This is a genomic window from Pantoea sp. UBA5035, assembly GCF_002415245.1.
GTDB lineage: Bacteria > Pseudomonadota > Gammaproteobacteria > Enterobacterales > Enterobacteriaceae > Pantoea > Pantoea septica.
On sequence record NZ_DICD01000022.1, the window covers coordinates 1 to 57,217 of the forward strand.

At 59.9% G+C, this 57,217-nt stretch carries 50 protein-coding genes, 4 tRNA genes, 1 other RNA gene and 1 pseudogene (1 of these 56 cut by a window edge); 14 read left to right on the forward strand and 42 right to left on the reverse strand.

Annotated elements, in window-relative coordinates; all coding sequences use genetic code 11:
• Positions 1-195: 195 nt before the first annotated feature.
• Genes hemG through pepQ form a run of 4 tightly spaced genes read right to left on the reverse strand, consistent with a single transcriptional unit; the run spans position 196 to position 4,176 of the window.
• A complete protein-coding gene (gene hemG / locus B3229_RS14845) occupies positions 196-732 on the reverse strand; it encodes a menaquinone-dependent protoporphyrinogen IX dehydrogenase (protein ID WP_286871969.1) in 537 nt (178 codons plus the stop codon).
• Positions 733-750: 18 nt separating this feature from the next.
• Positions 751-2,202: a Trk system potassium transporter TrkH gene (trkH, locus tag B3229_RS14850; RefSeq protein ID WP_033754677.1), complete on the reverse strand. Its 1,452-nt coding sequence runs from the start codon at positions 2,200-2,202 to the stop codon at positions 751-753.
• Positions 2,203-2,227: 25 nt separating this feature from the next.
• Complete coding sequence (locus B3229_RS14855; RefSeq protein WP_286871972.1) at positions 2,228-2,845, reverse strand: IMPACT family protein; 618 nt, start codon at positions 2,843-2,845, stop codon at positions 2,228-2,230.
• Positions 2,845-4,176, reverse strand: a complete 1,332-nt coding sequence (gene pepQ, locus B3229_RS14860) for a Xaa-Pro dipeptidase (RefSeq protein ID WP_286871974.1) — start codon at positions 4,174-4,176, stop codon at positions 2,845-2,847. Before pepQ ends, B3229_RS14855 begins: the two co-directional genes overlap by 1 nt.
• Before the next feature lie 184 nt (positions 4,177-4,360).
• On the opposite strand from pepQ, the gene fadB reads away from it, so the two are divergent.
• Positions 4,361-6,544 carry a fatty acid oxidation complex subunit alpha FadB gene (gene fadB / locus B3229_RS14865; protein ID WP_286871976.1) on the forward strand — a complete coding sequence of 728 codons (2,184 nt, stop codon included), beginning with the start codon at positions 4,361-4,363 and terminating at the stop codon, positions 6,542-6,544.
• 9 nt (positions 6,545-6,553) lie between these two features.
• Positions 6,554-7,717: an acetyl-CoA C-acyltransferase FadA gene (fadA, locus tag B3229_RS14870; protein WP_048786990.1), complete on the forward strand. Its 1,164-nt coding sequence runs from the start codon at positions 6,554-6,556 to the stop codon at positions 7,715-7,717.
• A gap of 63 nt (positions 7,718-7,780) precedes the next feature.
• Here the strand turns inward: fadA and fre are convergent, their stop codons facing one another.
• The 3 genes from fre to pepE form a co-directional block, all read right to left on the reverse strand.
• Positions 7,781-8,482 carry an NAD(P)H-flavin reductase gene (gene fre, locus B3229_RS14875; RefSeq protein ID WP_048786989.1) on the reverse strand — a complete coding sequence of 234 codons (702 nt, stop codon included), beginning with the start codon at positions 8,480-8,482 and terminating at the stop codon, positions 7,781-7,783.
• Positions 8,483-8,523: 41 nt separating this feature from the next.
• Positions 8,524-10,008, reverse strand: coding sequence for a 4-hydroxy-3-polyprenylbenzoate decarboxylase (gene ubiD, locus B3229_RS14880; RefSeq protein WP_033754664.1), 1,485 nt, complete (start codon positions 10,006-10,008; stop codon positions 8,524-8,526).
• 79 nt (positions 10,009-10,087) lie between these two features.
• Positions 10,088-10,813 (reverse strand): dipeptidase PepE, encoded by a 726-nt coding sequence (pepE, locus tag B3229_RS14885; RefSeq protein ID WP_286871981.1) that lies wholly within the window; start codon positions 10,811-10,813, stop codon positions 10,088-10,090.
• Positions 10,814-11,010: 197 nt separating this feature from the next.
• Between pepE and rfaH the strand changes: the two genes are divergently transcribed.
• A complete protein-coding gene (rfaH, locus tag B3229_RS14890) occupies positions 11,011-11,499 on the forward strand; it encodes a transcription/translation regulatory transformer protein RfaH (RefSeq protein WP_033754660.1) in 489 nt (162 codons plus the stop codon).
• Here the strand turns inward: rfaH and tatD are convergent.
• The 10 genes from tatD to udp all read right to left on the reverse strand — a co-directional run bounded on the left by tatD (position 11,496) and on the right by udp (position 20,816).
• Positions 11,496-12,278, reverse strand: a complete 783-nt coding sequence (gene tatD, locus B3229_RS14895) for a 3'-5' ssDNA/RNA exonuclease TatD (protein ID WP_096072398.1) — start codon at positions 12,276-12,278, stop codon at positions 11,496-11,498. The two genes, rfaH and tatD, sit on opposite strands and share 4 nt — an antisense overlap.
• Positions 12,279-12,373: 95 nt before the next feature.
• Entirely contained in the window at positions 12,374-13,132 is a 759-nt protein-coding gene (tatC, locus tag B3229_RS14900) for a Sec-independent protein translocase subunit TatC (RefSeq protein WP_033754655.1), read from the reverse strand.
• A 2-nt stretch (positions 13,133-13,134) separates the two neighbouring features.
• The gene (gene tatB, locus B3229_RS14905) at positions 13,135-13,677 is read right to left on the reverse strand and encodes a Sec-independent protein translocase protein TatB (protein WP_048786987.1); all 543 of its coding nucleotides are present in this window, start codon (positions 13,675-13,677) and stop codon (positions 13,135-13,137) included.
• A 3-nt stretch (positions 13,678-13,680) separates the two neighbouring features.
• A complete protein-coding gene (gene tatA / locus B3229_RS14910) occupies positions 13,681-13,935 on the reverse strand; it encodes a Sec-independent protein translocase subunit TatA (protein ID WP_033754649.1) in 255 nt (84 codons plus the stop codon).
• Between the two features lie 112 nt (positions 13,936-14,047).
• A complete protein-coding gene (ubiB, locus tag B3229_RS14915) occupies positions 14,048-15,685 on the reverse strand; it encodes a ubiquinone biosynthesis regulatory protein kinase UbiB (RefSeq protein WP_048786986.1) in 1,638 nt (545 codons plus the stop codon).
• Positions 15,682-16,287 carry a ubiquinone biosynthesis protein UbiJ gene (ubiJ, locus tag B3229_RS14920; RefSeq protein ID WP_286871991.1) on the reverse strand — a complete coding sequence of 202 codons (606 nt, stop codon included), beginning with the start codon at positions 16,285-16,287 and terminating at the stop codon, positions 15,682-15,684. Before ubiJ ends, ubiB begins: the two co-directional genes overlap by 4 nt.
• A gap of 12 nt (positions 16,288-16,299) precedes the next feature.
• Positions 16,300-17,058: a bifunctional demethylmenaquinone methyltransferase/2-methoxy-6-polyprenyl-1,4-benzoquinol methylase UbiE gene (gene ubiE / locus B3229_RS14925; protein WP_033754641.1), complete on the reverse strand. Its 759-nt coding sequence runs from the start codon at positions 17,056-17,058 to the stop codon at positions 16,300-16,302.
• Positions 17,059-17,133: 75 nt separating this feature from the next.
• Positions 17,134-18,633, reverse strand: a complete 1,500-nt coding sequence (gene rmuC / locus B3229_RS14930; protein WP_286871994.1) for a DNA recombination protein RmuC — start codon at positions 18,631-18,633, stop codon at positions 17,134-17,136.
• A gap of 95 nt (positions 18,634-18,728) precedes the next feature.
• Positions 18,729-19,997 (reverse strand): tetratricopeptide repeat protein, encoded by a 1,269-nt coding sequence (locus B3229_RS14935; protein WP_286871996.1) that lies wholly within the window; start codon positions 19,995-19,997, stop codon positions 18,729-18,731.
• Positions 19,998-20,060: 63 nt separating this feature from the next.
• On the reverse strand, positions 20,061-20,816 hold the full coding sequence (udp, locus tag B3229_RS14940) for a uridine phosphorylase (protein ID WP_033754632.1): 756 nt from the start codon (positions 20,814-20,816) through the stop codon (positions 20,061-20,063).
• A 301-nt stretch (positions 20,817-21,117) separates the two neighbouring features.
• On the opposite strand from udp, the gene B3229_RS14945 reads away from it, so the two are divergent.
• Entirely contained in the window at positions 21,118-21,945 is an 828-nt protein-coding gene (locus B3229_RS14945) for a dienelactone hydrolase family protein (protein ID WP_286871999.1), read from the forward strand.
• A 63-nt stretch (positions 21,946-22,008) separates the two neighbouring features.
• Here the strand turns inward: B3229_RS14945 and metE are convergent, their stop codons facing one another.
• Entirely contained in the window at positions 22,009-24,279 is a 2,271-nt protein-coding gene (metE, locus tag B3229_RS14950) for a 5-methyltetrahydropteroyltriglutamate--homocysteine S-methyltransferase (RefSeq protein WP_286872001.1), read from the reverse strand.
• A 142-nt stretch (positions 24,280-24,421) separates the two neighbouring features.
• On the opposite strand from metE, the gene metR reads away from it, so the two are divergent.
• Both metR and B3229_RS14960 read left to right on the forward strand, forming a co-directional pair.
• Positions 24,422-25,348, forward strand: a complete 927-nt coding sequence (gene metR, locus B3229_RS14955) for an HTH-type transcriptional regulator MetR (protein ID WP_048782037.1) — start codon at positions 24,422-24,424, stop codon at positions 25,346-25,348.
• Between the two features lie 56 nt (positions 25,349-25,404).
• Positions 25,405-25,869, forward strand: a pseudogene (locus B3229_RS14960) (DUF1456 family protein); the annotation flags it as partial.
• A 204-nt stretch (positions 25,870-26,073) separates the two neighbouring features.
• On the opposite strand, the gene B3229_RS14965 reads toward B3229_RS14960, so the two are convergent.
• A complete protein-coding gene (locus B3229_RS14965) occupies positions 26,074-26,928 on the reverse strand; it encodes a carboxylate/amino acid/amine transporter (protein ID WP_286872005.1) in 855 nt (284 codons plus the stop codon).
• A gap of 316 nt (positions 26,929-27,244) precedes the next feature.
• Here B3229_RS14965 and glpT point away from each other — a divergent pair, with 316 nt between their 5' ends.
• The gene (gene glpT / locus B3229_RS14970; protein ID WP_048782033.1) at positions 27,245-28,588 is read left to right on the forward strand and encodes a glycerol-3-phosphate transporter; all 1,344 of its coding nucleotides are present in this window, start codon (positions 27,245-27,247) and stop codon (positions 28,586-28,588) included.
• Between the two features lie 33 nt (positions 28,589-28,621).
• Here glpT and yigL read toward each other — a convergent pair whose 3' ends face one another.
• Positions 28,622-29,422: a sugar/pyridoxal phosphate phosphatase YigL gene (gene yigL / locus B3229_RS14975; RefSeq protein WP_048782031.1), complete on the reverse strand. Its 801-nt coding sequence runs from the start codon at positions 29,420-29,422 to the stop codon at positions 28,622-28,624.
• Positions 29,423-29,473: 51 nt separating this feature from the next.
• A complete protein-coding gene (pldB, locus tag B3229_RS14980; protein ID WP_048782029.1) occupies positions 29,474-30,457 on the reverse strand; it encodes a lysophospholipase L2 in 984 nt (327 codons plus the stop codon).
• A gap of 115 nt (positions 30,458-30,572) precedes the next feature.
• Here pldB and rhtB point away from each other — a divergent pair, with 115 nt between their 5' ends.
• Complete coding sequence (gene rhtB, locus B3229_RS14985) at positions 30,573-31,196, forward strand: homoserine/homoserine lactone efflux protein (protein ID WP_033754609.1); 624 nt, start codon at positions 30,573-30,575, stop codon at positions 31,194-31,196.
• A gap of 185 nt (positions 31,197-31,381) precedes the next feature.
• On the opposite strand, the gene rhtC is transcribed toward rhtB, so the two are convergent.
• The 3 genes from rhtC to pldA are packed head-to-tail and all read right to left on the reverse strand — an operon-like array spanning position 31,382 to position 34,745.
• Positions 31,382-32,005: a threonine export protein RhtC gene (gene rhtC, locus B3229_RS14990; RefSeq protein ID WP_048782025.1), complete on the reverse strand. Its 624-nt coding sequence runs from the start codon at positions 32,003-32,005 to the stop codon at positions 31,382-31,384.
• Positions 32,006-32,017: 12 nt separating this feature from the next.
• Entirely contained in the window at positions 32,018-33,847 is a 1,830-nt protein-coding gene (gene recQ, locus B3229_RS14995; protein ID WP_033793114.1) for an ATP-dependent DNA helicase RecQ, read from the reverse strand.
• A 25-nt stretch (positions 33,848-33,872) separates the two neighbouring features.
• Positions 33,873-34,745 carry a phospholipase A gene (gene pldA, locus B3229_RS15000; protein WP_033754601.1) on the reverse strand — a complete coding sequence of 291 codons (873 nt, stop codon included), beginning with the start codon at positions 34,743-34,745 and terminating at the stop codon, positions 33,873-33,875.
• Positions 34,746-34,931: 186 nt separating this feature from the next.
• Here pldA and B3229_RS15005 point away from each other — a divergent pair, with 186 nt between their 5' ends.
• Positions 34,932-35,402 (forward strand): thioesterase family protein, encoded by a 471-nt coding sequence (locus B3229_RS15005; protein ID WP_033793112.1) that lies wholly within the window; start codon positions 34,932-34,934, stop codon positions 35,400-35,402.
• Between the two features lie 47 nt (positions 35,403-35,449).
• Positions 35,450-36,361 (forward strand): EamA family transporter RarD, encoded by a 912-nt coding sequence (gene rarD, locus B3229_RS15010; protein WP_048782021.1) that lies wholly within the window; start codon positions 35,450-35,452, stop codon positions 36,359-36,361.
• 171 nt (positions 36,362-36,532) lie between these two features.
• On the opposite strand, the gene corA is transcribed toward rarD, so the two are convergent.
• The 8 genes from corA to B3229_RS15050 all read right to left on the reverse strand — a co-directional run bounded on the left by corA (position 36,533) and on the right by B3229_RS15050 (position 46,120).
• Complete coding sequence (corA, locus tag B3229_RS15015; RefSeq protein ID WP_033754593.1) at positions 36,533-37,486, reverse strand: magnesium/cobalt transporter CorA; 954 nt, start codon at positions 37,484-37,486, stop codon at positions 36,533-36,535.
• A gap of 297 nt (positions 37,487-37,783) precedes the next feature.
• Positions 37,784-39,946 (reverse strand): DNA helicase II, encoded by a 2,163-nt coding sequence (uvrD, locus tag B3229_RS15020; protein WP_048784935.1) that lies wholly within the window; start codon positions 39,944-39,946, stop codon positions 37,784-37,786.
• A gap of 98 nt (positions 39,947-40,044) precedes the next feature.
• Complete coding sequence (yigB, locus tag B3229_RS15025) at positions 40,045-40,761, reverse strand: 5-amino-6-(5-phospho-D-ribitylamino)uracil phosphatase YigB (RefSeq protein WP_286872018.1); 717 nt, start codon at positions 40,759-40,761, stop codon at positions 40,045-40,047.
• Entirely contained in the window at positions 40,758-41,660 is a 903-nt protein-coding gene (gene xerC / locus B3229_RS15030) for a tyrosine recombinase XerC (protein ID WP_048784933.1), read from the reverse strand. Before xerC ends, yigB begins: the two co-directional genes overlap by 4 nt.
• Positions 41,657-42,361, reverse strand: coding sequence for a DUF484 domain-containing protein (locus B3229_RS15035; RefSeq protein WP_048784931.1), 705 nt, complete (start codon positions 42,359-42,361; stop codon positions 41,657-41,659). Before B3229_RS15035 ends, xerC begins: the two co-directional genes overlap by 4 nt.
• Positions 42,358-43,182 carry a diaminopimelate epimerase gene (gene dapF, locus B3229_RS15040; RefSeq protein ID WP_033754713.1) on the reverse strand — a complete coding sequence of 275 codons (825 nt, stop codon included), beginning with the start codon at positions 43,180-43,182 and terminating at the stop codon, positions 42,358-42,360. The genes B3229_RS15035 and dapF overlap by 4 nt, the downstream gene beginning before the upstream one ends.
• A 29-nt stretch (positions 43,183-43,211) precedes the next feature.
• A complete protein-coding gene (gene lptM, locus B3229_RS15045) occupies positions 43,212-43,430 on the reverse strand; it encodes an LPS translocon maturation chaperone LptM (RefSeq protein WP_033793146.1) in 219 nt (72 codons plus the stop codon).
• A gap of 131 nt (positions 43,431-43,561) precedes the next feature.
• The gene (locus B3229_RS15050) at positions 43,562-46,120 is read right to left on the reverse strand and encodes a class I adenylate cyclase (RefSeq protein ID WP_286872049.1); all 2,559 of its coding nucleotides are present in this window, start codon (positions 46,118-46,120) and stop codon (positions 43,562-43,564) included.
• A 318-nt stretch (positions 46,121-46,438) separates the two neighbouring features.
• Here B3229_RS15050 and hemC point away from each other — a divergent pair, with 318 nt between their 5' ends.
• From hemC to hemY, 4 genes are read left to right on the forward strand one after another with little or no spacing between them, the layout of a single operon-like run.
• Positions 46,439-47,380: a hydroxymethylbilane synthase gene (gene hemC / locus B3229_RS15055; protein WP_048784937.1), complete on the forward strand. Its 942-nt coding sequence runs from the start codon at positions 46,439-46,441 to the stop codon at positions 47,378-47,380.
• The gene (gene hemD / locus B3229_RS15060; RefSeq protein WP_286872052.1) at positions 47,377-48,117 is read left to right on the forward strand and encodes a uroporphyrinogen-III synthase; all 741 of its coding nucleotides are present in this window, start codon (positions 47,377-47,379) and stop codon (positions 48,115-48,117) included. Before hemC ends, hemD begins: the two co-directional genes overlap by 4 nt.
• A 24-nt stretch (positions 48,118-48,141) precedes the next feature.
• Positions 48,142-49,275, forward strand: coding sequence for a uroporphyrinogen-III C-methyltransferase (gene hemX / locus B3229_RS15065; protein WP_033754574.1), 1,134 nt, complete (start codon positions 48,142-48,144; stop codon positions 49,273-49,275).
• 4 nt (positions 49,276-49,279) lie between these two features.
• The gene (gene hemY, locus B3229_RS15070; protein WP_286872056.1) at positions 49,280-50,476 is read left to right on the forward strand and encodes a protoheme IX biogenesis protein HemY; all 1,197 of its coding nucleotides are present in this window, start codon (positions 49,280-49,282) and stop codon (positions 50,474-50,476) included.
• Positions 50,477-51,361: 885 nt separating this feature from the next.
• On the opposite strand, the gene B3229_RS15075 is transcribed toward hemY, so the two are convergent.
• From B3229_RS15075 to rffA, 10 genes are all read right to left on the reverse strand, one after another.
• Positions 51,362-51,490: non-coding RNA, RtT sRNA (locus tag B3229_RS15075), on the reverse strand.
• Positions 51,491-51,521: 31 nt separating this feature from the next.
• A tRNA-Pro gene (locus B3229_RS15080) sits at positions 51,522-51,598 on the reverse strand.
• 25 nt (positions 51,599-51,623) lie between these two features.
• Positions 51,624-51,710: transfer RNA gene (locus B3229_RS15085), tRNA-Leu, on the reverse strand.
• A 16-nt stretch (positions 51,711-51,726) separates the two neighbouring features.
• Positions 51,727-51,802: transfer RNA gene (locus B3229_RS15090), tRNA-His, on the reverse strand.
• A 94-nt stretch (positions 51,803-51,896) separates the two neighbouring features.
• Positions 51,897-51,973, reverse strand: a tRNA-Arg gene (locus tag B3229_RS15095).
• Positions 51,974-52,132: 159 nt separating this feature from the next.
• Positions 52,133-52,873 carry a lipopolysaccharide N-acetylmannosaminouronosyltransferase gene (wecG, locus tag B3229_RS15100; RefSeq protein WP_048780852.1) on the reverse strand — a complete coding sequence of 247 codons (741 nt, stop codon included), beginning with the start codon at positions 52,871-52,873 and terminating at the stop codon, positions 52,133-52,135.
• 34 nt (positions 52,874-52,907) lie between these two features.
• Positions 52,908-54,251, reverse strand: coding sequence for an ECA oligosaccharide polymerase (gene wzyE, locus B3229_RS15105; protein ID WP_048780853.1), 1,344 nt, complete (start codon positions 54,249-54,251; stop codon positions 52,908-52,910).
• Positions 54,248-55,315 (reverse strand): TDP-N-acetylfucosamine:lipid II N-acetylfucosaminyltransferase, encoded by a 1,068-nt coding sequence (locus B3229_RS15110; protein ID WP_048780854.1) that lies wholly within the window; start codon positions 55,313-55,315, stop codon positions 54,248-54,250. Before B3229_RS15110 ends, wzyE begins: the two co-directional genes overlap by 4 nt.
• The gene (gene wzxE / locus B3229_RS15115) at positions 55,312-56,562 is read right to left on the reverse strand and encodes a lipid III flippase WzxE (RefSeq protein WP_277268705.1); all 1,251 of its coding nucleotides are present in this window, start codon (positions 56,560-56,562) and stop codon (positions 55,312-55,314) included. Before wzxE ends, B3229_RS15110 begins: the two co-directional genes overlap by 4 nt.
• Positions 56,562-57,217, reverse strand: partial view of a dTDP-4-amino-4,6-dideoxygalactose transaminase gene (rffA, locus tag B3229_RS15120; RefSeq protein WP_286872062.1) — the 3' portion only. It continues 475 nt past the right edge of the window; only the last 656 of its 1,131 coding nucleotides appear in the window; its start codon lies off the right edge, out of view — the gene reads right to left on this strand; its stop codon occupies positions 56,562-56,564. The genes wzxE and rffA overlap by 1 nt, the downstream gene beginning before the upstream one ends.

Consider the following 57,217-nt stretch of genomic DNA (forward strand, 5'->3'; position numbering starts at 1 on the left):
ACTCTCCTTCGGAGTCAACCCTTTTTTTCAGGGATTTCATCCGGCGGCTCAGCTTCCCGAGCCTCCTGAACACCGCCTTTCGTAAGCCGTTGTGCCGTGTCAGTGGAGGCGCATTATAGGGAGTTCTTCCGGGCTGACAAGCGCTAATTTAAAAAAAATTCTCGTTCGCATTAATTTTCAGCAGATCGCTGTTAATCACGCCGATTTGGCGGGCAATTGAGCGAATTCCTGCGCAAAGCGCCCTACCTGATGCCAGTCGGTATACTCCACCTCTTTGGTCTTATCCGTTTCCCCGCCGGTCATGCGCATAATCAGCTGAATCATCACCCGGTCGAACCAGCGGTAGCGCGGATAACGCAGCGCGCCGGCGAACACGGCGCAGCAGTCAGGCTGCCAGGGCGACTGTTGTAAAAACTTGCGCGTATAGGCGTTAGTCTGCGGCGAGCGCTTCTCCGGCTTGCGCGCGGTCAGGTTCACGCAAAAGAAGCCGCTTACGCGCATCTGCAGCTCGCGCAGATGCCTCTTGACGAATTTTGCCACTGCCGGATGGAAATTGCCGTAGCGGATCGAGGCGCCGATCAGCACGCGATCGTATTGCGCCCAGTCAACCGTGTCGGCATGCAGAATATTGAGGACGTCGCACGCCTGCCGCGCTTTCATCTCATTGGCAATATAAGAGGCGATTTCGCGCGCTTGCCCGTCGCGGCTGGAAAAGAGAATTAACGCTTTCATCGTGACTTCCTGTTTTGCTTATTCACGCCAGAAGGTCGGCGTAAAGAGGACTAATAAGGTAAAGACTTCAAGACGCCCGAACAGCATGGTCGAGATCAGGATCCATTTCGCCACGTCATTCATCGACGTAAAGTTATCCGCTACTACCCCCAGGCCAGGCCCCAGGTTGTTCAAGGTTGCCGCAACCGCCGCAAAGGCAGAGAAGTCATCGACGCCGGTGGCGATAATCGCCAGCATGCTGACCAGAAACACCAGCGCATAGGCCGAGAAGAATCCCCACACCGCTTCCAGAATACGCTCCGGCAGCGCGCGGTTGCCAAGCTTAATGGTATAGACCGCGTTAGGGTGCACCAGACGCTTCAGCTCGCGCGAGCCCTGCTTGCACAGCAGCAAAATGCGGATCACCTTCAGGCCGCCGCCGGTCGATCCCGCCATGCCGCCGATAAAAGCGGAGCAGAGCAGCAGCACAGGCAGGAACAGCGGCCAGCGCGCAATGCTGTCGGTGGTGAATCCCGCCGTGGTCGCCATCGACACCACCTGGAAGAAAGCCTGATTAAGCGTTTGCCAGCCGCTGGCGTAAACGTTATGAAACCAGAGCACCAGCGTGCAGATGACCACCAGCGTCAGCTGCACGCCGATAAAGGTGCGAAATTCCGGGTCGCGCCAGTAGACGCGCAGGTTGCGATTGCTGAGCAGCGAAAAGTGCAGGCCGTAGTTACAGCCGGAGATCAGCAGAAAGACGGCGATAATGGTATTGATGGTGCCGCTGTTGAAATAGCCGATGCTGGCGTCGTGCGTTGAAAAGCCGCCGATGGCGATGGTGGAGAAGCTGTGCCCTATCGCATCGAACAGCGGCATGCCCGCCAGCCAGAGCGCTACCGCGCAGGCGACCGTCAGCAACACATAGATCAGCCACAACGTTTTAGCGGTTTCCGCAATTCGTGGGCGCATCTTATTGTCTTTTAGCGGCCCCGGCATTTCCGCGCGGTAGAGCTGCATGCCGCCCACTCCCAGAATGGGGAGGATCGCCACCGCCAGCACGATGATCCCCATCCCGCCGAGCCATTGCAGCATCTGCCGGTAAAAGAGAATGGCTTTCGGCATGCTGTCGAGCCCCACCAGCGTGGTCGCGCCGGTGGTGGTCAGGCCGGAAAAGGATTCAAAGAACGCGTCGGTCACGGAGAGATGCGGCTGCTCGGCGAAGATAAAAGGCATCGCCCCCACGCTGCCGAGCACCGTCCAGAACAGCACGACGATCAGGAAGCCTTCGCGCGGCTTCAGCTCGGTACGCTGTTTGCGGTTCGGCCACCACAGCAGCGAGCCGATCGCCAGCGCCATCAAAAAGGTCTGGCTAAACGCGCGTCCGGCGCCGTCGCGATAAATTAAAGCCACCAGTCCCGGCACAATCATGGTGACGGAAAAGAGGATCACCAGCAGACCGACAATGCGAGTAATGGCGCGAAAATGCATTCAGCCGTTCCTTAGAAAAGAGTTGTCAGGGTGTTAACGGGTCGAGGCTCAGCGCGCCCCGGCTAAAGTCAGAAAGCGTTTGTTTGAACGCCTCGATGTGCGCATAGGGCAGCGCCAGCGTCAGCGCGATGCGGTCAAGGTAGACAATCTCATCGATGCGGCCGTCGAACCTGTCCAACAGACGTTCGATATCGCCGAGCTGCGCATAGTCGCACTTTAGCGCATAACGTTTCATCGGCACTTTGCGCGTGCGCGCCAGCTGCCGGAGCCCTTGCTGTACGCCGCCGCCGTAGGCTTTTACCAGCCCGCCGGTGCCGAGCATGATGCCGCCGTAGTAACGCACTACCACTGCGGTGATCTCGCCGATATCCGCGCCCATCAGCTGCGCCAGCATCGGTTTGCCCGCCGTGCCGGAGGGTTCGCCGTCATCGGAGAAGCCCAACTGCTGCGAATCGTGCGGCGCGCCCGCGACCCAGGCCCAGCAGTGGTGACGCGCGTCGGGATGCTCGCTTTTCACCTGCTGAACAAAGGCGCGCGCCGCCTCTACGCCGTCGGTGTGGGCCAGCAGCGTAATAAAGCGGCTTTTCTTAATCGTCTCCTCGCTGATGCTGACGGCATCAGCGGGAATATCGTAAGCATCCATCAGGCAAGGTGCAGATCGCGCGTCATGTTCTCAATGCGGTTGGCATGCACCACCACGTTGTCTTCAATGCGGATGCCGCCGTAAGGCTTCAGCGCGTCAATCGCCTGCCAGTTAAGATACTGGCTGAACGGACCTTCACGCAGCGGCGCCAGCAGCGACTCGATGATATAGAAGCCTGGCTCGATGGTCAGCACCATGCCCGGTTCCAGCACGCGCGTGCAGCGCAGATAAGGATACTGGGCCGGCGCCGCGAGATGAGTGCCTGCCTCATCCTGCATAAAGCCCGCGACGTCATGAACCTGCAATCCGAGCGGATGGCCCAGTCCGTGCGGCATAAAGGGCCCGGTGATGTTTTCCGTCACCAGCGCCTCTTCGCTTATGCCTTGCGCCAGGTCAAACTTCAGCAGCAGCTTCGCGATGCGCTGATGCATCTGCAGATGATAGTCGGTGTAGCGCACGCCCGCTTTCAGCGTGCCGATCAGCGCCAGCTCTTCGCTGTTCATCGCCGCGACCAGGCTGGCGTAAAGCGAATCCTTCTGTGCTGCGTAGCTGCGCGTTAAATCGGCGGCGTAGCCAAGGTATTCCGCTCCCGCGTCGATAAGGAAGCTGTGACGCTTCGCCGGCGGCTGGTGATCAAGCCGGGTGTAGTGCAGCACGGCGGCATGTTCGTTAAGGGCGACGATATTGCCGTAGGGCACGTCGATATCGCGATGGCCGGTCGCCGTCAGGTAAGCCTGATTGATATCGAACTCGCTGAGGCCGGAGAAAAAGGCCTCTTTCGCGGCGCGGTGGCCGGCGACGGCCAGCTTTTGCGCCTCGCGCATGCAGGCCAGTTCGTAATCGGTTTTGATGCTGCGGTGGTAGTGAAGAAAATCGATCACCGCTTTCGGGTTGGTATTGTCGGCGCTGATGCCGAGCTGCGCGGCGCGCTGCACCACCGGCCCGATATAGGCGACATTGTCGCGCTGCGCCGGCAGCAGCTGCCCAATCTCATCGGCGCTTTTCAGCCCGACCACGTCGACGGCTTCGGTCCAGAAGCTGTTCGGCAGCGGCTCGACGTTATGCCAGTAATCAACCGGCGAGTAGAACCAGAGTTTCGGCTTACTGACGCCGTCGATCCAGAGCCAGCAATTCGGCACCTGCGTAACCGGCACCCAGGCTTTGAACTGAGGATTCACCTTAAAGGGATAGTCATGATCGTCGAGAAAAACCGTTAGCAGTTCGCCGGAATGAATCAACATCGCATCCAGTTTATTGCGCGCCAGCACCTGCTGCGCCCGCTGTTGCAGCGTGGCGATATGCGTCTGATACAGCGTTTTCAGTGAATCCATTGCTCGCTCTCCCGTGTCGCGAAAATCGCCGCAGTGTAGCACAGCCGCTGCCTGAACGCCGCGTTCCCGACGCTGTGATCCTGTTAGCAAATAAGCAAACTTTGGTTTGCAAAAAATTAACACGAATCCCACACTCCTGATCATCTGGTATGACCAGATCCCCTTTCGCGATCAGGAGACGCACATGCTCTACCAAGGCGATACCCTTTCCCTGCGCTGGCTCGAAGACGGCGTCGCTGAGCTGCAGTTCGACGCCCCCGGCTCAGTCAATAAGCTCGACACCCGCACCGTCGCCAGCCTTGGCGAAGCGATTGGCGTGCTGGAGCAGCAAACCTCGCTGCGCGGCGTACTGCTAAGCTCGGCTAAGCCCGCCTTTATCGTCGGCGCCGATATTACCGAATTTCTCTCGCTGTTCGACGCGCCGACCGAAAAGCTCAGCCAGTGGCTCGCCTTCGCCAACAGCATTTTTAACCGGCTGGAAGATCTGCCGGTGCCGACCATCGCCGCCGTAGACGGCTACGCGCTGGGCGGCGGGTGCGAATGCATCCTGGCGACCGATCTGCGCGTCGCCACGCCTGGCGCGCGCATCGGTCTGCCGGAAACGCGGCTGGGCATTATGCCGGGCTTCGGCGGCAGCGTACGCCTGCCGCGTCTGCTGGGCGCCGACGCCGCGCTGGAGATTATCGCCGCCGGAAAAGATGTCGACGGCGCCAGCGCGCTTAAGCTCGGGCTGGTCGATGCGGTGGTCAGCAGCGATAAGCTGCGCGCCGCCGCGCTCGCCATGCTGAAGGAAGCTATCGCGCAGGGCGACTGGCAGGCGCGCCGCGCGCCGAAGCTGGCGCCGCTGCGCCTCAGCCCGATTGAAGCCGCCATGAGCTTTACCGTGGCGAAAAACGTCGTGCTGCAAACCGCAGGCAAACACTATCCCGCACCGCTCGCTGCGGTCAAAACCATCGAGGCCGCCGCCGCGCTGGGGCGCGACGATGCGCTGAAGCTGGAAACCGCCGCCTTCGTGCCGCTGGCGCAGAGCGATGAAGCGCGGGCGCTGGTCGGCATTTTCCTTAACGATCAGTATGTCAAAGGGCTGGCGAAAAAGTACGCCAGCGCCAGCAGCGCGCCGGAACAGGCGGCGGTGCTGGGCGCGGGCATTATGGGCGGCGGCATCAGCTATCAGTCGGCGTGGAAAGGCGTGCCGGTGAAGATGAAGGATATTCAGCAGCAGGCGCTGACGCTGGGCATGAACGAGGCCAGCAAGCTGCTGAATAAACAGCTGGAGCGCGGCAAGATCGACGGCGGCAAGCTGGCCAGCACCATCGCCATGATCCAGCCTACGCTCGACTATGCCGGTTTCGAGCGCGCCGATATCGTGGTCGAAGCGGTGGTCGAAAATCCGCAGGTCAAAGCGAAAGTGCTGGCGGAAACCGAACAGCATCTGCGTGCGGATGCGGTACTCGCCTCTAATACCTCGACGATTCCCATCAGCCAGCTGGCTCAGGCGCTGCAGCGTCCGGAAAATTTCTGCGGCATGCACTTTTTCAACCCGGTGCCGCGTATGCCGCTGGTAGAGGTGGTGCGCGGCGAGAAGAGCAGCGACGCCACCATCGGCAAAGTGGTGGCCTGGGCGAGCAAAATGGGCAAGACGCCGATCGTCGTCAATGACTGTCCCGGCTTCTTCGTCAACCGCGTGCTCTTTCCCTACTTCGCCGCCTTCGGCCTGCTGCTGCGCGACGGCGCGGACTTCCGCCAGATCGATAAAGTGATGGAGAAGCAGTTCGGCTGGCCGATGGGGCCGGCGTGGCTGCTGGACGTGGTCGGCATCGATACCGCGCATCACGCGCAGCGCGTTATGGCGGAAGGATTTCCGACGCGCATGCAGAAAGATTACCGCGACGCTATCGACGTCCTGTTCGATGCGGAACGCTATGGCCAGAAAAACGGCAAAGGCTTTTACCGCTGGGAGACGGATCGCAAAGGCAAAGCGAAAAAAGCGATCGATCCCGAGGTGGACGCGCTGCTTAACCCTGTTTGCGCCGCTACGCGCGTCTTCAGCGACGAAGAGATCCTCAATCGCATGATGATTCCGATGCTGAATGAAGTGGTGCGCTGCCTGGAGGAGAAGATCGTGGCCTCGCCGGCCGAAGCCGATATGGCGCTGGTCTACGGCCTCGGCTTTCCGCCATTCCGCGGCGGCGCGCTGCGCTATCTCGACACGCTCGGCAACGGCAACGTAGTGGATCAGGCCAGACGCTACGGCGATCTTGGCGCGCTCTACCAGCTGCCTGACCTGCTGCTGCAGAAGGCGCATCAGCGCGAAAGCTGGTATCCGGCGGTTCAACCTATCGACGAAGCGGCGCTGCAAAGCGCCTGAGGACAGAAGATGGAAAATGTGGTGATTATTGACGCGGTCCGCACGCCGATGGGCCGCTCTAAAGGCGGCGCCTTTCGTCAGGTGCGCGCGGAAGATCTCTCTGCGCATCTGATGCGCGAGCTGTTAAGCCGCCATCCGGCGCTAAATCCCGCCACGCTGGACGACATAGTGTGGGGCTGCGTGCAGCAGACGCTGGAGCAGGGCTTTAATATCGCGCGCAACGCCGCGCTGCTGGCGGAAATTCCCCATCGCGTGCCGGCAACCACCGTCAATCGCCTGTGCGGATCGTCGATGCAGGCGCTGCACGATGCAGCGCGCGCCATTATGGTCGGCGACGCGCACGCCTGCCTGGTCGGCGGCGTCGAACATATGGGTCACGTGCCGATGAGCCACGGCGTCGATTTTCATCCCGGACTGGGCCGCACGGTAGCGAAAGCGGCGGGCATGATGGGTCTGACCGCCGAGATGCTGGCGCATATGCACCATATCGGCCGCGAACAGCAGGACGCCTTTGCGCTGCGCTCGCATCAGCGCGCCTGGGCCGCGACGCAGCGCGGCGATTTTCGCCGGGAGATCGTGCCGACCTACGGTCACGACGCCGACGGCGTGCTGAAGCGCTACGATTTTGACGAGGTGATCCGCGAGGAGACCAGTCTCGAAGGGCTGGCGGCGCTGAAGCCGGCGTTCGATCCGGTGAACGGCACGGTCACGGCGGGCAGCTCTTCGGCGCTCTCCGACGGCGCCGCCGCGCTGCTGGTCATGAGCGAAAGCCGCGCGCGCGAACTGGGGCTGACGCCGCGCGCGCGCGTCAGAAGCATGGCGGTCATCGGCTGCGATCCGTCGATTATGGGCTATGGTCCGGTGCCTGCCAGCAAGCTGGCGCTGAAGCGCGCCGGATTAAGCGTGGAGGATATCGACATATTCGAGCTGAACGAAGCGTTCGCCGCGCAAACCCTGCCCTGTATTAAAGATCTCGGCTTGCTGGATCGGCTGGACGATAAGGTGAACCTGAACGGCGGCGCAATTGCGCTCGGTCATCCGCTTGGCTGCTCCGGCGCGCGCATCAGCGCCACGCTGCTGAACATTATGGAACGACGCGATGCCCAGTTCGGCCTGGCCAGCATGTGCATCGGCTTAGGCCAGGGCATCGCAACCGTATTTGAGCGTCTGTAATACGTTGGATCACGTTGGAAGTCAGTTCCCGCCCGTCAGAGGCGGGTTTTTTCTGCCTGACGCCTAAATAAAGGCGAACGCGTCACCGAACATCTGCGCCTCTTTTGCGCCGCGCTCGGCGCAGAAGCGGTCACGAGCGATCTTCGCCATCTCAAAGCGGCCAGCGATATAGATATCATGCTCCGCCAGCGTGGCGAAATCCTGCATCACCGCCGTCAGCACCGTGCCGGAACGTCCCTGCCAGCCCTCTTCCGGCTGTTCGACCACCGGCACCACGCGCAGATTAGGGTGCTTCACCGCCAGCGCATTGAGCTCGTCAAGATCGTAGAGGTGCTGCAGTTCGCGGCCGCCCCAGTAAATAGCGATTTCGCGATCCGGCTGCTGCGCCAGCGCGGTCAGCAGGATAGAGCGCGCATAGGAGAAGCCGGTACCGCCAGCGATCAGGACGATCGGACGGGTGCTCTCTTCCCGCAGCCAGGCGTCGCCGTGCGGAATATCCACGGTGATCTGCCGGTCGTCACGGATGCGATCCATGACCGCCATGGCGTAGAGATTGAGATCGGAGGCGCCGATATGCAGCTCGATAATCTCTTTTTCCATCGGTGTCGAGGCGAGCGAGAACGGACGCTTGTCGCGCTCGTCCATCACCACCATCAAATACTGCCCGGCGCGAAAGGCAAAATCCGCTTCGGGTATCAGGCGGACGCGATATACGGTATCGGTAATCGCTTCAACTGAAGTTACTTTACAGCTTAAAATCGTCATGCGTTCCCTCTGTCGGGTCGTCATTAGGGTTGTGCGCGCCGTCAGCGCTGCGGCGGCTGAGTAAAGATGCCTAAGTCATCCCAGATCGCGTCGATGCGCGCCGTTACGGCGGGATCTTTCACAATCGGTCGTCCCCACTCGCGCTGGGTCTCGCCCGGCCATTTATTGGTGGCGTCCAGGCCCATCTTGGAACCCAGGCCGGAAACCGGCGAGGCGAAGTCCAGATAGTCGATAGGCGTGTTTTCCACCAGCACCGTGTCGCGTGCCGGATCCATACGGGTGGTAATGGCCCAGATCACATCGTTCCAGTCGCGTGCGTTAACATCATCGTCACACACAATAACAAATTTGGTGTACATGAACTGCCGCAGGAATGACCAGACGCCGAACATCACGCGCTTTGCGTGTCCTGCGTACTGTTTTTTCATCGTCACCACCGCCAGGCGATAAGAGCAGCCTTCCGGCGGCAGATAGAAATCCACAATCTCCGGGAACTGCTTAATCAGGATCGGCACCAGCACTTCGTTCAGGGCGACGCCCAGCACCGCCGGCTCATCGGGCGGACGGCCGGTATAGGTGGAGTGATAGATAGCGTTCTGCCGTTGCGTAACGTGCGTGACGGTGAAAACCGGGAAGTTATCCACTTCATTGTAGTAGCCCGTATGATCGCCATAGGGCCCTTCCGGCGCCATATCGCCCGGCTCGATGTAACCTTCCAGCACGATCTCCGCGCTGGCGGGCACTTCCAGGTCGTTGGAGAGGCACTTCACCACTTCCGTTTTATTGCCGCGCAGCAAACCGGCGAAGGCGTACTCTGACAGCGTATCCGGCACCGGCGTTACCGCGCCGAGAATGGTGGCGGGATCGGCGCCGAGGGCAACGGAAACCGGGAAGCGTTCGCCAGGATGGGTCTGGCACCACTCCTGATAGTCGAGCGCGCCGCCACGATGGGAGAGCCAGCGCATAATCAGCCGGTTTTTACCAATCACCTGCTGGCGATAGATGCCCAGATTCTGCCGCTCTTTGTGCGGCCCGCGCGTAACGGTCAGCCCCCAGGTAATCAGCGGCGCGGCGTCGTCAGGCCAGCACTTCATCACCGGAATGCGCGACAGGTCGACCTCATCGCCGCTGAACACCACCTCCTGGCAGGGCGCGTTGCGCAGCCGTTTGGTCGGCATGTTCAGCACCTGTTTGAACTGCGGCATCTTGTCGAACAGATCGCGAAAGCCTTTCGGCGGTTCCGGCTCTTTCAGAAACGCCAGTAGCTTGCCGACTTCACGCAGCGCGCTGACCTCTTCCTGACCCATGCCCATCGCCACGCGTTTCGGCGTGCCGAACAGGTTGCACAGCACCGGCATGTCGTAGCCTTTAGGATTTTCAAACAGTAGCGCCGGTCCGCCGGCGCGCAGCGTGCGGTCGGCAATTTCCGTCATTTCCAGCTCAGGATCGATAGAGTGGCTAATGCGCTTTAACTCGCCGCGCTGTTCCAGCAGCGTGAGGAAGTCTCGTAAATCGTGATATTTCATGCGGCCTTCGCTTCCAGCCAAAGTGAATCGGCCATTATAGGGCCGATTCTTAAGGCGTGTTGGATTTTATGCAGCAACCTCAGTCGCAGCGAAAGGGAACCAGCGCCTGCAGCGCCGTGGCGTCGCGGCAGGCCTGAATCGGCTGATTATGGCGGAAAACTTTAAAATCCTCGCCGCGCACGCTGAAGTAAGAGAGCTGATTTTCATGCACATGCAGAAAACTGCCTTCGCGCAGCGCAATCACCGACTCTTCAGGATTGACGGCGCAAAACTCGGCAAGGCGTTCGTCGCGGGTTTCGCCCATATGTCCGCTGGCGTGCGCGTCAAGATAGTGCGGATTGATCTGAACCGGAAACAGCCCTAGCGCAGGCAACACCACGCTGCTGCGCACCGGCATATCGTTGGTGGTGCGAATCGAGGGCGTCGCTACGTTGCAGCCCGCGCTCCATCCGACGTAAGGCACCGCCCGTTCGCGCACGGCGCGCTGGATCGCCACAATCAGACCGTTCTCGTGCAGCATCTGATTCAGCAGCCAGGTATTGCCGCCGCTGACCAGAATCAGCTCCGCCTGCTCAATGGCCGCCACCGGCGTCGCGAAATCCTGTACGCAGCGCACGGTAACGCCCAGCGACGCGCTCAGCTCGGCGGCGCGCTGTTGATGGTCGCCGCGAATAATGGCGTAAGGCACCAGCACCGCCGAACGGATGCCGCGCTGGGCGATCATCGCATGCAGCTGCGGCTGCGCGTAGCCAAGCAGCGGCGCATCGTCGGTCAGCTTGCCGTTGCTTAATAAAAACAGTTCCATCAGCAGATCCTTTTCGCACATGTTATGAGCCACGAGTCTGAACCAGCGCACCGCCGCTCGTCAATTTTCCCGCTTGCGTCAGGCAGTTTGCGGAAACCTCGGCCACTTTGTCCGCTTCGACATCTTTCCACGCTGCGATGCGCTATAACTCTGGCAGCAGGTTTGCTATTCTTAGCGTCCATTCAATGGGAGCATTTATGGAATCCTGGTACTTACTCTATTGCAAACGTGGACAGCTGTTGCGCGCGAAAGAGCATCTTGAGCGGCAGGAGGTGCATTGCCTCAGCCCGATGATCGCTCTGGAAAAAGTGGTGCGCGGCAAACGGACCACCGTGAGTGAGCCCCTGTTTCCTAACTACCTCTTTATCGAATTTGATCCGGAAGCGATTCATACCACGACCATCAGCAGCACGCGCGGCGTCAGCCACTTCGTGCGCTTCGGCACGCTGCCTGCGACGGTGCCTTCCGCCGTTATCGAAGCGCTGCAAACCGACGTGCCGCAAACGCTGATCGATCCGGAAACGCCGCAGGTCGGTGATGAGGTCATCATCACCGAAGGAACCTTTGAAGGCCTGCGCGCCATCTTCGCCGAACCCGATGGCGAAACGCGCTCTATGCTGCTGCTTAACCTGCTGAATAAACAGGTGATGCGCAGCGTAGACAACAAGCAGTTCCGCAAGCTTTAAGGCAGTCGGAACAGCGCGCGCGCGTTACGATCCACCTGCTCCGCCAGCGCCTCCTGCTCCTCTCCACGCCACTTCGCCACCTGCTGCACGATATGCGGCAAAAAACAGGGTTCGTTGCGGCGCGACGTCGGCCGCGGATGCATATCGCGCGGCAGCAGATAAGGCGCGTCCGTCTCCAGCAGCAGCCGCTCTGCCGGGATCAGCGGCAGCATCTCACGCAGCGCCATACCGCGACGCTCATCGCAGACCCAACCGGTAATCCCCACCGACAGCCCCATCGCCAGACAGGCTTCCAGCTCGTCGCGCGTGCCGGTAAAGCAGTGCACTACCGCGCCCGGCAGCTTCGGCAGCCAGGGCGCCAGCACCGCCGCAAAGCGGTCGTGCGCTTCGCGACAGTGAAGGAAGACCGGCATATTTAGCTCGGCGGCCAGCGCCAGCTGCGCGTCGAAGGCGTACTCCTGCTGCTCGTGCGCGGCAAGGTTGCGGTTGAAATCGAGGCCGCATTCGCCAATCGCCACCACCTGCGGCCGCTCTGCCAGGCGCCGCAGCGTATTGGCCGTCTCATTCGACCATTCGCTGGCGTGATGCGGATGCACGCCCGCCGTCGACCAGCAGAAGTCGGGCTGACGCTCGGCCAGCCGCTGCGCCTGCTGGCTCTCCAGCGCATTGGTCCCGGTGATTAACATGCCGGTGACGCCCGCTTCGCGCGCACGCTTTACCACCTTGTCGCGGTCGGCGGCGAACTGCGTGCTGGTCAGGTTTACACCGATATCAAACATAATCTTTCCCATCGCTTATTAAACAAAAACCGCCCAGATGGGCGGTTCGGTAACAGGGTCTACCCGCCAGGCGCGGGAAACATACTGATAACGGGTCAGGAATCGGTATGCTGTTCCTCTTCCTGCGCCCGCCGTCCCTTCCCGACGTAGTAACGAGAAAAGAATACGCCGACTTCAAACAGGCAGTACATCGGAATAGCGAGCAAAGTTTGCGAGAAAACGTCCGGCGGTGTGAGCAGCATCCCAACAACGAACGCGCCGACCAGAATATAGGGGCGTTTCTTTTTCAGATCTTCCGGCGTAGTGATGCCGGTCCAGCAGAGCAGCACGATCGCCACCGGCACCTCGAACGCCACGCCGAACGCCATAAACAGCGTCATAACGAAGTCGAGGTAGTTGGTGATATCGGTCGCGATGGTCACGCCCTGCGGCGCGGTTTTGGCGAAGAAGCCGAACGCCAGCGGAAAGACGATAAAGTAAGCGAAGGCGACGCCGACGTAAAACAGCAGGGTGCTGGAGAACAGCAGCGGCATCACCAGCCTGCGTTCATGCCGGTAGAGCGCCGGCGCGACGAAAGCCCATACCTGATAGAGGATCACCGGCACCGCGAGAAAAACCGACACGATGATGGTGAGCTTAATCGGCGTAAAAAACGGCGAGGCGACGTCGGTGGCGATCATGCTGGCGCCGGCCGGCATCTGGCTGATCAGCGGCGAAGCGACCATATGATAGATGTCGTTGGCGAAATAGATCAGCGCCATGAAAATCGCAAACACCGCGACAATGCAGTACAGCAGACGCTTACGCAGCTCAATCAAGTGGCTGATAAGCGGTTGGGTATCTTCAACGGCCATGGTTATCGTTCATCACTTGCAGAAGAGGTTGTTGCCGGACTGCGCGGCGCGGCCGGCGCAGGATTAACAACCGCCGCTTGCGGGTTCGCATCGGTTTTAGCGGTTTCAGCGGCCTCTGCCGCCGCTTCCGGCGCCTGCGCCGGCGCGCTGGCCTGCGTGTGGGCCGTTGCCGGCGTCACAGATTCCGCCGCGCGCTGCTGCGGCGCATGAATGGTATTGGCTTCGTCCTCGGCTTTTTCGATGTCAATGCTCTGCTGAACCGAACGCTTCATCGAATCGGCGGTCTTGCGCAGCTCTTCCATTGACTCTTTCAGCTCCGGCGACAGGGTGCCGCGGCTCGCCTCTTCCACCTTTTTCAGGCTGTCCTGCAGCTCCTGCAGTTTCAGCTCCTGCGCCAGCTCATGCTGCACGTTGGCGGCCAGCGAGCGCATCGCCCGAATCCAGCCCACTACGGTTTTTACCGCAACCGGCAGTCGCTGCGGGCCGAGAACAATCAGCCCGATCACGAACACCAGTACCAGTTCACTAAAACCAATGTCGAACACGGTTTACACCTGCTTGTCGTTTTTGACGTCTTCTTTGTTAGCCGAAGTTTGCTGTTTATCCGCCAGCGTTTTGGCATTGAAATCAGCGTCCTGCTGGTTTGGATGATCCTTTTTCTCATCCTCATCGCTCATGGCTTTTTTAAAGCCCTTGATAGAGGAACCGATATCGGAACCCAGGTTTTTTAACTTATTAGTGCCAAACAGGAGTACAACGATGACGGCAATAATTAATAATTGCCAGATACTGATACCGCCCATGAGATAGTGCCTCTGATGTTGCGAGAAATTGAGAAGAGTAATGTCAGCCAAAAGCCCTGATGACGCCGGGCTTAAGGCTGCGACATTACCGCGATTCAGGCGTGGCTGACAATTAGTTTGTCTTACGCCAGCCGATTAGCCAGGTGACGAAACCCGCCGCCATTAACAGGGCCGGAAAGAAATCCCAGTCCGGGCGGCTCAGCAATACCGCAGTGCCGCTGAGCAGCAGGGTCGCGCCGACGCCGAACAGATAGCGCGCTTTATGATGCTGCGTCCGCTGGGCGTGCATATCCTTAGTCAGCTTATCGACGCTGTGCTGCAAAAGTTTATGATGCCGCATGCTTTCATAAAACAGCTCCGGCAGCTCCGGCAGCTTCTCCGCCCAGAAGGGCGCTTTTTCTTTCACCGCGCGCAGGATAGCCGGCAGGCCGATCTGATCTTTGATCCACTCTTCCAGGAACGGCTTAGCGGTTTTCCACAGATCGAGCTGCGGATAGAGCTGACGGCCGATGCCTTCGACGTAGAGCAGCGTTTTTTGCAGCAGCACCAGCTGCGGCTGCACTTCCATATTAAAGCGGCGCGCGGTGCTGAACAGGTTAAGCAGCACATGGCCGAAAGAGATCTCCGCCAGCGGCTTCTCGAAGATAGGTTCGCAAACGGTACGGATAGCGAACTCGAAATCTTCGACGTTAGTATCGGGCGGCACCCAGCCTGAATCGACGTGCAGCTCCGCCACTTTGCGGTAGTCGCGGTTGAAGAAGGCGATAAAGTTTTCCGCCAGATAGCGCTTATCCTCTTTGTTCAGCGAGCCGACGATGCCGCAGTCGATACCGATATATTGCGGATCTTCCGGATGGTCGTAGCTGACGAAGATATTGCCGGGATGCATATCGGCATGAAAGAAGCTGTCGCGGAACACCTGCGTAAAGAAGACCTGCACGCCGCGCTCGGCCAGCAGCTTCATGTTGACGCCGTGCTGCTCCAGCGTGACCACGTCGGAGATGGGAATGCCGTAAATGCGCTCCATCACCAGCATGGTTTCGCTGCAGTAGTCCGAATAGACTTCCGGCACGTAGAGCATGGGGCTATCTTCGAAGTTACGGCGCAGCTGAATGGCGTTGGCCGCTTCGCGCAGCAGGTTCAGCTCGTCGATCAGGGTCTTCTCGTAGTCGCGCACCACTTCCATGGGACGCAGACGACGTCCGTCCGGCAGCAGACGCGGCACCCAGCGCGCCAGGCGATAGATAAGCTTCATATCCGCGCGGATCACCGGCAGAATGTCAGGGCGAATCACCTTGATCACCACCTTCTTGCCGGTGGATTTCAGGGTGGCGGTATGCACCTGCGCGATCGACGCCGACGCCAGCGGTTTGATATCGAAATCATCGAACCAGGTTTCTACCGGGCCGCCGATCGATTTTTCAATCTGCTCTTTAGCCTTTACGCCGTCGAAGGGCGCAACGCGATCCTGCAGGATGGCGAGCTGGTCGGCGATCACGGGCGGAAAAAGGTCGCGACGCGTAGAGAGCATCTGGCCAAACTTAATCCAGACCGGACCGAGCTGCTCCATCGCCAGGCGCATACGCACGCCGATCTCTTCGTCTTTATGGCGGTTAGGCAGCCAGAAAATCGTGCGGCGCCAGAGGCGCAGCGGAATGGTAAGGCGCATGCGGGGGATCAGTTCATCAAGACCGTAAGTCAAAAAGATCCTGATGATGAAATATAAACGGCGAATCTCTCCAAACGTCATTTCGCCTCCAGCTGCGCTAAACGCGCCGTGAGCGCATCAAGCGAACGTTCCATCGCGTCTACCTCCTCAGAAAACCACGCCAGTTCCAGCGCGCCCGGCGCGACGCGCCACTCTTCGGTTAATGCCTGCCCCAGATAATCCTGACGGCGCGCGACCTCGCCGCGTAGCAGCCGCAGGCCGCGCTGCGCCGCCTGGCTAATGCCCTGCGCGGCGATATCGCCGATCCAGGGCGCGAGATATTCGGCCGGGTCCAGCTCCGCCAGATCGATCAGCGCGGAAAAGCGCTGCACCACCTGCAGATCGCCTTCGACCTGCAGCTCGCCGCTGCGGATCAGGCTGGTCAGCTGCTGGCGATCGCGCAGCTTCGGCAGGGTTTTCAACTGCGTAATCACGGTGCAGTCGCTGTTGTCCTGCCAGTCGCTCAGCACGTCGAGCTGCTGTTCGCTGAAGACCAGCACCAGCGGATGGGAAAGCTCCTCGAGACGCAGCGTCAGCACCTGTCCCACCAGTCGCTGGCGCGCGGCTTTCAGGCTGCGATCGCGATAGAGCATGCGGTTTAGCGCGGTCTCAAGACCGGCGGTAATCAAGGGCGTCAAGCGCATCACCATATCCGGTTAAAACTTAAATCCACGATGCAGCGCGACGATGCCGCCGGTCATGTTGTAATAAGTGGTGTTCTCGAATCCGGCGTCGTTCATCATCGCCTTCAGGGTCTCCTGATCGGGATGCATGCGGATTGACTCCGCCAGATAGCGGTAGCTTTCGGCGTCCTGCGCCACCAGCTGACCGACGCGCGGCAGAATATGGAACGAATAGGCGTCGTACGCTTTGCTGAGGGGATCGAGCACCGGTTTGGAGAACTCCAGCACCAGCAGACGTCCGCCCGGCTTAAGCACGCGGAACATCGACGCCAGCGCCTTCTCTTTGTCGGTCACGTTGCGCAGGCCGAAAGAGATGGTGATGCAGTCGAAATAGTTATCCGGGAAGGGCAGCGCTTCGGCGTTGGCCTGCACGTAACTGACGTTGCCGACTACGCCGAGATTGCGCAGTTTGTCGCGGCCCATTTTCAGCATTGAGCTGTTAATGTCTGCCAGCACCACCTGACCGGTATCGCCGACCAGACGGGAAAACTTCGCCGTCAAATCGCCGGTGCCGCCCGCCAGATCCAGCACGCGCTGTCCGCGACGCACGCCGCTGCTGTCGATGGTAAAACGCTTCCAGATGCGATGGATGCCAAAGGACATCAGATCGTTCATCAGGTCATATTTCGCCGCTACGGAGTGAAACACGTCCGCGACTTTGTCAGCTTTTTCGCTTTTGGCGACCGTCTGAAAGCCAAAATGGGTAGTTTCCTGCTGTGATTCATCTGCCATCGGTTTTACCTGTTCCACAAACAATACTTCCCGAAGTGTATCAGAGTCAGGGTAGTCAGGCACGCGACGACCCGCTTATTCATGGAGCCGCCTCACGCGCGCCTCCAGGGTTTCGGCGACGTCGTCAGGCGTCTCCTCTTCGTCCCATGCCTTTTCCGGCATCGCCTGCTCGACTAACTGCGGATTGATTGAGCGTTTAACTTCAACGCCCAGGGATTTAAACGCCTCGCTCTGCGCGATCAGGTTGCCGCGTCCTTCCGCCAGCTTTTTCATCGCCTCGCGGTAGCTGTTGTGCGCCTTATCCAGATTATGGCCGATGCCGCTCATATCATCGACGAACAGCCGCATCTTGTCATAGAGGCGCGCCGCGCGGTCGGCGATGCGCTGCGCATTGCGGCTCTGATGCTCGTAGCGCCACAGGTTGTTAATGGTGCGCAGCGCCACCAGCAGCGTCGTCGGGCTCACCAGCATGATGTTCTGCTGCAGCGCCTCGCTGATCAACTCCGGCTGTCGGTCGATCGCCAGCAGAAAGGCCGGCTCGACCGGAATGAACATCAACACATAATCGAGCGAGCGTAAACCGGCCAGTTGTTGATAATCTTTACGGCCCAGCAGGCGAATATGGCTGCGCACCGCGGCGACATGTTCCTGAAGCGCCTGCTCGCGCGTCACTTCATCTTCCGCGTTGAAGTAGCGCTCGTAGGCCACCAGCGTCATCTTGGCGTCGACCACCACATCTTTGCCCTGCGGCAGACGCACGATCACATCCGGTTGCATTCTGCCCTGCTGCTCCGACTGCAAACTGACCTGCGTCTGATACTCATGGCCTTCGCGCAGGCCTGACGCCTCCAGTACGCGGCTCAGCACCACTTCGCCCCAGTTGCCCTGAATCTTGTTGTCGCCTTTCAGCGCTTTGGTGAGGTTGATCGCCTCCTGCGCCATCTGCGCATTCAGCTGCTGCAGCTGGCGGATCTCGTGCGCCAGCGTGTGACGCTCGCGCGCCTCCTGGCCGAAGCTGTCATGCACCTGGCGGCGAAAACCGTCCAGCTGCTCGCGCAGCGGAGCGATCAGGCTGTTCAGGCTCTGGCGGTTCTGCTCGTCGACGCGGCGGCCGCTGTTTTCGAAGATGCGGTTGGCGAGATTTTCGAACTGCGCGCTGAGGCGCTGCTCGCTACTGGTGAGCAGACGCTGCTTCTCTTCGGCGGCGAAGCGCGTCTCTTCAAGGCGGATGGTCACCTCGCGCAGCTCGGCCTCCTGCGCGCTGTTGACCTCTAGCTGGTTGCGCAGCTCGCGGTTGAGCTGTTCGCATTCGCCGCGCCAGTAATCGAGCTGTTGCAGCCGCTCCTGCGCGCCGCTCAGCGCGCCATGCAGCTGGCGCAGCTCCTGTTCGCGCTGCTGCAGCTGTTGCTGGAGCTGTTCAAGCTGCTGCTGCTGACGCTGATGCGCCTCCTGCTGCAAACGGCGCTCGGTGGCAAAGCTGGCGGCCTGATGGCCAGCGCGCAGCTGCGCCAGCATCCAGCCGATGCCCAGTCCGGCGAGCGCCAGACAGGCGCTGATAATAATCTGCTGATCCATGATTCCCTCGAGACGCGCATTGCTCGGGAAAAGGTAAAGTCGGCCTGTATGAATGTCCAGACTAATTTAGGGCGGTTTTCACCCCGGAGCAGGCGCTACAGCGCTTTGACCTGTAGCTCGCCCGCTTTCCACGCGTCGGTGAGAAAAAACGGCATCGGCATCAGCCATTCATCCCCTTTTACCCGCGCCGGATAAACAAAGACGTTGCCGCCCCAGGTAAGCTCCACGGACTGCGTCTCTCCCTCTTTCACCGTCGCTTTGCCCGCCATGCTGGCAAAGCCGGCGTTGCTGCCGACGTGGAAGTTCTCCATGCGCCAGCGCACCGGCGCGTGCGGCGGCCAGGGCTGCGCCTGATGAAAATGGAAAATCTCATCGTGGCTCAGCAGGCTTTCGCGCACCGTCGGCCACAGCGCGGCCTTCAGGAAATATTGATCGGTAAAGCGCGCGTTGCCGCTGTAGCGGGCGATAAAGTCGCGCATCGCCTGCGCCATGTTGCTGAAGACGCCGTTGCAGCCGCCCCACATGCCCGCCAGCAGCAGCTCGGTATGGGAAAAGTAGTCGCGCATATGGTGGAACCAGTATGGCGAGGCGAGCCAGGCGTCGACCGCCGCCGCTTCGCGCTCCGACAGCAGCGAGTCGGCGTCGCGGATAATAAAGCGTTTGACGCCGGGATCGTCCATCACCAGAAAACGCCACAGCGTCGGGTAGATCGCCTTTTCCTGCGACATATCGATCAGCTCGACGTGCGGCTGGTTGAGACGCTGCCACACGTGCTGCGGCACGCTTTGATCCAGATAAATGCGGCAGCGCCAGCCGGGATAGAGTTGCTGCGCCACCTCGACGTTTTTAATCAGGGTTTCGCAGTAGCGCGGCTGACCGCCGTAGAGGCTGAAGGCGATCGCGTTCTGTTCGGGTTTCGTCAGATCGATCGGTTCCGGCCGCGCCGCCGGAAAGGAGTAACGCTGACCCTGACGAAAACGCGCGTCTGCGCCGTTCAGCGCTTCCAGGCCATATTTCGCCAGCTCCTCTCGCTTGCCCATCCAGCCGCACAGCTCCGCCAGTCCATCCAGCCAGGTTTCCGAAGCGGTCGCGCGCACGGCGGGCGGCGCCTGATAGATTTTCTGATAGACGCGGTAAGATTTGCTGTAGTGGCCGAGCCGCAGCAGACAGAGCGCGTAGTCGCTCAGCACCTGCATCTGATTTGGCATGATGCGCAGCACCTCTTCGCAGCAGCTGGCGGCGGCGGCGTAATCCTGCTGTGACATATGCTGGCGAAAGCGCGCGGCGGCGTTTTCAAGGCGCGCCTGCATGGCGGCGGGAGAGGCGGTTAAGGCGGATTTCTGTCGTGGCGGCGTGTGGCGCATCGGGCGATCCTCGCTTTTGCTGTAAAGAGCAGAGGCAGCGCGCAGAGGCGCTGCCTGAAAGCGTTATAACAAACGGCGCGCCGCTTCGACCACAATTTTTACCGCATCGCTCTCGGTCTGCTTCATGGCGGCCGCATCCGGGATCTCTTTCTGGGTACGGTTGACGATGACGCCCGCTACCATGCCCGCACGCAGCCCCTGGCTGGCGCACATCGTCAGCAGCGTGGCAGACTCCATCTCATAGTTAAGCACGCCCATCTGCTGCCACTCCTTCATCGAGCCCTGAAAGCGGCTGACCACGCGGCCGGAGAAGGTGTCGTAACGCTCCTGGCCTGGATAGAAGGTGTCGGACGACGCGGTAACGCCGATATGGGTAGTCGCGCCGCTCGCCTCCGCCGCCGCAACCAGCGCAGTGGTGCAGGCGAAATCTGCTACGGCGGGAAATTCCAGCGGCGCGAAGTGCTGGCTGGCGCCGTCGAGGCGCACCGCGCCAGTGGTAACCAGCACGTCGCCGACGTTAATGTGCGGCTGAATAGCGCCGGTGGTGCCGACGCGCAGAAAGGTGCGCACGCCAAGCTGCGCCAGCTCTTCTACCGCGATAGAGGTCGACGGGCCGCCGATGCCGGTGGAGCAGACCACCACTGGCTTGCCGTCCAGCTTCGCCAGCCAGGAGGTGAATTCCCGGTGCGACGCCAGCGGCTGGGCGTCCGCCATCAGTCCGGCAATTTTCTTTACGCGCTCCGGATCGCCGGGAACGATAGCCAGGGTCGCGCCCTGCAGATCGGCTTTGGTGAGGCCAAGGTGGAAAACGTCAGACATAGCAAACTCCTGAACAGGGAAGTGAAGCGCGCCACTCTACGTCAGCGCAGCGCAAATTTGTGTGATAACAGTCACTATCAAAAATGAATGTTACATTTTGCATTGATGACAATGCGATCTAAGTCACATAACTAAGCCATTCAGAACGCCATTGCTACAAGCTGTGTGCGTCGGGCTTCGCAGCAATGTTAAAGAGAAGAGTGTCTTGCTTGCTCCCTACTCTGTTCCCGGTCTCTGGTCCAGACGTCATCTGGCCAGGCTATAGTTACGTGATTGCGCTACTGCCAGCACGGAGAAAAAAATGAAAACCGAAGACAATATGGCACAAAAATCATCGACGGGCGGCTTTGCACCTGCAGTACAGCCGACCGCCTCAACCACGATTCATACCGACAGCCAGGATATTCAGGCAGGCGAAACCTCGGTGCCGAGCCAGGGTGAAAATATGCCCGCTTACTACGCCAGACCGAAAGAGGCGAACGGTCCGCTGCCGGTGGTGCTGGTGGTGCAGGAGATCTTTGGCGTGCACGAGCATATTCGCGATATCTGCCGTCGGCTGGCGCTGGAGGGCTATCTGGCCGTTGCGCCGGAGCTCTATTTCCGCGAAGGCGACCCGAACGATTACCACGATATCCCTACCCTGTTCAGCGAGCTGGTCAGCAAAGTGCCGGACAGTCAGGTGCTTTCCGATCTCGACCACGCAGCCAACTGGGCCGGCCGCAACGGCGGCGATATTCGCCGCATGGGCATTACCGGCTTCTGCTGGGGCGGCCGCATCAGCTGGCTTTACGCCGCGCACAATCCGCAGCTGCGCGCCGCCGTCGCCTGGTATGGTCGCCTCATCGGCGAGAAAACCATGAAGCAGCAGAAGCATCCGATCGATATCGCCGTGGATTTAGGCGCGCCGGTGCTGGGCCTCTACGGCGGCCAGGACGATGGCATTCCGCTGGAGAGCGTGGAGCAGATGCGTCAGGCGCTGCACGCCGCTAACGCCAAAGCGGAGATCGTTGTCTATCCCGACGCGGGCCACGCCTTCAACGCCGACTATCGTCCGAGCTATCACGCCGAATCGGCGCAGGATGGCTGGGCGCGTATGCTGACGTGGTTTAAGCAGTTCGGCGTCGTCTGATTACGCACGCAATAAAAAAGGGGCGCCGCAGCGCCCCATCTTCAACAGCAACAGACCCTAAACTCAGGCGTTTTCGCCGCGCAGTCTCTTCGCCGCCTCCACCATGTTCGCCAGCGCCTGACGGGTTTCCGTCCAGCCGCGCGTTTTCAGGCCGCAGTCCGGGTTGACCCACAGACGCGCTTCCGGGATGCGCTGCGCCGCTTTACGCAGCAGATTCTCTATCCACTCGACGCTCGGCACGTTCGGCGAGTGAATATCGTAAACGCCGGGGCCGATTTCGTTCGGATACTCAAATGCCTTAAAGGCTTCCAGCAGATCCATATCGGAACGCGAGGTTTCGATGGTGATGACGTCGGCATCCAGCGCTGCGATAGACGCCATGATGTCGTTGAATTCGCAATAACACATATGGGTGTGGATCTGGGTGTCGTCTTTCGCCACCGCGGCGTTAAGGCGGAAGGCGTCTACCGCCCACTTCAGGTAGGCAGCCCAGTCGGACTGGTGCAGCGGCAGGCCTTCGCGCAGCGCCGGCTCGTCAATCTGGATGATGCCGATGCCGGCCGCTTCGAGATCCGCGACCTCGTCGCGCAGCGCCAGCGCAATTTGCTTCGCGATGGTTTCGCGCGATACGTCTTCGCGCGGGAACGACCAGCAGAGAATGGTTACCGGGCCGGTCAGCATCCCTTTCACCGGCTTGCTGGTCAGCGACTGCGCATAGGTTGCCCACTCCACGGTAATCGGCCGAGGGCGGCTGACGTCGCCGATAATCACCGGCGGCTTGACGCAGCGCGAGCCGTAACTTTGCACCCAGCCGTTCTGGGTGAAGACGAAACCCTCCAGGTTTTCGCCGAAGTACTCCACCATATCGTTACGCTCCGCTTCGCCGTGCACCAGCACGTCGAGGCCCAGGCGCTCCTGTTCGGCGATCGCCTGTTTGATATGCTGCGCGATGCCGGTGCGGTAGCTGGCGCCGTCGATATTGCCTTTTTTAAAATCGAGGCGCAGGCCGCGGATCTCGGTGGTCTGCGGGAAGGAGCCGATGGTGGTGGTCGGCCAGGCCGGCAGATTAAAGCGGCTGCGCTGTGCGCGGGCGCGGACGGCGTAAGCGCTGGCGCGCTCGGTATCCTGCGCGGAGATCGCCGCCAGACGCCTGCCCACCGCCGCATTGTGGACGCGGCTGGAGTGGGCGCGATGGCGAACTGGCGCGCTCCAGGCGTCCAGCGAGGCCGCGTCATTATGGTTGAGCGCGTCGCTCAACAGCTTCAGCTCGCCGCATTTTTGCAGCGCGAAGGCGAACCAGCTTTTTACTTCGTCATCGAGGCGGGTCTCTGCGCGCAGATCGATCGGGCTATGCAGCAGCGAACAAGAGGTGCCGATCCACAGCAGGCGACGCTGGCCAACCAGCGGCTGTAGGCGTTCGAACCAGCGGCTCAGGTCGGCGCGCCATACGTTGCGGCCGTTGATAACGCCAAGCGACAGCAGCCACGTCGTCGGCAACTGCTGATGTAGCTGTGTGAGGTCGTCGCTGCCGTGCACCAGATCGACATGCAGCCCCTGCACCGGCAGCGCGCGAATAACCTCAAGGTTCTGGCCGATGCTGTCGAAATAGGTGGTCAGCAGCAGCTTCACGCTGCCCTGCAGCGCCTGGTAAGCGGGCCTGAATGCTTCGCGCCACGCCTGCGGCAGCTCCAGCGACAGCGCCGGCTCGTCAATCTGCACCCACTCGACGTCGCGTTTTTTCAGCTCGGCCAGCACCTGCTGGTAAACCGGCAGAAGCTCATTCAGCAGCGACAGGCGATCGAACGGCTCGCCTTTAACTTTACCCAGCCAGAGCCAGGTCACCGGGCCGAGCAGCACCGGCTTCACCCTGTGGCCCAGCGCCAGCGCCTCGTCCACCTCGTCCAGCAGCTGGGTCCAGGCAAGTTTGAACGCCTGCCCTTTTGTAAACTCCGGCACGATGTAGTGATAGTTGGTGTTAAACCATTTGGTCATCTCGGCGGCGGCGGCCGGTTCGCCAGTCGGCGCCCGACCGCGCGCAATGCGAAACAGCGTATCGAGGTCGATGGTTCCGTCTTGATTCTGATGGCGCGCCGGAACATTGCCCAGCATCAGGCTGGTGGTCAACACATGATCGTACCAGGCGAAATCGCCCACCGGCAGCAGATCTACGCCCGCCTCTTTCTGCTGCTGCCAGTGGCGGGCGCGCAGCTCGCGTCCGGCCGCCAGCAGCTCTTGCTGAGTCGCCTTGCCCGCCCAGTAGCTCTCCTGCGCTTTTTTCAGTTCGCGATGCAGGCCGACGCGGGGAAAGCCGAGGCTGTGATTCAGAATGGTCATATGCTGTTCTCCCGATAATTTCTCTTTGGCTTCGTCTGGCAGCCAAAGATGTTTAGCCGTCCAGATGTTTACACCGCTATATTCTGCGGGTAGTGTATGTTCCTCAAGCGCAAATTGTTCAATCTCCATGTGAAGGACGCTCATGATCGAACTTAAGCACCTGCGGACGCTTCAGGCTCTGCGTAATACCGGCTCGCTGGCCGCCGCCGCCGCGCAGCTTCATCAGACGCAATCCGCGTTGTCGCATCAGTTCAGCGATCTCGAGCAGCGGCTGGGATTCCGCCTGTTCGTGCGCAAAAGCCAGCCGCTGCGCTTCACGCCGCAGGGCGAAATTCTGCTGCAGCTGGCGGAGCAGGTGCTGCCGCAAATCCAGCAGGCGCTGCAGGCGTGCCACGAGCCTTATCAGGCGACGCTGCGCATCGCCATTGAGTGCCACAGCTGCATTCAGTGGCTGACGCCGGCGCTGGACAACTTTCGTCAAAGCTGGCCGCAGGTGGTGATGGATTTTAAATCGGGCGTGACCTTCGATCCGCAGCCTGCGCTGCAGCAGGGCGAACTGGACGTGGTGCTGACCTCCGATATCCTGCCGCGCAGCGGCCTGCACTACACGCCGATGTTCGACTTCGAAGTGCGCCTGGTGCTGGCGCCCGATCATCCGCTGGCGCAGGTCGAGCACATTACCCCCGAGGACCTGGCACAGGAGGTGTTAATGATCTATCCGGTGCAGCGCCAGCGGCTGGATATCTGGCGGCATTTTCTTCAGCCGGCAGGCGTCAGCCCGGCCCTGAAGAGCGTCGACAATACGCTGCTGCTGATTCAGATGGTGGCGGCGCGCATGGGCATCGCCGCGCTGCCGCACTGGGTAGTAGAGAGTTTCGAAAAGCAGGGATTAATCGTGACGAAAACCCTGGGCGAAGGGCTGTGGAGTCGCCTTTATGCCGCCGTACGCGACGGCGAGCAGCGTCAGCCGGTGCTGGAAGCCTTTACCCGCTTTGCGCGGCAGCACGCCTGCGAACATCTGCCGTTCGTGCGCGATGCGGCGCTTCCCGGCGCGATTTTGCAACGCTGAGCCGCAAATTCCCCTATAATGCGCAGCCTGTTAAACGACCACGAGAAAATCTCACCATGACCAATAACGATATTTTGCGCAGCGTGCGCTTTATGCTGAATTTAAGCGATGCCAAAGTGGTGGAGATTTTCGCACTGACCGACTGCGAAGTGGCGCTGAGCGACGTGCAGGCCTGGCTGAAAAAAGAGGACGACGCGGCGTTTAAACCGTTGCCGGACGTGCTGATGGGCTATTTTCTCAACGGCCTGATTTTCTTCCGTCGCGGCAAAAGCGAAGAGATGCCAGCGCCCTCGATTGAGCGCCGCATGAACAACAACATTTTTATGAAAAAACTGCGTATCGCCTTCGATCTGAAAACCACCGATATTCCGGCAGTGCTGGAAAAGGCGAACTTCTCGGTTTCTCAGGCGGAAATTGGCGCCATCTTCCGCAAGCCGGATCATAAAAACTACCGCGAATGCGGCGATCAGATTATGCGCAACTTTTTAAAGGGCCTGACCATGACGCTGCGCCCGACACAGCCGGCGAAAGCCGCTCCGACGCAGGCGGCGAAAAGCGCGCCGTCGCAGGCCACGAAAACCAGCCCGACGCAGACGGCAAAATCCGCCTCATCGAAGACGGCGAAACCTCGCCCGGCCCAGCCGCCAAAAGCCAAAAAATAGTTCCGTCACTTAGCGCGCGACGGCCGTCAGAGCGATCATCACCGCTCTGACGGATTATGCATTTCAGCGACTGCGTAATACCCAGCGCTTATGCACGTATAGCGAGGCGAAAATCACCAGCGCGCCAGCGATAAAACTGGGCCAGTGCGGCTTCTGCTGCCAGATCGCCAGATTCACCAGCAGCCCCGCCGGAACATGCATATTGTTCATAATGCCCAGCGTGCCCGCATCGACCTGGGTGGCGCCGTAGTTCCACATAAAGTAGCCCAGCCCCGACGCCGCCACGCCCAGCCAGACCAGAATGCCCCACTGCAGCGAGGTGGTCGGCAGTTTCGCCGGGTTGCCCCACAGGCACCAGGCGATAATCGCAATCAGCACCGCGCCGAGATAAAACCAGGAAAAGGCGGTGTGCTGCGGCATCGGCCGGGTTTCCTGCAGCCGTTTATAGCCCACCATGCCCACGGCAAAGCAGATATTCGCCAGCTGCACCAGCAGCAGCCCGAACCAGAAATGATCGCTGACCTTGTCGTAGCGAATAATCGCCGCGCCCGCCACCGCCAGCAGCGCGCTGAAGGCGTAGCCGATGCGCAGCGGACGCTTGCTGATCAGATCATAAATCAGGGTGACGTAGAGCGGCGTCATGACGGTAAACAGCAGGAACTCGGAAACGCTGAGGTAGAGATAGGCCTCGAAGCTAATCAGGTACATGATGCCGAGCTGCAGCATCCCCACCAGCATATAGAGCAGCAGCGTCGATGGACGATAGCCGCGCCAGCGTAAAAAAGGCAAAAACACCAGCGCCGCCAGCGCCAGGCGCATCAACACGGAGAACCAGGAATCCACCTGCCCCGCCAGATATTCTCCAATCAGGCTAAAGGAAAAAGCCCAAAGAATAGTGGTAACGATCAGTAACAGCACAGCTTCAATCCTGCAAAAAGAGAGAGGCCGCTAGTGTAATCAATGAGCTCTTCCTGCGCGGCGCTTTCTGGTTGACAAGTGATTATAAAACCATCGCTTAATGCGTTTTGCCGCTGCGCAATTTACAGGCTATGCGCGATTACCGCCATTTTGTGAATTTCACCCTGCGTGATTGTCATAAAAGTGTAACAAATGTGTCAACTATCACAGCCAGCATGCGCGAAAAACGCCATCATAGACGCGAAAAGGAACATGGCGACGACCTCTGGAATGCGTCGCCCATTTCCACAATGACAACATGCCTGGGAGGGCAGCTATGCTGAGCATCTTTAAACCCGCACCGCATCGACCGCAGGTGGCGGAAGATCAGGTTGATCCTTTATATCGCCGCCTGCGCTGGCAGATCTTCTTTGGTATCTTCTTTGGCTACGCCGCCTACTATCTGGTACGCAAAAATTTCGCGCTGGCGATGCCCTATCTGGTCGAGCAGGGCTTTTCGCGCGGCGACCTCGGCTTTGCGCTTTCCGGCATCTCGATTGCGTACGGCTTCTCAAAATTTATTATGGGTTCGGTTTCGGATCGCTCGAATCCGCGCGTGTTTCTGCCTGCCGGACTGATCCTCGCCGCCGCGGTGATGCTGTTTATGGGCTTCGTGCCCTGGGCGACCTCCAGCATTATGGTGATGTTCGCGCTGCTGTTTGCCTGCGGCTGGTTCCAGGGCATGGGCTGGCCGCCCTGCGGGCGCACCATGGTGCACTGGTGGTCGCAGAAAGAGCGCGGCGGCATCGTTTCGGTGTGGAACTGCGCGCATAACGTCGGCGGTGGCCTGCCGCCGCTGCTGTTCCTGCTCGGCATGGCCTGGTTCAACGACTGGAAAGCGGCGCTCTATATGCCCGCTTTCGCCGCCATCGCCGTGGCGCTGATCGCCTTCGCGCTGATGCGCGATACGCCGCAGTCCTGCGGATTGCCGCCTATTGAGGCGTACAAGCACGACTACCCGCCGGACTACAGCGCCACGCACGAAGAGGAGCTGACGGCGAAACAGATCTTCACCCAGTATGTGCTGCCCAACAAGCTGCTGTGGTATATCGCGCTGGCGAACGTCTTCGTCTACCTGCTGCGCTACGGCATTCTCGACTGGTCGCCCACCTACCTGAAAGAGGTGAAGCACTTCACGCTGGATAAATCTTCCTGGGCCTACTTCCTGTACGAATACGCCGGCATTCCCGGCACGCTGCTGTGCGGCTGGATGTCGGACAAGGTGTTTAAGGGGAATCGCGGCGCGACCGGGGTCTTCTTTATGACGCTGGTGACCATCGCCACGGTAGTCTACTGGTTTAACCCGGCGGGCAATCCCGGCGTAGATATGGCCTGCATGATCGTCATCGGCTTTCTGATTTACGGTCCGGTGATGCTGATCGGCCTGCATGCGCTGGAGCTGGCGCCGAAAAAAGCGGCGGGCACCGCCGCAGGCTTTACCGGCCTGTTCGGTTATCTCGGCGGTTCGGTCGCAGCCAGCGCCATCGTCGGCTATACCGTCGATTTCTTCGGCTGGAACGGCGGTTTTCTGGTGATGGTGGTAGGCTGCGTGCTGGCGGTGATCCTGCTGCTGTTGACCATGATTAACGAACGCAAGCACAAGCAGCAGCTGGCGTCATAAAGAAAGAGGCCGGCATCGCGCCGGCCTCTTGCGTCAGGATAAAAACAGCGTGCGCAGCGTATGCGGCACGGCATCATCCGCATTGCTGCCGATCACTTCCAGATCTGGCAGCGTATCCTTCAACCGCTGGTGGGCGTTGCGCATAATGCAACCCTTGCCCGCCATGCTCAGCATCTCTACGTCGTTCATGCCGTCGCCGAAGGCGATGCACGCCTTGAGCGAGTGCCCCAGCTGTTTCGCCACCGCTTCCAGCGCATGTCCCTTCGACACGCCGCCCGCCATCACCTCCAGACAGGTCGGCAGCGAAAAGCTGACGTTAACGCGATCGCCCCAGCGCGCCTGCAGCGCCAGTTCGAGCGGGATCAGCGCCTCGGGATCGTCGCTGGTGAAAAAGACCTTGCTGATATTGTCGCCCGGCAGCATGCCTGGCTCATACACCTGATAAGTGAATACCGACTCGCGGAAATAGTCCTGCTCCGCCGGATGGGTGCGGCTCATAAACCATTCGTCGTCGCGATAGACGTGCGTCAGGATGGCGGGATTAGCGTAGTGCAGGCCGTAAAGCTCCAGCGCAATATCTTCGTCGAGGTTATGGCTGAACACCAGCTCGCCCTCGGCGTTGTGCACGCGCGCGCCGTTAGAAGTGATCATATAAGCGGGAATGCCCAGCTTGTCGCGCATCTGCCCTACGTCGATATAATGACGGCCGGTGGCGAAAACAAAGTGGATATCGCGCGCCACCAGCTGTTGCAGAATATCGTGGGCGTAGGGCGTTAGCCGATGTTCGGGAGAGAGCAGCGTGCCATCCAGATCGGATGCGACGATTTGAAACATGAAAACCTCAGGTATTGTTATAGGCCGTAGCCGGTAAGATAACTTTTCGAATCAGGGATGCGCCTCGAAGAAATCGACCAGCGCATTCAGCGCTTCGGCGCGCATGGCATCTTTTTCAAACAGAATTTCGTGGCGCGCCTCTTTGATGACGCGCGTCTCGCAAGGATGGCCTGCCTGCGCCATCGCCGCGCAAAAAAGATCCTGCGAACGGTTGTCCACTACGCGATCCTCGCCCGCCTGCAGCAGCAAAAGCGGCGTGGTAATGGTGCTGGCCAGGCTCAGGATATTGCGCCCGGCGTGAATACCTTCGCGCACCCAGTGATAGGTCGGTCCGCCGACGCGGATAGCGGGATCGTCAGCGTAAAAACGCAGGCTGCGGCGATAGCGCTCCGCGCTGTGCGTGAGGCGATTGATGCCGAACGGATGCGCGCGCCAGCGTCCGGTGCCGAGCGCATAGCCATCGCGTATCGCCGGGCGCTTCTCCGCCCAGTCGAGGATACGGTTCGCCAGGAAAGAGGGCATCGGCAGCGCGATGCCGAACATCGGCGCCACCAGCGTCACGGCATGAAACGCCTGCGGCTGGCGCGCCAGAAACAGCGTCAGGATGGCGCCGCCCATCGAATGCGCCAGCGCGTAGCGGCGCTGGTAGTGGCCGCCGACAATCTCTTTCAGATAGAGCGTCTCTAAGTCGTCGACGTAGTGCGTGAACTCCACCACATGACCGCGGTGGGTATCCTGCAGCAGCCGATCGGATCGCCCCTGCCCGCGATGGTCGAGGATCACCACGTCAAAGCCGCAGTGAAACAGGTCGTACGCCAGTTCGGGGTATTTGACGTAGCTTTCGATGCGCCCAGGCACGATAAGAATCACGCGCTTATGGTGCGGCGCAGTGAAGCGCACATAGCGCAGAGTGACGTTTTCCACGCCGACGAATTCACGCTCTTCGCGCCGGTGCCAGAAGTCGAGCAGCGGACCGTGCGCAAAGGCGGCAAAGGCTTTTTCCCGATTGAGCCAGCTCGCTTTATGTCGTTCCATCTATCCCCCTGCAGACGCGCGATAGGCCTGTAGCGAGCCGCGCATGCGGCCCGTAGCGTCACGCTTGTTTCTGGCGTATTGTGTCATATTTCCGCCCAGACAGGGAGCGCAACCCATGACCACTGAATGGTGGCTGACTTACCTTCTCACCACCACTATCCTCAGCCTTTCGCCCGGTTCCGGCGCGATTAATACCATGAGCACCGGCATCAGCCACGGCTATCGCGGCGCAGCGGCCTCGATCAGCGGCCTGCAGCTTGGCCTGGCGATCCATATCGTGCTGGTGGGGATCGGGCTGGGCGCGCTCTTTTCCCAGTCGCTGCTGGCGTTTGAAGTGTTGAAGTGGGCGGGCGCGGCCTATCTGGTGTGGCTCGGCATTCAGCAGTGGCGCTCTGCGGGCGCGATCGATCTTGATGCGGTGGCGAAAGCAACGCCGCGCCGCCGCCTGTTTAAGCGCGCGGTGCTGGTGAACCTGACTAACCCGAAAAGCATCGTGTTCCTCGCCGCGCTGTTTCCGCAGTTTATCCTGCCGCACCAGCCGCAGGCGATGCAGTACCTGGTGCTCGGCGCCACCACTATTGTCGTCGATATTATCGTGATGATCGGCTACGCCACGCTGGCGACGCGCATTGCGGCCTGGATTAAGGGGCCAAAGCAGATGAAGCTGCTGAACCGGATCTTTGGCGGATTGTTTATGGCGGTCGGCGCGCTGTTAGCCAGCGCCAGAAGAATAGCCTGAAAAGCACGCCGATGCTTAAGGCCGTCGGCGGCGCAGCCAGGCCTTAACGAATAAGAGCGCCGATGCTTAAGGCCGTCGGTGTCGCAGCCAGTTCGGTGCCGGCCAGCGCGCAGTCACCGCAGCGTACTGTAGTACGTGAGGATGACGAGCACTGCCCGGTGCCGAAATGGCAAGTAAGCCAGGCCTTAACGAGAAATGATGAGGTGGATGCCGAAACCGGCGAATAAAACTCCCGCTACGCCATCGACCCACTTCGCCGCGCGCTGATACTTATCGCGCATCCACGGCAGAGCGAAAATCGCCGCCACCAGCGTGAACCACGCAAAGGTTTCGCCGACGATCAGCAGAAACAAGCCCCAACGCTCCAGCGCTCCGATGTCGTTGCCGACGAACAGCGAGAAGACGCTGCCGAAATAGATAATCGCTTTCGGATTAGAGAGATTGGTGAGAAAGCCTTTAAGAAAGCTTCTGCCCTTTTTCGGCAGTTCCACCACCGGCGCATCCTGTACCGGCTGCTTATGGCGCTGACGCGCCGAGCTGAGCAGCTGCCAGCCCATCCACAGCAGATAGAGACCGCCGCCGACCATAATGATCTGATGCAGCCACGCCATCTTCTCCAGGATCAGGTGCAGCCCCATTAGCGCGACGCCCGCCCAGATAACGATCCCAAGCGTAATGCCGAGCACGCCCATCATCGCCTCTTTGCGCGAGCGGCTGGCGGCGGTTTGCGAAACAAAAAAGAAGTCCGGGCCGGGACTCATCAGCGCGACCAGATGCACCAGCGCGACCGTGGCAAATAACATCAGCATAGGTAGTGTCCTTTACTCTTCATCATCAAGATGCTCTTTGATCATCACCAGGAAAGGTTTGCCAAAGCGCTCCAGTTTGCGGTGGCCGACGCCGTTGACGCTCAGCATCTCCGACGCCGTTACCGGCATCTGCTCCGCCATCTCAATCAGCGTGGCGTCGTTAAACACCACGTAAGGCGGGATATTCTCTTCGTCGGCAATCGCTTTACGCAGCTTGCGCAGCTTGGCAAACAGCTTGCGATCGTAATTGCCGCCGTAAATTTTCGGCGAGCTGCTGCTTTTCGGCTTCGCCGCGTTAAGGCGCGGCACCGCCAGCATCAGCGGCACTTCGCCGCGCAGCACCGGACGCGCCGCTTCCGTCAGCTGCAGCGCGGAGTGCATGGCGATATTCTGCGTCACCAGCCCCAGATGGATAAGCTGACGCAGCACGCTGACCCAGTGTTCGTGGCTCTGCTCGCGGCCGATGCCGTAAACCGGCAGCTTATCATGGCCCTGGTCGCGGATACGCTGGTTGTTGGCGCCGCGCAGCACCTCGACCACATAGCCCATGCCGAATCGCTGCCCGACGCGATAGATGCAGGAAAGGGCCTTCTGCGCTTCCACCAGGCCATCGTAACGCTTTGGCGGATCGAGACAGATGTCGCAGTTGTCGCACGGCTGCTGACGTCCTTCGCCGAAATAGTTCAGCAGCACCAGACGTCGGCAGGTTTGCGCTTCGGCGAAGGCGCCCATGGCGTTGAGCTTATGGCGTTCGATATCCTGCAGCGGGCCGGGCGCTTTCTCTTCCAGACATTTGCGCAGCCACGCCATATCCGCCGGGTCGTAGAGCATCATCGCTTCGGCCGGCAGCCCGTCGCGTCCGGCGCGACCGGTTTCCTGATAATAGGATTCGATATTGCGCGGTATGTCGAAGTGCACCACGAAGCGCACGTTGGGCTTGTTGATGCCCATGCCGAACGCCACCGTCGCGACCACGATCTGCAGATCGTCGCGCTGAAACGCTTCCTGCACCCGGGCGCGCTGCGCGCTGTCGATGCCGGCATGATAGGCGCCGACGCTCAGCCCGCGGCTCTGCAGACGCGCGGCGGTGTCTTCAACCTTGGCGCGACTGTTGCAGTAGATGATGCCGCTTTTGCCGCGCTGATCCTGAACGTAGCGCAGCAGCTGCTCGGTGGGTTTGAACTTCTCCACCAGCGTATAGCGAATGTTAGGACGGTCGAAACTGCTGATCTGAATCAGCGGGTCCTGCATATCCAGCAGGTGAACGATGTCGTTGCGCGTGGTTTCGTCGGCGGTGGCGGTCAGCGCCATTACCGGCAGCTGCGGAAAACGCTGGCGCAGCTGCCCCAGCGCGCCATATTCCGGCCGGAAGTCGTGGCCCCACTGCGAGATACAGTGCGCTTCGTCGACCGCCAGCATCGCAGGCTGCCAGTGCGCCAGGCTCTCGAGGAAGTTATCCATCATCAGACGTTCAGGCGCGATATAGAGCAGCCTGACGCGGCCGGTGCGGCAATCCGCCATCACCTGCTGCTGCTGCTCGCGCGTCATGGTGGAGTTGAGGCACGCCGCCGCGACGCCGTTCGCCAGCAGCTGATCCACCTGATCTTTCATCAGCGAAATCAGCGGCGACACCACCAGCGTCAGGCCTTCCTGCACCAGCGCGGGGATCTGATAACAGAGCGATTTGCCGCCGCCGGTAGGCATAACGACCAGACAATCCCGTCCGCTCAGCGCCGCATTGATGATGGTTTGCTGACCGGGACGAAAATGCTGATAGCCGAAGGTATCCTGCAATACCTGCTGCGCCAGCGCTTCCTGATTATGTACTACCGAGATTGCCACTGTATTCCTGTTGTTTTCCGGAGAGTCAGAACAGATCGTTCAGCATGACGCCGACGCCGAGACGCGTCTGACGATGGTTATAGTCGATAAGCGACTCGCCATAACCGCTAAACACCTGGGTATAGAAACGAACGTGTTCGCTGATCGGATAGCTCCAGCCCAGCGTCGCGCCGCCAAAACCGGTATTCCAGTTGTAGTTGCCTTCTACGCTGAAGATATTCTCGCCGGCGACATAACCCAGCTTCAGACGGTAATAGCCCATATATTTGGTGATATCCGGGTTATCGTCTTCGCTGTCCGGTATGCGGTACCAGGGTTTGACTTCGGCGAGGAAGTTGCCGTTCTGCGCCATCAGGCGCGCATAGACGCGGTTCCAGCTGCGCGAAGTCGGGTCGCTGCGGCCGTTGGACTGGTGGTTAAAGCCCACTTCCACATCGCGCAGCGTCCAGCCGGCGAAGTCATAATCCGTGGCCCAGCCGAGGAAAATCTGCGGCTCGTAGTTGGTCTCGCGAAACGGCGACGACTCGCCGCGGTTCGACAGCTGCCACCAGGAACGCTGCGTATAGGAGGCGGCCAGCACGGAGTTGTCACCCAGAATACCGCGCCACAGCGGAAATGCCAGACTGAGCTGAAATTTCACTTCATCTTTGCGCGCGTTGTCCGCCCAGTTATAGGAGGAGATCGCCTCTTTATTGATATCGCTGGTGTAGGTATAGAGCAGATAGTTGCTCTCATACGGATAGAGCACAAACGGATTGTCGTGCTTCTCCAGCAGGTTGGCGATAATGCTGCCGCGCACCTGAGGCGTATCGTGGACCTCTTTAACGGTGGCTTCCTCTGCCTGCGCGAGCGCAGGGAGTAACAGGGCGGCTGCTAACAAGGCGCGATGCTTGCGCATAACTTTCTCCGATGAAGGCTGCGTGTCAAATGAATGGGGAGTCATAAAAAGGAGGCCATTCTACACGCAAAAGGCGGTGAAGATGAGCGCTGATTTCCGAAACTGGAAACCCTCTCGCGCGCGGCTTAGAATACACAACTCGTTAACATTTTACGCCGTCAAAGGCGTATTCGCAGGATTGCCGCTATGTCATCACTGCTGCTGTCTCAGCAGGAAGCCCGCCAGATGGTGGGCGAAATTTTTGTTTACCATATGCCCTTCAATCAGGCGCTCGGCCTGGAGCTGGATCGGCTGGAGAGCGACTATGCCGAAATCAGCTTCGCCAGCAAAACCATGCTGGTCGGCAACGCGGCGCAGCAGATCCTGCACGGCGGCGTTATCGCCTCGGTGCTGGACGTCGCCGCTGGAATGGTCTGCGTCAGCAACGCCCTGACGCGCGCGGAGAGCATCAGCGAGGAGGAGCTGCGTCAGCGCCTGTCGCGCATGGGCACCATCGATATGCGCGTCGATTATCTGCGGCCCGGCCGCGGCGAGCGCTTTACCGCCACCAGCAGCCTGCTGCGCGCCGGAAACAAGGTGGCGGTGGCGCGCGTCGAGCTGCATAACCAGCAGGGCGACTATATCGCCACGGCGACGGCGACCTATTTGATTGGTTAATCGCGGACGCCGTGCGAAAATCGACTTTTTCCGGACGCTTTCTCTCTATGGATACGCAACAAACTCGCCAGGGCATTGGCTTCGCGCTCGGCGCCTACTTTATCTGGGGCATCGCCCCGGCCTATTTCAAGCTGGTTAAAACCGTTCCGCCGACGGAGATCATGACGCACCGCGTTATCTGGTCGGCGCTTTTTATGCTGGTGCTGATTAGCCTGAGCCGCAGCTGGCCGCAGGTGCGCAGCGTGCTGGCGCAGCCGAAGAAGGTGCTGCTGCTGGCGCTGACCGCCGTGACGATCGGCGGCAACTGGCTGCTGTTTATCTGGGCGGTGAATAACCAGCATATGCTGGAAGCGAGCCTTGGCTACTTTATTAACCCGCTGATTAACGTGGTGCTCGGCATGCTGTTCCTGCGCGAGCGCTTTCGACGGCTACAGTGGCTGGCGGTGCTGCTGGCGACCATCGGCGTGCTGGTGCAGCTGTGGCAGTTCGGCTCGGTGCCGCTGATCGCGCTCGGCCTGGCGCTGAGCTTTGCCTTTTATGGACTGGTGCGCAAAAAGATTCAGGTTGATGCGCAGAGCGGCATGCTGATTGAGACGCTGTGGCTGTTTCCGCTGGCGGCGATCTATCTCTTTGGCGTGGCCGACACGCCGACCAGCCATCTGAACGCTAACCCGCTTAGCCTGAATCTGAAGCTGGTGGCGGCGGGTATCGTGACGACGATTCCGCTGATGCTGTTTGCCGCCGCCTGCACGCGGCTGCGCCTCTCTACCGTCGGCTTTTTCCAGTATCTCGGCCCGACGCTGATGTTCCTGCTGGCGGTGCTGTTTTACGGCGAGACCATTACGCCCGACAAGATGGTGACCTTCGCCTTTATCTGGCTGGCGCTGGCGGTGTTTATTTTTGATGCGGTGGTGGCGACGCTGCGTAGCCGACGCATAACAAGGCGGCAGGAAGTTTAATCTAACAGCGCCTTCAAAAGCTAAAACGCGAGTGACACGAACCGAAGAGCAAAGCGTCCCGCGCCAGGGAAGGCGCGGGCCGAGCCAGCAGGGATGCGGCTTTTGCGTCTTTGCGATCGGTTCGTGCCACCCGCGTCGGCACTGTACTACCCGCAATGCGGGTCTTTTCAGTTACAGCCAGTTCTTGCGTTTGAAATAGAGATAAGGCGCCAGGCCGGCGAGGATCATCAAACCAATCGCCGCCGGGTAACCAAAGCTCCACTTCAGCTCCGGCATAAACTCGAAGTTCATCCCATAGCTGGAGGCCACCAGCGTTGGCGGCAGAAACACCACCGACACCACCGAGAAGATCTTGATAATGCGGTTCTGCTCGATGTTGATAAAACCCATAGCCGCCTGCATCAGGAAGTTAACCTTCTGAAACAACGATTCGTTATGCGGCAGCAGCGACTCGATATCGCGCAGGATCTCGCGCGCCTGCTCCAGCTGGTTGTTCGGCAAACGCGCCTTGCGCACCAGGAAATTGAGCGCGCGTTGGGTATCCATCAAGCAGAGCCGCACCTTCCAGCCGATATCTTCCAGCTCGGCGAGACGCGACAGCGCCTGGTCATACTCTTCGCCCTGCTGCCCTTCCATAATCACGCGGCTGAGCTTCTCCAGCGCGCTATAGATATTCTCGATCTCATCCGCCAGCTGTTCGATTTTGGTTTCGAACAGATCCAGCAGCAGCTCAAAGGCGTTGCCGTCGATCAGCGTCTGATTACGGGCGCGCATGCGGTAAAGGCGAAATGCGGGCAGCTCGCGTTCGCGCAGGGTATAAAGCCGCCCTTCGCGAATGGTGAAAGCCACGGTGGAGTTGCCGGCATGATCTTCCGCATCTTCATAAAAGAAGAAAGAGTGAATATGCAGACCGTCTTCATCTTCGAAAAAACGCGCCGAGGCTTCGATATCCTCCAGCTCGGGACGCGTCGCCAGGCTTTGCCCCAGCTCGCTCTGCACGCGGTCGCGCTCGCCCTCTTCCGGCTCGATCAGATCGACCCACACCGACGTGGTCAGTTTGTCGTTTTCGTCTTCCAGCTCCAGACGCGTCAGGCGGCTGCGATCCAGTTTAAATGCGCTCAGCATAGCAATACTCCCCATTGCAGACTAAATGGGACAAGGCCGTTGGCCGATCGGCCACGGCAACGCCTGAACACGGAAACGCTCGTTCAAAAGGTGAATCAGTGCTGACTCGTGCGACGGGATAAAAAAGGGAGGTCGCTGATAACCGCTAAGGCTACCAGCTAAAAGAGGAAGCCTTAGATGTTATTCCTGGTAACCAGGTGACTGAGCCAGCATCGACTGGGCGTATCCAAGGCGTTGTCCTCTCTTGATAATAGTGCGCGCATGTTACGCTGAGACGAAAAAGTCGTCAACCGGTGACTAAGCGGTTTCCAGCTTCGCATAGGCGGCCACCAGCCACTTGATGCCCTGGCCCTGAAACGCCACCTGCACGCGGCTGTGCTCGCCGCTGCCTTCCAGATTGATGATGGTGCCTTCGCCGAATTTCGCATGCTTCACGCGCTGGCCCAGCGAAAATCCGCTGTCGCTTTTCGAGATCGGCGCGCCCATGCGCTGATGGCTGACCGGCCGGCTGACGCTGGCGCGCAGGCGCACCTCCTCGATGCACTCCTCCGGCAACTCGCCGATAAAGCGCGATGGCCGGTGATAAACCTCTTTGCCGTAGAGCCGGCGCGACTCGGCGTAGGTCAGCGTCAGCTTCAGCATGGCGCGCGTCACGCCGACATAGGCAAGACGCCGCTCCTCTTCCAGACGGCCGCCTTCATCAATCGACATCTGGCTTGGGAACATCCCCTCTTCCATGCCGACGATAAAGACCTGGCTAAACTCCAGGCCTTTCGCCGAGTGCAGCGTCATCAGCTGCACCGCATCCTGCCACTTATCGGCCTGGCCTTCGCCCGCTTCCAGCGCGGCATGCGACAGGAACGCCTGCAGCGGCATCAGATCTTCATCTTCGTCCTGATAGCTGAACTGGCGCGTCGCCGTCACCAGTTCCTCAAGGTTTTCGATACGCGCCTGGCCCTTTTCGCCTTTCTCCTGCTCATACATCACCCACAGGCCGGAATCTTTAATGACGCGGTCGGTCTGCACGTGCAGCGGCATCTCGACGGTTTCACTCGCCAGCGAATCGACCAGCTCGCAGAAGCGCTGCAGCGCCGAGGCCGCGCGCCCCGCCAGCGCTTTGGTTTGCAGCAGTTCGCGCGTCGCCTGCCACAGCGTCATCTGGCGTTCGCGGGCGGTCTGACGCACCACGTCGAGCGTACGATCGCCCACGCCGCGCGTCGGCGTATTCACCACGCGCTCAAAGGCGGCATCGTCGTTGCGATTGGCGATCAGGCGCAGATAGGCGAGCGCGTCTTTGATCTCCTGGCGTTCGAAGAAGCGCATGCCGCCGTAAATGCGATAGGGCATGCTGCTCTGCAGCAGCGCCTCTTCCAGCACGCGCGACTGGGCGTTGCTGCGATAGAGAATGGCGCAATCCTGCAGGGCGTTGCCGTTCTCCTGCCAGGTTTTGATGCGGTTGACCACAAAGCGCGCTTCGTCCAGCTCGTTAAAGGCGCAATAGATCGAAATCGGATCGCCGTCGCTGCCGTCGGTCCACAGCTCTTTGCCGAGACGGCCGTTGTTGTTGGCGATCAGGGCGTTGGCCGACTTCAGGATATTGTTGGTAGAACGATAGTTCTGCTCAAGGCGAATGGTTTCCGCCGCCGGGAAATCCTGCAGGAAGCGCTGGATGTTCTCGACCTGCGCGCCGCGCCAGCCGTAGATCGACTGATCGTCGTCGCCGACGATAATTACCCGACCGCTGTCGCCCGCCAGCATGCGGATCCAGGCGTACTGAATGTTGTTGGTGTCCTGGAACTCATCCACCAGAATATTGCTGAAGCGCTCGCGATAGTGATTGAGAATATGCGGCTTATGCAGCCACAGCTCATGGGCGCGCAGCAGTAGCTCGGCGAAATCGACCAGTCCGGCGCGGTCGCACGCTTCCTGATACGCCTGATAGATGCGCAGCCAGGTCTGCTCCACCGGATTGCCGTAGCTTTCAATATGTTTCGGGCGCAGCCCTTCATCTTTCTTGCCGTTGATGTACCACATGCCCTGACGCGCGGGCCACTGCTTCTCATCCAGATTCATCGCCTTAATCAGGCGTTTCAGCAGACGCAGCTGATCCTCGCTGTCGAGGATCTGGAAATCCTGCGGCAGACCGGCATCGAGATGGTGCGCGCGCAGCAGACGGTGAGCGAGGCCGTGAAAGGTGCCGATCCACATGCCGCCCTGGCTGGTGCCGATCAGCTGCTCGATACGGTGACGCATCTCCGCCGCCGCTTTGTTGGTAAAGGTCACCGCCATAATTGAATAGGGCGAGCAATTCTCTACCGAGAGCAGCCAGGCGATGCGGTGCACCAGGACGCGCGTTTTTCCGCTGCCTGCGCCTGCCAGCACCAGCAGGTTGCCGCGCGGCGCCGCCACGGCTTCGCGCTGTTTGTCATTCAAACCGTTGAGCAGATCAGAAACGTCCATAGGCACCGTTCACTAAAGAAAACAAAAAGCGAACCCTGAATCATTCGGCTTGCAGCAAGAGGCATGATTCAGGGCACGACTGGATAAATCTACAGCCATTATAACAGTGAGGTCAGGGATGCCAATCGCGAAATTTCCACGTGCGGCACCAGCCGCGCATCGGCCACCTGCATCAGGTTGCCGCCGCGCAGGTTGATCCAGCACGCCTGCAGGCCGCAGCGCAGCGCGCCGGCCACGTCGGTGGTCAGGTCGTCGCCCACGTGCAGAATATGCTCCGGCGCGATGCCGAGCCGCTGCGCGGCGAGATGATACATATCCTGATAAGGCTTGGCGCGGCCATCCGGCCCGGCGCGCAGCGCGAACTGGAAATAGTCGGCGATGCCGAGCTGCTCCGGGCGCGCGTTGCCGTTGGTGATCGCCACCAGTGGCACTTTTTCGCCCAGCGCCTTCAGGGTCTGATGCGTCTCTTCCGGCATCTCGACCTGACTGCGCCAGTGATGAAAGACGTCCATGATTTCATCGGCGCCCGCCGTCGCTTCCTGCGCGGAGAGACCGGCGTTCAGCAGCGCCAGCTCGACCGAGCGTCGACGCCACTCCGACACGTCGTGATAAATATCGGGCTCGCGCGCCAGCAGCTCGTCGCGCAGCCGTTGATAATCGAGCGGCGTAAATTCGCGCAGCGACGGATGATAGGCCTGCAGCGCCGCATGTGATTCGGCGGTGGTTTTGCGGATCACCGGATAGTTGTCGTAAAGCGTATCGTCGAGATCGAAAGTCATCGCCTTCACGGCGCGTAGCGGACGGTAAAACTTCATTCGTTCTTTCCTCGTTTGGCGCGGGGATGCGCAGCGTCATACACCGTTGCCAGATGCTGGAAGTCGAGATGGGTATAGATCTGGGTGGTAGAGAGATTGGCGTGGCCCAGTAGCTCCTGCACCGCGCGCAGATCGCCGCTCGACTCCAGCAGATGCGTGGCGAACGAGTGGCGCAGCTTGTGCGGATGAATATGGCTGGCGACGCCCTGCTTCACGCCCCATTCGGCGAAGCGCTTTTGCACGTTGCGCGCCGAAATGCGGCGTCCTCGGCTGGAGAGAAACAGCGCGTCATCCTCGCAGCCAAAGGCGGCGCGTAGCGGCAGCCACTGTTCCAGCCAGGTGACGGCGGTGCGTCCGATCGGCACGCGGCGCTCTTTGCTGCCTTTGCCCACCACCCAGACTTCGCCCGCGTCGAGATCGACGTGGCGGCAGTCCATATTCACCAGCTCCGACAGGCGCAGCCCGCCGCCGTACATCACCTCCAGCATCGCGCGGTCGCGCACCGCCAGCGGATCGTTAAGGTCGATCTCCAGCAGCTGATTCACTTCGTCGACGTCGATGTTCTTCGGCAGATGGCGCGCGTTACGCGGCGTGGTGATCCCTTTGGCGGGATTGGCGGAGAGTTTGCCCTGGCTGACCTGCCAGTCGAGAAAGCTGCGCAGCGCCGACAGACGCAGCGCGAGGCTGCTGGCGCCTAATCCGGCGCGCCGGCTGCGCGACGCCATGCTGCGCACCTGCGCCGGCTCCAGCTGCGCCCAGCTCTCCAGCTTCATCTCTTCGGCCATCTCGCTCAGCGTCGCCAGCTGGCGGGCGTAGTTTTCCTGCGTCAGCGGACTGAGCTGACGTTCCACCCGGAGGTAGCGCAGAAATTCGTCGACGGCGGCCTGCAGCGCGCTCATGCGCGTTCCACCCAGCGCGACAGCAGCTCCGGCATCATCTGCGCCAGATGCTGCAACAGCAACGTGCCCATGCCGGCCTGATAGTGCTGGCTGTCGCGGCTGCTGAAGATCAGCACGCCCAGATCGCCGCGCTCGCCCATCAGCGACATCGCGACCGACCCGATCGCTTTAGCCTGCGGCAGCAGCAGCAGCAGTTCGGGGCCGTTCAGGCTGCCAAGAAAATGGTGCTGCTGGCCGAAGCGCTGGATGCGCAGCGGCTCAAACGCCTGACGCGACAGGCTAAGCTGCACGAATTCCGAGGGCGCGCCCAGCCGCCATTTGTCGGCGAAAAGACGCAGATTGGCGCCCGCCAGCCCCAGATCGCGCGCCCAGCGATGCAGGCGGTTGAGCATCTCCTGCAGCGAATCGGCCGACGCCAGATGGCCCTGCAGCGCCAGCAGCCGATCGAACAGCTCATGGTTGGCGCTGGCCTGCTCCATCAGCAGGGTGATCTCCTCTTCCAGCCGCTGGATATGGTTGCGCTGGCGCGCCATATGCCACTCCACCAGCGACACGCTGCCGCGCACCGGATGCGGCACCGCCATCTGTTCCACCTGGCGGGCGTTGCGGATAAAGAAATCAGGATTTTGCTGCAGATAATCGTTAACGGCCTGATCGTCCAGCAGGATCGTATTGTCAGCCTGCTCTTCGATATTTTTCATAGATGAATAAACCCATCGTAAACGTGTGTGGCGGGTCCGGTCATAAACAGCGGCTGACCGGCTCCTTTCCAGGCGATGTGCAGCGTGCCGCCCGGCAGATCGACGCGCACCTTCGGCGCCAGAATGCCCTGCTGAACGCCGCAGGCTACCGCAGCGCACGCGCCGCTGCCGCACGCCTGGGTTTCGCCCGCTCCGCGCTCGTAGACGCGCAGGCGAATATGCTCCGCCGACACCACTTCCATAAAGCCGACGTTGACGCGTTCGGGAAAGCGCTCGTGGCTTTCCAGCGCCGGGCCCACGGTCTCGACCGCGGCGGTCTGCACGCTGTCGACCTGGATCACGCAGTGCGGATTGCCCATCGACACCGCGCCGAACATGACGGTCTGTTCGGCGACGCGCAGCAGATAGAGATTCTCCGCTTTATTCGCGCGGAACGGCACCTGCTGCGGTTCGAAGTTGGGCTCGCCCATATTGACGCGCACCAGTTCGTCCGGCGTCACGCTCAATACCATGCGTCCGGTTTGCGTGCTGACGCGGATTTCGCTTTTGTTGGTCAGCCCTTTCAGCCTGACGAAGCGGGCGAAGCAGCGCGCGCCGTTGCCGCACTGCGCCACTTCGCTGCCGTCGGCGTTGAAGATGCGATAGTGGAAATCGAGATCGGGATCGTAAGGCGGCTCGACGATCAGCAGCTGATCGAAACCGATCCCCAGATGGCGATCCGCCAGCCGGCGAATCAGCTCCGGCGAGAAAAAGACGTTTTGCGTCACGGCATCCACAACCATGAAATCGTTGCCGAGTCCGTGCATTTTGGAGAACTGCATTTTTTGCTCCGCCGGGTGCGCCATTACAATTATTCTGCTGACATGCTGGCGTTGCCGCCGCTCACCAGTCCGTGCGTGTCTGCCTGAGCCGCACGCTGTTGCTGCTGCTTTTTCTGCTGCTCAGCTTGCTGTGGAGTTTGCGTTTTCGGCTGGTCGGCGGGCGGGAAGTAAAGCGGTCCTTTTAGTCCACAGCCTGCCAGGCTCGTCAGCGCCAGCGCCATTGCCAACAGGCTTTTTACTCTCTTCATCTCTTCTGCTCTTTTGTCCTTAACCTGGTTGCTTATCATCGCAGTTGAAGATGGAAAAGCAACAGGAAATCCCCGCAATTCGCGTGCGCGCGGTGACGTTATAAGGAAAGAGCCGCGCGGCGAGCGCGGCGTCAGTGTACCTGGTAGCGCGGCTGGTAGTCGCCGTTGTCGTTATCCGGCTGCGTGGCGCAAAGCTGGGCCAGCGTCTGGCTGCGGAACGGGATCACCTGGAAGCGGTCGCCGGTATTCACGATCTGGTAGAACTGCGGCAGATTGAAGTTGATAAAGCTGGAGCCGTAGGTAAAGCGATCGTGCGAAGAGGAGTAAAAGCGGCTGACGTCGCGCACCAGCTCCTCTTTGCTGCCTTCGCAGTGATGATAGACCTCGACGCGGTTGGTTTCATCCAGGATATAGATGTTGAAACCCTGCTCGTCGGTGGTGTCTTCGAAGAAGAACTGAATAATGCCTTCGCTGGCGTAGCCGTTCACCACCGGCGGCAGCGGCGTCTGGTTCGATTCCACTTTGATCGACAGGCCGTGCAGCTTGTTGTTGGAGATCGCGCCGTAGAACTCCACCGCGTTTTCCAGCTTCTGCACCGACACGCTCATGCGCTCGAAGAACAGTCCCCACGTCTGGCCCGCCATGCGCAGCGCTTTAAAGCGGCCCGGCTCCTGACGCGTGCTGGAGAGACGCAGCTCGATGCATTCGGAGACCAGCTGCTGAACGCGCGTGCGGATCAGCCCGCGCAAATGCTGGCTGTAGCAGAACACTTCCACCGTGTCCGGCGGCGAAGCGTCCTGATGCATTTTACCCAGAATGGTTTTCAACGCCTCGATCATCGCCTGCTCGCCGCTGAAGTGCAGCGTACGCACTTCGTTCCACGAGTTGCGGTAGAGCAGATCGATGCTGCCGATCAGGCACTGCTGCTGCTGGCCGAAGCTAAAGACGTCGAGCTTGCGGAAATCGAAGTGCACCACCTGATTGCGGAAAGCGGAGGTCGGATCGTGCTCAAGGTTGACGATAATCGCCAGATGGCGGATTTCGCACGGGCTGTAGAGCGCTTTCGGCGTCGGCGCAGGCAGGCGCAGCGGGAAATGCGACGAGACGTCGTTCACCAGCTCCTGCAGGCGCGCCAGATCGCAGATCTCGTTGCCTTTGATATGCAGCCGCGTTTTGCTGGTCAACAGGCCGTTGAACCACGCCCAGGCCACCAGCTTATTCAGATAGCGGTTATATTCCAGCGGCTGATGGCTGATGATCGAGCTCATGTCCGGCGCCTGGTTATAGAGATACCAGCCTGAACGGTTGGCGCGGCCCGCCGGAACGTGAATAAAGGTCAGGTTCTCTTCCGAGAGGTCAGGCGAAATCTGCGGATTGACCAGCGTGACCTTGCCCGGCAGCGCTTCAAAAGCGGCGTACAGTTTACGCGTCAGCACGCCGATATCCTGCGGACTCGCGCTGACGCTTAAATTGTTGCGACGGGCAAAACGGATCAGGTTGCGATAGCTCTGCATCATCGCATCCAGCAGTTCGTTATGCGCCTCGCGCACGCGTTCGATTTTCCAGCCGCCGCGGTTGTCGAGAATCGCCAGTTTTTCCTCGTCCCAGCCCCACTCTTTTACCAGCTGCGACAGGATCTCGCGTCGCCAGCCCGAGCGGCTGCTGGTTTCGTCGGCGCTCAGCTTCTCGCACACTTTCAGGTAGAAGCAGCGGCGCACCAGGTCGAGGCGCGGCCGATCGTCCACACTGGTCAGGTAGTGCGTCACGCGCTCCAGCATTATGCAGTAGGGATCGAGGCCAAAGCTGACGATTTCGCCGTCGTGCAGGCGCTGTTTGATATCCATCGCCAGCAGTTGGGTGTTGGGATACTCCCAGCTGTAGGCTTCCAGAAGCAGCGTTTTCAGCACCGCTTTATAGGGCGAGTCGATGCTTTTATAGAGCTGCCACAGGCTGGCGCCGAAGTACTCTTCCGCCGACAGCGTGCCCAGCCCGCCGAGATCGAGCCACTCGTTAGGCGTCAGCACGCCCTGCGCGTAGAGCGACATCACATAGTCGTCGTAGTGATGTTCTTCTTCGCACGGCACCATATTCCACAGGATGCGTTTACCCGCCATGCGCACGGCGGTACGGTAGAATTCGTCGAGCAGCAAAATATGCTGCGTCGAGCCGCAGTCTTCTCCACCGAGACTGCCGCTTTCGTTATGGCGGAAGCGGTTTTCATCAATCAGGAAGAAGCTGACTTCTACGCCCATCGATACGCACCACTTTTGCAGCAGCGTGCATTTGCGCTGCAGGTTGAGGCGCTCTTCGTTATCCAGCCATGACTGATGGCAGACCCAGATATCCAGGTCGGAGACGCTGTTCTGCCCAACCGATGAGGTGCTGCCCATGGAGTAGATGCCGGTGATCGGCATTTCGCCGGTGGGCGATACGTCCAGCGTCAACTCGCGGCTGCCCGCCAGTTCGCGCATCAGCAGAAGCTGGTTTTCTTCAGGCGTGAAGAAACTGATGCCGCGGGGAACGTTACCGTCGAAGTAACCCGGCATCAGCGGATGATGATAATGTAATAAGGTCGGCAGCAGACTGTATACGTGCTGGAAAGCAGGTCCCATCGCAGCCAGCGCGCGATCGACACGCAGCTGATTAATGGCATCCAGTCTCTGTTTCAGTGTCTCAATGTAGAGGTACAAGACGTTTCGCCTGATTGTCCCAGTGTTTAAGCAACCTGTTTCCTCAATCCGCCGCTTAGTAATCGAAAAAGTTGGACGAATTATTGCTGGAAACGTGATCAATCTAACACCTGGCAGATTGACCGTAAAGAAAGTTGCGCTACCTAACAGTTTAGCACGTTCCTGTTCGCTTCCTGCGCTTTCGGACACCGGCGGTCCGCTTCATCCTCTTTTCACTGGCGAATCTTCCCGCCAGCCCGGTCAAATAATCCGTTGAAACTGTCAGCCATCAGCCGACAATGATAGGATATTCGGTGAACGATCAAAATGGTTAACAGCATGTTAGACAAAATTTTCAGAATTGCTACAAGACAAAGTCCTCTCGCGCTCTGGCAGGCACATTATGTCCAGCAACGCCTGATGGCCGCGCATCCGGGCCTGCGTGTGGAGCTGGTGCCTATGGTCACCAAAGGCGACGTCATCCTCGACACGCCGCTGGCAAAAGTCGGCGGTAAAGGACTCTTTGTCAAAGAGCTTGAGCTGGCGATGCTGGAAGATCGCGCCGATCTCGCGGTCCATTCGATGAAAGATGTGCCGGTCGCGTTCCCCGAAGGATTAGGGCTGGTCACAATTTGCGAGCGCGAAGACCCGCGCGACGCCTTCGTCTCAAACCACTACGACTCGCTCGACGCGCTGCCGCAGGGCGCGGTAGTCGGCACCTCCAGCCTGCGCCGTCAGAGCCAGATTAGCGAACGCCGCCCGGATCTGGTGATCCGTTCGCTGCGCGGCAACGTCGGGACGCGCCTGTCAAAACTCGACGCCGGCGAGTATGACGCCATTATTCTGGCGGCCGCCGGACTGAAGCGTCTGGAGCTGGAGTCGCGCATTCGTCAGCCGCTGCCGGCGGAAATCTCTCTGCCCGCCGTCGGCCAGGGCGCGGTAGGCATCGAATGTCGCCTCGACGACAGCGAACTGATTAACCTTCTTCAGGCGCTCAATCACGACGATACCGCCGTCTGCGTCAAAGCCGAGCGCGCGATGAACACCCGGCTGGAAGGCGGCTGCCAGGTGCCGATCGGCAGCTTCGCGCTGCTGGAAGGCGACCAGCTGTGGCTGCGGGGCCTGGTCGGCGCGCCGGACGGCAGCGTGATGGTGCGCGGCGAACGTCGCGGCCCGCGCGCCGAGGCGGAAGCGATGGGCATCTCTCTCGCCGAAGAGCTGCTCGGCAAGGGCGCGCGCGATATTCTGCGCGAGGTCTACCAGGGACAGCCGCCGGTATGACTATCCTGGTCACTCGCCCGGAACCCGCCGCCAGCGCGCTGGTGACTCGCCTGCGCGGCCTTGGCCGTCAGGCCTGGAGCCTGCCGCTGATTGAGTTTGCGCCGGGCAGCGACCTCGATCGCCTGCCGCAACAGCTTGCCGCGCTACGCGGCGGCGACCTGGTTTTCCTGCTTTCTCAGCAGGTGATCCACTATGCGCAGCCTGCGCTAATCCGTCATCACGCAGCGTGGCCTGCGGACGTAGACTATTATGCAATTGGTCGCAGCACCGCGCTGGCGTTTCACACCGCCAGCGGTCGCCACGTCGATTATCCGCACGCGCAGGAGACCAGCGAAGCGCTGATAAACCTGGCGGCGCTACAGCGCGTATCCGGTAAGAAAGCGCTGATTTTACGCGGAAATCCTGGACGCGAACTGCTGGCGGAAACGCTGACCGCTCGCGGGGCGGAAGTCTCATTTAGCCAGTGCTATCAGCGCTGCCAGAAGCACTACGACGGCCCAATTGAAGGTCGACGCTGGCGCAACCGCGGCATCACAACGCTGGTGGTCAGCAGCGGTGAAATGTTACAACAGCTGTTTTCTCTGTTCCCCGCGATCGATCGCGAGGAATGGTTATTGCGCTGTCGACTGGTTGTCGTCAGTGAACGTTTGGCTACGCTTGCCGGAGAACTGGGCTGGCAGGATATTCAGGTAGCCGATGGTGCCGATAACGACGCGCTGCTGCGCGCGTTACGCTGAACTTAATCATGGGATGTGCCACAGATGACGGAACAAAAAGCGACCTCCGCCACGGTCGAAGAGACTACGCCAGCGGCAGACACTTCGCCCTCTTCTCGCCCGCAACCGCCGCGCGACAAAAAGAGCGGCGGCATGGTGCTGGGCGCGGTGGCGATTGTCATCGCCCTTGCGACCGGCGCGGGTTTATACCTTAACGGGAAACATCAGGCTGAACTTCAGGCGCAGGCGAATCAGAGCCTGAGCGACAAGCTGAACGCCTTGCAGCAGCAAGCGGGCAGCGACAAACAGCAGCTGACTCAGCAGCTCAGCAGCGCGCAAAGCGCCCTGAACGATGCGCGTACCCAGCAGGCCGCCACGGCGAAAGAGCTCGAAGCCCTGCGTGAAAAGGTCGCGACCATTTCCAGCAATGACGTGAACGCCTGGCTGGTGTCGCAGGCTGACTATCTGGTGAAACTGGCGGGCCGCAAGCTCTGGAGCGACCAGGACGTCACCACGGCGGCAGCGCTGCTGAAAAGCGCCGACGCCAGCCTTGCCGATATGAACGATCCGAGCGTCACCAGCGTGCGTCGCGCGCTGACGCAGGATATCAGCACCCTTTCGTCCATCGATCAAATCGATTACGACGGCATTATTCTGAAGCTGAACCAGCTCTCTAACGGCGTCGACAACCTGCGTCTGGCGGATAACGACAGCGACGACGCGCCGATGGACAGCGATGGCGGCGAGCTGACCTCTTCGCTGCGCGAATGGCGTCAGAATCTGGTGAAAAGCTGGCATAACTTTATGGATGACTTCATTACTATCCGCCGCCGCGACAATACGGCGCAGCCGCTGCTGGCGCCGAACCAGGACGTTTATCTGCGCGAGAACATCCGCTCGCGTCTGCTGATCGCCGCGCAGGCGGTGCCGCGTCATCAGGACGAAATTTATAAGCAGTCTATCGACACCGTATCCAGCTGGGTGCGCGCCTGGTACGACACTAACGATCCCGCGACCAAAGCCTTCCTGGCGCAGCTGGATGAACTGAGCCAGCAGAGCATCAATATGAACCTGCCGGACAATCTGGAAAGCCAGCCGCTTATCGATAAGCTGATGCAGACGCGCGTGCGCAACCTGATTGCGCAGCCTTCCGTCGCCGCTGACCAGCAAGGGGGCTAAGCGCATGCTTAAGGTATTTATCCTGTTCATCCTGCTGATCGCCGGTATTGTGGTCGGTCCGATGATTGCTGGCCATCAGGGCTATGTGCTGATTCAGACCGATAACTGGAATGTAGAAACCAGCGTCACCGGTCTGGCGATCATTCTGATCGTCAGCCTGCTGGTTATTCTCGGCGTCGAATGGCTGCTGCGTCGTCTGTTTCGCACCGGCGCCCGCACCCGCGGCTGGTTTACCGGCCGCAAACGCCGTCGCGCACAGCGTCACACCCAGACCGCGCTGATGAAGCTGGCCGAAGGCGATCACCGCCAGGTAGAGAAGCTGCTGTCGAAAGATGCCGATCACGCCGAAGTGCCGGTGGCCAACTATCTGCTGGCCGCCGAGGCGGCGCAGCAGCGCGGCGATGAGATCCGCGCCAACCAGCATCTGGAGCGCGCCGCCGAACTGTCGGACAACGACGTGATTCCGGTTGAGATCACCCGCACGCGCATTCTGCTGGCGCGCAACGAAGATCACGCCGCGCGTCACGGCATCGACCGTTTGCTGGAGGTCGCGCCGCGCCATCCGGAAGTGCTGCGCCTGGCGGAGCAGGCTTACGTGCGCACCGGTGCATGGAGTTCGCTGATTGATATTCTGCCTGCGATGGAAAAATCGCAGGTAGGTGATGAAGAGCATCGCGCCTACCTGCAGCAGCAGGCGTGGCTGGGCCTGATGAATCAGGCGATGGCCGATCAGGGCAGCGACGGCCTGAAGCGCTGGTGGTCGAATCTGAGCCGTAAAACGCGTCAGCAAACGGCGCTGCAGGTCGCGATGGCAGACCATCTGATTGAGTGCGACGATCACCAGACCGCGCAGGATATCGTGCTGGACGGCCTGAAACGCCACTATGACGATCGTCTGGTGCTGCTGATGCCGCGCATTAAAAGCAGCAATCCGGAAGCGCTGGAGAAAGCGCTGCGCCAGCAGATCAAGCAGCATGGCGCGACGCCCCTGCTGCACAGCACGCTGGGGCAGTTGCTAATGCGCCATGGCGAATGGCAGCAGGCCGTCGAAGCGTTCCAGCAGGCGCTGGCGCAGCGCCCCGATGCGTTCGACTATGCGTGGCTGGCGGATGCTTACGACCGCATGCATCGTCCGGAAGAGGCAGCGAAAATGCGCCGCGAGGGCTTACTGCTGACGCTGAAAAACAACCCAAATGCTTAATGTTGTTGTTACTTGTTTACGCCGGGCTTGCCCGGCTTTTTTTTACCCTTTATCCGCCGCAAAAAAAACACCTGCCAGAGGCAGGTGTAAAATCAGGTCGGTAAGACAACCCTGAGGTATCCGACTCAACGGTATGTCTGTTGACCCTGCAAGGGGTTAGCGATGCAGGCATGCAGACAACGGATACCCAAAAGTGGCTCTGCGTCATTCCCAGGTTTATGCAGCATCAGCAGACATAAGAGGTGGAATGAGCATCTACGCGATAATTATTGCACAGAGCGTGCCAGGGTGCAGAAAATAGATTAAATGCCTTATTTTCATAAGGATAGATTATTGCGTCATCCTCTGACGCTTCTGCAATGTCTGCATCAGACGACAACCGGTCCGCTTGCCGTCTCTTTTTAGAGACGATGAAAGATCCCTGTTGTTAATTCATTTAAAATCAAAGGATTAAGCGTCTCCAGATAGAGACAACCCTCTTCTGTGTCTATTCCATAAAAGCGATGATGTTTAAAAGTGGGTAACGTAAAGCCTCTATCGCCAGGGATAGAGACTGCTCAGCTATTCAGACAGGCAGCCATTAGCTGAAACGCGGATGGCAAGGGCGCAAAAGCAAAGCGTCCCGCGACAAAACTAAAGGACGCATCTCCAGCGCTGTCATTTAAACAGGCAGCTCTTCAGTTAAAACGCGGATGGCATGGACGGAAAAGCAAAGCGTCCCGCGACAAGGATGTCGCGGGCCGAGCGCGCAGGGATGCGTACAGCGACTTTGCGATCCGTCCATGCCATTCGCGTGAGCCCCCAAATCCACAGCGCCGGTTTTTATAACGGTGCTTATTTCCTGCAGACGAAAAAAAACCTGCTTTTTCAAACAGGTTTATAAAATGGTCGGCGAGAGAGGATTACGCTTATCTTCGATAAGCGCCCTTCGGGCCGTTGCTGCGCAACGTTGTCTCGCTACGCTCGGCGCAAACCTCCTTCGGAGGTTCTCATCCTCTTTTCTACAGACGAAAAAAAACCTGCTTTTTCAAGCAGGTTTATAAAATGGTCGGCGAGAGAGGATTCGAACCTCCGACCCACTGGTCCCAAACCAGTTGCGCTACCAAGCTGCGCTACTCGCCGATAATTTTTATTGTTTTGTTTTGCCTGGTGCGAAGAGAGGGACTTGAACCCTCACGTCCGTTAAGACACTAACACCTGAAGCTAGCGCGTCTACCAATTCCGCCACCTTCGCGTATCCCAGCAAAATCTGGGGTGGCTAATGGGACTCGAACCCACGACAACTGGAATCACAATCCAGGGCTCTACCAACTGAGCTATAGCCACCACAATTCGTTATGTTGCAAGCCAATGACCTACACCATGTAACTCTTTACTAACGCGGTAATGTAACCACCGCAGCTCCTGCGCACAAACTAAATGGCGCGCCCGACAGGATTCGAACCTGAGACCTCTGCCTCCGGAGGGCAGCGCTCTATCCAGCTGAGCTACGGGCGCGTAGCGCCGTTGCGGATGGGCATACTACGGACTTGGGGTGATGCTGTCCAGTGCTTTTTTAATAAAAAAACGCGTTTGATTACGCTTTGTGCATTTCGTCGAGTAATGCAGCACTCTGGCTATTTCCGCAGCGAAAAAAGGCCGAAGTAATCAGTAATATCAGAGATCGCCGCGCCAGTGATAGCGCAAATATTTAAGCAATTTTAGCTGGCGACGCAGCCGGCTGGGCTGTCGAATCAAACGATAGAGCCATTCCAGCCCCAGACGCTGCCAAATCTTTGGCGCGCGCTTCACGTGGCCGGTAAACACGTCGTAAGTGCCGCCTACGCCCATATAGAGCGCATGCGGCCAGCGCGCGCGACAGTCGCGCATCAACAGCTCCTGACGCGGCGAACCCAGCGCAACGGTCACGATACGCGCGCCGCTGGCGGCGATGCGGGTAAAAAGCGCATCGCGATCGGCAGGCGCGAAATAGCCGTCCTGCGCGCCGACAATATTGACATTCCACTGCCGGCGCAGCTTATCGCAGGTCTCATCCAGCACCGCCTGACGCCCGCCGATCAAAAACACCGGCGTGCCCTGCCGTCCGGCGCGCTCCATTAATGCCTCCCATAAATCGGCGCCCGCAATGCGCTGCACCTCGGCATGGGGATACTTTTTACGGACAGAGCGCACGATGCTGATGCCGTCGGGATATTTGAATTCCGCCTCCTGCAACAGCGCGCGCAGCGCGTCGTCGTGCTCCGCCGTCAGCATCTTCTCGGCATTGAGCGCCACTAACGTTCCGCTGCGTGCCGTCTCGCCCGGCAGCAGAAAATCCACAAAGGCGGACATACTGTCGAAACCATACAGCGACACGCCGCGAATCTCATACTGCGGCGCTTCCGGTAACCTTGTCATGGTTGGGTTCTATCTTCCTGTTATGCCAGAGGCGTTAAGTAAGGCTATGCACAGCCTGGCCGCCGCGACGTCGAATCAGCCCGGCGCGATCCAGCAGCCAGTAAAGCATCTTCGCCACGCCGAGGCAGGCCAGAAAAATCAAAGCGAAAAAGACCACGCGCGAGCCGAACGCGTCCAGCCCTTCGCGCGCCAGCACAATCATATTAAACACCGCGCCAAAGCAGAAACTCTGCATGATCGCACCGCTATAGCGATTGTCGGCGTCGCGCCCGCGCAAATAGAGCGTATCGAAGCCTTTGATAATCAACCCGACCACCACCGCGCCCGGCAAGATAAACCAGGCGCCGCCCATCACCACCAGCGAACCCAGCAAGGTAGGCGAAATCGCCAGACCGGAATGGTTGTTTAGCACTTCCCAGGTAAAGTAGTTGGCGCTGTTGAGCACCATCGACGGTCTGCCCGGCCACAGCCAGCCGGGAATATAGACATAAAAGTCGCGCCAGATGGGTGCCAGTCCCTGAAACTCGATCTTTGAGTAGTTCTCCAGCAGCAGCGCCAGATTCTCCCAGGGCGAAAAGGTATCGCGCGTCAGATAAAGAAAGGTGTAAACCGCCTCTTCACCGAACACGTTAAGGTTATAGCGCCGCAGCGCCAGCCAGAACATGCCGCCTATCGCCAGCACGCCTGCCGCCGCCAGCATCCACAGGCTGATCCAGCCGCGCGTAATGCCGATAAACAGGAACAGGGCGAACGCGATAATAATATTGGCGCGCGTGCCGCCCACCAGCGCGTAGGTCAGCAGGCCGAACGCGACCGTGACCACCAGAAACAGCAGCCAGTTGCGCTGCGTCGGCCGCAGAAAATAGAGGATCAGCATCGCCGGGATAAAGAAATAGAAAAAGCGCTTCAGCGCCACGCCGGAGACTTCGCTGGAGAAAATCTGGTTATAGGCGGTCAGACGGAACAGGAGAAAGCCGTTGTGCAGGAAAAAGACCGTCACCGTGCCGATCGCCACCAGCGCCAGCAGCACGCAGGTCAGGTGCGTCTCGACGCGGTTCATCTGCAGCCACGGCCGGGCGCGCGGCACCGTCGCAGGGCGAAGCCGCACCTTATAGCTGACGTAGTAAACGGCGTAGAACGCCGTCGCCGACAGCAGCGCCTGCAGCAGATACTCCGGCGGCACCACCTCAACGTCAAAGCGGAACGCCAGCACGCTGGTTAGCGGGAAACCGAAATAGAAAGTCAGTAAAAACAGCAGGGTAAAAAAGAGGTGGAAATTAAAGCGCACGCGCCTGAACTCCCGCCAGGTAAGGGTCAGAATAAAACCCAGCGACAGCAGATAAACCACCAGCAGACCGCTGAACTGCATGAGGTTCATAAGGACTCCCTTTCACATTGGCGCAGCGCCTCGCGCCAGCCCGCCACATAGCCCGGCGCGAAAAAGGCGATGGCCTGTTTATCACAGCTCGCCAGCTGTCGACGCGCTTCCGCGACGCTCGCACGATCCAGCGCATCGCCGCTAAACAGCACCGGCAACCCCTGCTCGCTGATATCGCGCCAGAACGGATTGCGCCGGTTCAGCACAAAAGGCACGTTGGCCTGAATCAGCAGGCAGAGCGTTCCGATACCCTGCTGGCGTTCGAACATAAAATAGCCTAAATGGCAGCGGGCGAGCAGCGCTAAATAGTCATCAAAGGCGAGATTGCTGCGCAGCAGCTCGACCTGCCCAGCAGGAAACAGCGTCGCGGCGGCCTTCTCAACGTCGCTAATGTAGGCGTCATTGTCAGGCGGATAGCCCAGCGGCACCACGACGCGCGTCTCCTCGCCAAACTGCGCGCGAATCGCTTTGAGACCCTCGATGTGGCGATTGCTGGCGTCGCCGGAGTTGCCCAGCAGCACGGTAAAGCGTGCGTCTGGCGCGCTTTGCGGCGCGGCGGCAGGCATCCTCGTCGGAAAATAGAGCAGTTGGGACGGTACGCGCGGATGGCGCTGCTGATAGTGGTGTAAATCGCCGCGGGTGGCAAAAACCCGCGCGACGCGCCCCTGCGCGATGCGGCGCAGCAGATAGAACAGGCGGAACTTCAGGCTGCGCGACTCTTCGTAAAGATCGGCGCCCCAGACGTGCCAGTAGATCTGGCTGGGGCGGATCTTACCGCTCAGCAGCGCCAGCCAGATGCCCGGATTAAACTGCCCGTGGCAGAAAAAACGCTGATCGCGCGTTTTCGCTCGCGCCGTCAGCGCCTGCGCCAGCGCCTTTTTCGACGCGAAGGCCTCAATGTCGAGATGGCGGAAGGCGGCGAGCGCGGCAGGCTGCTGCGTCACCACCATAAAACGGCGCGGCCGATCGGCAGGCAGCTCAACGCTCAACACCTCGTTGAAAAAGCGCAGCACCGTCTGATTGTGATGGGGGATATCCGATCCCAGAACGTGGATTAACGTCATTTTTTTCGGTAATAAATCATAAAAGCGCCGCAGCAGAGCGCAAAATAAACGAGATAGGTCGCCATATAGGCCTGCGCCGCGCCGGTTACGCCCGACAGCGGGATGAGCCAGCGTGAAAAGAGCGTCAGCAGCGCGAACTGGCTAATTTCGGCCAGAATATAGAAGCGCAGCGACGCCTTAGCAATCACCAGATAACCGAAAACATAGGCACCGACCTTGAACACGTCGCCGCACAGCTGCCAGACGAAAAGATCGCGCATGGCGTGAAACGCCGGAGAAAAGAGCAGCCAGATCGCCATGTCGCGCAGTAGCCAGACGCAAAAGCCGACCGCGGCTACGGCGGGCAAGACAAAGCGCAGCGCGCGCATGATTTCGCGCGCGATATCGCGCTTCTGCTCCAGCCGCGCCAGCGTCGGCAGCAGCCAGACGCTGAAGGTGGCGGTGATAAACTGCAGCCAGGCGTCGGAGATGCTGGTGACGCCCTGCCACAGGCCGACCTGCGCCCAGCCATCGTGCTGCGCCAGCAGGTTGCGCATCATTATCCACGCGACCGGCAGCGTCACCGAGGTAATCAGCGCCATCAGGGTAAATTTCGCCAGGCTGCGCGCCAGTTCCGGCTGCCACTGCGGCTTCAGCCAGGCGAGCGGCAGCGGCACGCGTTTCTTCAGCAAAATGAATGCCGGAACAGCCACCAGCGCAGGCACCAGCGCAAAGCCCGCCAGCGCGCCCGCATAGCCGCCTGCCCACCAGCAGAGCACATAAGCCGCGACGCCGATAAGGCTGCCGACGATCAGCGCCAGCGCGTTGCCGCGCGCGTCGCGATAGCCTTTCAGCAGCGCCAGCGCCAGGTTGGCCCAGGCGATGCCGAACTGCAGGAAGGCGACGATGCGCACCACATTCGCAAAGCGCGTATGGCCAAACAGCGCCTGGCTGATCGGCGCGGCCGCCAGCAGAAAAACCAGCGCCAGCAGCGTGGAAAAGCCCAGCACCATCGCCGATGCAGTGCCCAGCAGCGCGCGTAGCGGCTCCGGCTGATGCTGATACTTCGCAACGTAGGTGGTGACGCCGTTGAAGATGCCTGCGCCCGCCAGCACGCCCAGTACGGTGATCAGCTGGCGAAAGTTGCCCGCCTGCCCTACCCCTTCCGGGCCGAAACTCACCGCCAGCAGTTTCACCACCAGCAGACCAGCAGCGATTTTCACCAGCGTGGACGATGCCGTCCACACCGACGCTTTTGCCAGCGACATCAGGCGAAGAAACTCAGCAGGGAACTGATAACCGTATTCTGGTTATTGTCCGTCAGGTTGTAAAACAGCGGCAGGCGCAGCAGACGCTCGCTCTCGGCCGTGGTGAAACGCTCTTCGCCGTGAAAGCGGCCGAACCGTTGGCCGGCGGGCGAACTGTGCAGCGGGATATAGTGGAAAACCGTCAGGATCTCCGCCTCTTTCATCCAGCTAATCAGCGCCTGACGATCGTCGCTGTCACGCAGTTTGATATAGAACATATGCGCATTGTGCTCGCAGTCGGCGGGCAGCAACGGCAGCTGGATACGCCCTTGCGCCGCCAGCGGCCGCAGCGCATCGTAATAGCGCTGCCACAGGCGCAAACGATGCTGATTGATGCGATCGGCCGCTTCAAGCTGCGCCCATAAATAGGCCGCCTGCAGATCCGCCATCAGATAGCTCGAGCCGATATCGCGCCAGGTATACTTATCCACCTGACCGCGGAAAAACTGGCTGCGGTTAGTGCCCTTCTCGCGGATGATTTCGGCGCGCTCCACCAGCGCCGCATCGTTGATCAGGGTCGCGCCGCCTTCGCCGCCCGCCGTGTAGTTCTTGGTCTCATGAAAGCTGAAGCAGCCGATATGGCCGATAGTGCCCAGCGCGCGCCCCTTGTAGCGCG

Bases quoted from the DNA above. Each gene is read 5' to 3' on its own strand.
- metE (WP_286872001.1), bottom strand. From the start codon at position 24,279: ATGACCATTCTGAATCACAGCCTCGGCTTTCCCCGCGTCGGCCTGCAT.
- dapF (WP_033754713.1), bottom strand. From the start codon at position 43,182: ATGCAGTTCTCCAAAATGCACGGACTCGGCAACGATTTCATGGTTGTG.
- trkH (WP_033754677.1), bottom strand. From the start codon at position 2,202: ATGCATTTTCGCGCCATTACTCGCATTGTCGGTCTGCTGGTGATCCTC.
- metR (WP_048782037.1), top strand. From the start codon at position 24,422: ATGATCGAACTTAAGCACCTGCGGACGCTTCAGGCTCTGCGTAATACC.
- yigL (WP_048782031.1), bottom strand. From the start codon at position 29,422: ATGTTTCAAATCGTCGCATCCGATCTGGATGGCACGCTGCTCTCTCCC.
- uvrD (WP_048784935.1), bottom strand. From the start codon at position 39,946: ATGGACGTTTCTGATCTGCTCAACGGTTTGAATGACAAACAGCGCGAA.
- lptM (WP_033793146.1), bottom strand. From the start codon at position 43,430: ATGAAGAGAGTAAAAAGCCTGTTGGCAATGGCGCTGGCGCTGACGAGC.
- pepE (WP_286871981.1), bottom strand. From the start codon at position 10,813: ATGGAACTGTTTTTATTAAGCAACGGCAAGCTGACCGACGATGCGCCG.
- wecG (WP_048780852.1), bottom strand. From the start codon at position 52,873: ATGACAAGGTTACCGGAAGCGCCGCAGTATGAGATTCGCGGCGTGTCG.
- ubiE (WP_033754641.1), bottom strand. From the start codon at position 17,058: ATGGCAGATGAATCACAGCAGGAAACTACCCATTTTGGCTTTCAGACG.
- pepQ (WP_286871974.1), bottom strand. From the start codon at position 4,176: ATGGATTCACTGAAAACGCTGTATCAGACGCATATCGCCACGCTGCAA.
- tatC (WP_033754655.1), bottom strand. From the start codon at position 13,132: ATGGCCGTTGAAGATACCCAACCGCTTATCAGCCACTTGATTGAGCTG.
- xerC (WP_048784933.1), bottom strand. From the start codon at position 41,660: ATGAGCGCGCTGCAGGCCGCCGTCGACGAATTTCTGCGCTACCTCCGG.
- hemX (WP_033754574.1), top strand. From the start codon at position 48,142: ATGACGGAACAAAAAGCGACCTCCGCCACGGTCGAAGAGACTACGCCA.
- hemG (WP_286871969.1), bottom strand. From the start codon at position 732: ATGAAAGCGTTAATTCTCTTTTCCAGCCGCGACGGGCAAGCGCGCGAA.
- hemC (WP_048784937.1), top strand. From the start codon at position 46,439: ATGTTAGACAAAATTTTCAGAATTGCTACAAGACAAAGTCCTCTCGCG.
- ubiJ (WP_286871991.1), bottom strand. From the start codon at position 16,287: ATGCGCTTGACGCCCTTGATTACCGCCGGTCTTGAGACCGCGCTAAAC.
- glpT (WP_048782033.1), top strand. From the start codon at position 27,245: ATGCTGAGCATCTTTAAACCCGCACCGCATCGACCGCAGGTGGCGGAA.
- pldB (WP_048782029.1), bottom strand. From the start codon at position 30,457: ATGGAACGACATAAAGCGAGCTGGCTCAATCGGGAAAAAGCCTTTGCC.
- B3229_RS14935 (WP_286871996.1), bottom strand. From the start codon at position 19,997: ATGCGCCACACGCCGCCACGACAGAAATCCGCCTTAACCGCCTCTCCC.
- wzxE (WP_277268705.1), bottom strand. From the start codon at position 56,562: ATGTCGCTGGCAAAAGCGTCGGTGTGGACGGCATCGTCCACGCTGGTG.
- B3229_RS14945 (WP_286871999.1), top strand. From the start codon at position 21,118: ATGAAAACCGAAGACAATATGGCACAAAAATCATCGACGGGCGGCTTT.
- udp (WP_033754632.1), bottom strand. From the start codon at position 20,816: ATGTCTGACGTTTTCCACCTTGGCCTCACCAAAGCCGATCTGCAGGGC.
- B3229_RS15110 (WP_048780854.1), bottom strand. From the start codon at position 55,315: ATGACGTTAATCCACGTTCTGGGATCGGATATCCCCCATCACAATCAG.
- rarD (WP_048782021.1), top strand. From the start codon at position 35,450: ATGGATACGCAACAAACTCGCCAGGGCATTGGCTTCGCGCTCGGCGCC.
- rhtC (WP_048782025.1), bottom strand. From the start codon at position 32,005: ATGCTGATGTTATTTGCCACGGTCGCGCTGGTGCATCTGGTCGCGCTG.
- tatA (WP_033754649.1), bottom strand. From the start codon at position 13,935: ATGGGCGGTATCAGTATCTGGCAATTATTAATTATTGCCGTCATCGTT.
- wzyE (WP_048780853.1), bottom strand. From the start codon at position 54,251: ATGAACCTCATGCAGTTCAGCGGTCTGCTGGTGGTTTATCTGCTGTCG.
- hemY (WP_286872056.1), top strand. From the start codon at position 49,280: ATGCTTAAGGTATTTATCCTGTTCATCCTGCTGATCGCCGGTATTGTG.
- B3229_RS14855 (WP_286871972.1), bottom strand. From the start codon at position 2,845: ATGGATGCTTACGATATTCCCGCTGATGCCGTCAGCATCAGCGAGGAG.
- tatD (WP_096072398.1), bottom strand. From the start codon at position 12,278: ATGTTTGATATCGGTGTAAACCTGACCAGCACGCAGTTCGCCGCCGAC.
- fadB (WP_286871976.1), top strand. From the start codon at position 4,361: ATGCTCTACCAAGGCGATACCCTTTCCCTGCGCTGGCTCGAAGACGGC.
- fadA (WP_048786990.1), top strand. From the start codon at position 6,554: ATGGAAAATGTGGTGATTATTGACGCGGTCCGCACGCCGATGGGCCGC.
- rhtB (WP_033754609.1), top strand. From the start codon at position 30,573: ATGACCACTGAATGGTGGCTGACTTACCTTCTCACCACCACTATCCTC.
- ubiD (WP_033754664.1), bottom strand. From the start codon at position 10,008: ATGAAATATCACGATTTACGAGACTTCCTCACGCTGCTGGAACAGCGC.
- pldA (WP_033754601.1), bottom strand. From the start codon at position 34,745: ATGCGCAAGCATCGCGCCTTGTTAGCAGCCGCCCTGTTACTCCCTGCG.
- rfaH (WP_033754660.1), top strand. From the start codon at position 11,011: ATGGAATCCTGGTACTTACTCTATTGCAAACGTGGACAGCTGTTGCGC.
- ubiB (WP_048786986.1), bottom strand. From the start codon at position 15,685: ATGACGTTTGGAGAGATTCGCCGTTTATATTTCATCATCAGGATCTTT.
- rmuC (WP_286871994.1), bottom strand. From the start codon at position 18,633: ATGGATCAGCAGATTATTATCAGCGCCTGTCTGGCGCTCGCCGGACTG.
- B3229_RS15035 (WP_048784931.1), bottom strand. From the start codon at position 42,361: ATGAAAAATATCGAAGAGCAGGCTGACAATACGATCCTGCTGGACGAT.
- fre (WP_048786989.1), bottom strand. From the start codon at position 8,482: ATGACGATTTTAAGCTGTAAAGTAACTTCAGTTGAAGCGATTACCGAT.
- B3229_RS15005 (WP_033793112.1), top strand. From the start codon at position 34,932: ATGTCATCACTGCTGCTGTCTCAGCAGGAAGCCCGCCAGATGGTGGGC.
- yigB (WP_286872018.1), bottom strand. From the start codon at position 40,761: ATGAAGTTTTACCGTCCGCTACGCGCCGTGAAGGCGATGACTTTCGAT.
- corA (WP_033754593.1), bottom strand. From the start codon at position 37,486: ATGCTGAGCGCATTTAAACTGGATCGCAGCCGCCTGACGCGTCTGGAG.
- hemD (WP_286872052.1), top strand. From the start codon at position 47,377: ATGACTATCCTGGTCACTCGCCCGGAACCCGCCGCCAGCGCGCTGGTG.